Origin of the sequence: Pigmentiphaga soli (assembly GCF_039541095.1) — a bacterium.
GTDB classification, from domain to species: domain Bacteria; phylum Pseudomonadota; class Gammaproteobacteria; order Burkholderiales; family Burkholderiaceae_B; genus Pigmentiphaga; species Pigmentiphaga soli.
The window spans coordinates 53,869-108,751 of record NZ_BAABFO010000016.1 but is presented as its reverse complement, the minus strand read 5'-3'; the positions used below and the strand labels follow the sequence as shown (position 1 = coordinate 108,751).

53 protein-coding genes (2 of these 53 running past the window's edge) are annotated in these 54,883 nt (G+C 69.1%); 16 read left to right on the top strand and 37 right to left on the bottom strand.

Translation table 11 applies throughout. The annotated features are described in order from the left end of the window. From ABD927_RS16540 to ABD927_RS16530, 3 genes are all read right to left on the bottom strand, one after another. Positions 1–470, bottom strand: partial view of a D-alanyl-D-alanine carboxypeptidase family protein gene (locus ABD927_RS16540; RefSeq protein ID WP_425570278.1) — the start only. 781 nt of this gene lie to the left of the window's left edge; 470 of the gene's 1,251 nt are visible here — the first part of the coding sequence; the start codon lies at positions 468–470; its stop codon lies off the left edge, out of view. 174 nt (positions 471–644) lie between these two features. Next, positions 645–1,313 carry an alpha/beta hydrolase gene (locus ABD927_RS16535; protein ID WP_345250938.1) on the bottom strand — a complete coding sequence of 223 codons (669 nt, stop codon included), beginning with the start codon at positions 1,311–1,313 and terminating at the stop codon, positions 645–647. A 19-nt stretch (positions 1,314–1,332) separates the two neighbouring features. Further along, a complete protein-coding gene (locus ABD927_RS16530; RefSeq protein WP_345250937.1) occupies positions 1,333–2,457 on the bottom strand; it encodes a VanZ family protein in 1,125 nt (374 codons plus the stop codon). Positions 2,458–2,618: 161 nt separating this feature from the next. Between ABD927_RS16530 and ABD927_RS16525 the strand changes: the two genes are divergently transcribed. The 3 genes from ABD927_RS16525 to ABD927_RS16515 are packed head-to-tail and all read left to right on the top strand — an operon-like array spanning position 2,619 to position 5,376. Next, positions 2,619–3,509, top strand: a complete 891-nt coding sequence (locus ABD927_RS16525) for a biotin--[acetyl-CoA-carboxylase] ligase (RefSeq protein ID WP_345250936.1) — start codon at positions 2,619–2,621, stop codon at positions 3,507–3,509. Further along, a complete protein-coding gene (locus ABD927_RS16520; protein WP_345250935.1) occupies positions 3,506–4,372 on the top strand; it encodes a type III pantothenate kinase in 867 nt (288 codons plus the stop codon). The genes ABD927_RS16525 and ABD927_RS16520 overlap by 4 nt, the downstream gene beginning before the upstream one ends. A 41-nt stretch (positions 4,373–4,413) precedes the next feature. Next, positions 4,414–5,376: a hypothetical protein gene (locus tag ABD927_RS16515; protein ID WP_345250934.1), complete on the top strand. Its 963-nt coding sequence runs from the start codon at positions 4,414–4,416 to the stop codon at positions 5,374–5,376. Positions 5,377–5,459: 83 nt separating this feature from the next. Here the strand turns inward: ABD927_RS16515 and rfaE2 are convergent, their stop codons facing one another. Continuing rightward, positions 5,460–5,948 carry a D-glycero-beta-D-manno-heptose 1-phosphate adenylyltransferase gene (rfaE2, locus tag ABD927_RS16510; RefSeq protein ID WP_345250933.1) on the bottom strand — a complete coding sequence of 163 codons (489 nt, stop codon included), beginning with the start codon at positions 5,946–5,948 and terminating at the stop codon, positions 5,460–5,462. Between the two features lie 219 nt (positions 5,949–6,167). Between rfaE2 and ABD927_RS16505 the strand changes: the two genes are divergently transcribed. From ABD927_RS16505 to ABD927_RS16490, 4 genes are all read left to right on the top strand, one after another. Continuing rightward, entirely contained in the window at positions 6,168–7,613 is a 1,446-nt protein-coding gene (locus tag ABD927_RS16505) for an NAD-dependent succinate-semialdehyde dehydrogenase (protein ID WP_345250932.1), read from the top strand. A 40-nt stretch (positions 7,614–7,653) separates the two neighbouring features. Then, the gene (locus ABD927_RS16500; RefSeq protein WP_345250931.1) at positions 7,654–8,421 is read left to right on the top strand and encodes a response regulator; all 768 of its coding nucleotides are present in this window, start codon (positions 7,654–7,656) and stop codon (positions 8,419–8,421) included. Positions 8,422–8,423: 2 nt separating this feature from the next. Further along, positions 8,424–9,761, top strand: coding sequence for an ATP-binding protein (locus ABD927_RS16495; RefSeq protein WP_345250930.1), 1,338 nt, complete (start codon positions 8,424–8,426; stop codon positions 9,759–9,761). A gap of 155 nt (positions 9,762–9,916) precedes the next feature. Then, on the top strand, positions 9,917–11,350 hold the full coding sequence (locus ABD927_RS16490) for a Do family serine endopeptidase (protein ID WP_345250929.1): 1,434 nt from the start codon (positions 9,917–9,919) through the stop codon (positions 11,348–11,350). A gap of 156 nt (positions 11,351–11,506) precedes the next feature. Here ABD927_RS16490 and ABD927_RS16485 read toward each other — a convergent pair whose 3' ends face one another. The 7 genes from ABD927_RS16485 to ABD927_RS16455 all read right to left on the bottom strand — a co-directional run bounded on the left by ABD927_RS16485 (position 11,507) and on the right by ABD927_RS16455 (position 18,851). Beyond that, complete coding sequence (locus ABD927_RS16485; RefSeq protein ID WP_345250928.1) at positions 11,507–12,397, bottom strand: ferritin family protein; 891 nt, start codon at positions 12,395–12,397, stop codon at positions 11,507–11,509. Positions 12,398–12,517: 120 nt separating this feature from the next. After that, complete coding sequence (locus tag ABD927_RS16480) at positions 12,518–13,948, bottom strand: high affinity choline transporter 1 (protein WP_345250927.1); 1,431 nt, start codon at positions 13,946–13,948, stop codon at positions 12,518–12,520. A 163-nt stretch (positions 13,949–14,111) separates the two neighbouring features. Next, complete coding sequence (gene ubiB / locus ABD927_RS16475; RefSeq protein WP_345250926.1) at positions 14,112–15,665, bottom strand: ubiquinone biosynthesis regulatory protein kinase UbiB; 1,554 nt, start codon at positions 15,663–15,665, stop codon at positions 14,112–14,114. A gap of 3 nt (positions 15,666–15,668) precedes the next feature. Next, positions 15,669–16,382, bottom strand: a complete 714-nt coding sequence (locus ABD927_RS16470; protein WP_345250925.1) for a ubiquinone biosynthesis accessory factor UbiJ — start codon at positions 16,380–16,382, stop codon at positions 15,669–15,671. Positions 16,383–16,492: 110 nt separating this feature from the next. Then, positions 16,493–17,464 carry a Tim44 domain-containing protein gene (locus tag ABD927_RS16465; protein ID WP_345250924.1) on the bottom strand — a complete coding sequence of 324 codons (972 nt, stop codon included), beginning with the start codon at positions 17,462–17,464 and terminating at the stop codon, positions 16,493–16,495. A 191-nt stretch (positions 17,465–17,655) separates the two neighbouring features. Further along, positions 17,656–18,423 carry a bifunctional demethylmenaquinone methyltransferase/2-methoxy-6-polyprenyl-1,4-benzoquinol methylase UbiE gene (gene ubiE, locus ABD927_RS16460; RefSeq protein ID WP_345250923.1) on the bottom strand — a complete coding sequence of 256 codons (768 nt, stop codon included), beginning with the start codon at positions 18,421–18,423 and terminating at the stop codon, positions 17,656–17,658. Then, positions 18,420–18,851 (bottom strand): gamma-butyrobetaine hydroxylase family protein, encoded by a 432-nt coding sequence (locus ABD927_RS16455; protein ID WP_345250922.1) that lies wholly within the window; start codon positions 18,849–18,851, stop codon positions 18,420–18,422. Before ABD927_RS16455 ends, ubiE begins: the two co-directional genes overlap by 4 nt. A gap of 134 nt (positions 18,852–18,985) precedes the next feature. On the opposite strand from ABD927_RS16455, the gene phoB reads away from it, so the two are divergent. From phoB to serA, 3 genes are all read left to right on the top strand, one after another. Beyond that, the gene (gene phoB / locus ABD927_RS16450) at positions 18,986–19,696 is read left to right on the top strand and encodes a phosphate regulon transcriptional regulator PhoB (RefSeq protein ID WP_345250921.1); all 711 of its coding nucleotides are present in this window, start codon (positions 18,986–18,988) and stop codon (positions 19,694–19,696) included. A 54-nt stretch (positions 19,697–19,750) separates the two neighbouring features. Beyond that, positions 19,751–21,058, top strand: a complete 1,308-nt coding sequence (phoR, locus tag ABD927_RS16445) for a phosphate regulon sensor histidine kinase PhoR (protein ID WP_345250920.1) — start codon at positions 19,751–19,753, stop codon at positions 21,056–21,058. Positions 21,059–21,163: 105 nt separating this feature from the next. Further along, the gene (serA, locus tag ABD927_RS16440; protein ID WP_345250919.1) at positions 21,164–22,363 is read left to right on the top strand and encodes a phosphoglycerate dehydrogenase; all 1,200 of its coding nucleotides are present in this window, start codon (positions 21,164–21,166) and stop codon (positions 22,361–22,363) included. Between the two features lie 95 nt (positions 22,364–22,458). On the opposite strand, the gene ABD927_RS16435 is transcribed toward serA, so the two are convergent. The 5 genes from ABD927_RS16435 to ABD927_RS16415 all read right to left on the bottom strand — a co-directional run bounded on the left by ABD927_RS16435 (position 22,459) and on the right by ABD927_RS16415 (position 28,880). Then, positions 22,459–22,911, bottom strand: a complete 453-nt coding sequence (locus tag ABD927_RS16435; RefSeq protein WP_345250918.1) for an HIT family protein — start codon at positions 22,909–22,911, stop codon at positions 22,459–22,461. A gap of 67 nt (positions 22,912–22,978) precedes the next feature. Beyond that, entirely contained in the window at positions 22,979–23,731 is a 753-nt protein-coding gene (locus tag ABD927_RS16430) for a flagellar brake protein (protein ID WP_345250917.1), read from the bottom strand. A gap of 74 nt (positions 23,732–23,805) precedes the next feature. Next, positions 23,806–27,732, bottom strand: a complete 3,927-nt coding sequence (locus tag ABD927_RS16425) for a DUF3683 domain-containing protein (RefSeq protein WP_345250916.1) — start codon at positions 27,730–27,732, stop codon at positions 23,806–23,808. Between the two features lie 93 nt (positions 27,733–27,825). After that, a complete protein-coding gene (locus ABD927_RS16420; RefSeq protein ID WP_345250915.1) occupies positions 27,826–28,185 on the bottom strand; it encodes a Spx/MgsR family RNA polymerase-binding regulatory protein in 360 nt (119 codons plus the stop codon). Positions 28,186–28,328: 143 nt separating this feature from the next. Continuing rightward, positions 28,329–28,880, bottom strand: coding sequence for a YqaA family protein (locus tag ABD927_RS16415; RefSeq protein ID WP_345250914.1), 552 nt, complete (start codon positions 28,878–28,880; stop codon positions 28,329–28,331). 8 nt (positions 28,881–28,888) lie between these two features. Between ABD927_RS16415 and ilvA the strand changes: the two genes are divergently transcribed. Then, positions 28,889–30,541 (top strand): threonine ammonia-lyase, biosynthetic, encoded by a 1,653-nt coding sequence (gene ilvA, locus ABD927_RS16410; RefSeq protein ID WP_345250913.1) that lies wholly within the window; start codon positions 28,889–28,891, stop codon positions 30,539–30,541. Between the two features lie 15 nt (positions 30,542–30,556). Here ilvA and ABD927_RS16405 read toward each other — a convergent pair whose 3' ends face one another. Both ABD927_RS16405 and ABD927_RS16400 read right to left on the bottom strand, forming a co-directional pair. Then, the gene (locus tag ABD927_RS16405) at positions 30,557–31,921 is read right to left on the bottom strand and encodes an amino acid permease (protein ID WP_345250912.1); all 1,365 of its coding nucleotides are present in this window, start codon (positions 31,919–31,921) and stop codon (positions 30,557–30,559) included. A 91-nt stretch (positions 31,922–32,012) separates the two neighbouring features. After that, positions 32,013–32,978 (bottom strand): Bug family tripartite tricarboxylate transporter substrate binding protein, encoded by a 966-nt coding sequence (locus tag ABD927_RS16400; RefSeq protein ID WP_345250911.1) that lies wholly within the window; start codon positions 32,976–32,978, stop codon positions 32,013–32,015. Between the two features lie 265 nt (positions 32,979–33,243). On the opposite strand from ABD927_RS16400, the gene ABD927_RS16395 reads away from it, so the two are divergent. Together ABD927_RS16395 and ABD927_RS16390 are read left to right on the top strand one after the other, a co-directional pair. Then, positions 33,244–34,563, top strand: a complete 1,320-nt coding sequence (locus tag ABD927_RS16395; protein WP_345250910.1) for an aromatic ring-hydroxylating oxygenase subunit alpha — start codon at positions 33,244–33,246, stop codon at positions 34,561–34,563. After that, positions 34,563–35,078, top strand: a complete 516-nt coding sequence (locus ABD927_RS16390) for an aromatic-ring-hydroxylating dioxygenase subunit beta (RefSeq protein WP_345250909.1) — start codon at positions 34,563–34,565, stop codon at positions 35,076–35,078. Before ABD927_RS16395 ends, ABD927_RS16390 begins: the two co-directional genes overlap by 1 nt. Before the next feature lie 14 nt (positions 35,079–35,092). Here the strand turns inward: ABD927_RS16390 and ABD927_RS16385 are convergent, their stop codons facing one another. The 10 genes from ABD927_RS16385 to ABD927_RS16340 form a co-directional block, all read right to left on the bottom strand. Further along, on the bottom strand, positions 35,093–35,608 hold the full coding sequence (locus ABD927_RS16385) for a MarR family winged helix-turn-helix transcriptional regulator (protein WP_345250908.1): 516 nt from the start codon (positions 35,606–35,608) through the stop codon (positions 35,093–35,095). Positions 35,609–35,642: 34 nt separating this feature from the next. Further along, on the bottom strand, positions 35,643–36,053 hold the full coding sequence (locus ABD927_RS16380) for a DUF3830 family protein (protein WP_345250907.1): 411 nt from the start codon (positions 36,051–36,053) through the stop codon (positions 35,643–35,645). Positions 36,054–36,066: 13 nt separating this feature from the next. Then, positions 36,067–36,693 carry an LOG family protein gene (locus tag ABD927_RS16375; RefSeq protein ID WP_345250906.1) on the bottom strand — a complete coding sequence of 209 codons (627 nt, stop codon included), beginning with the start codon at positions 36,691–36,693 and terminating at the stop codon, positions 36,067–36,069. 96 nt (positions 36,694–36,789) lie between these two features. Then, positions 36,790–37,614, bottom strand: a complete 825-nt coding sequence (locus ABD927_RS16370; RefSeq protein WP_345250905.1) for an ABC transporter permease — start codon at positions 37,612–37,614, stop codon at positions 36,790–36,792. Further along, positions 37,611–38,474: an ABC transporter ATP-binding protein gene (locus ABD927_RS16365; RefSeq protein WP_345250904.1), complete on the bottom strand. Its 864-nt coding sequence runs from the start codon at positions 38,472–38,474 to the stop codon at positions 37,611–37,613. Before ABD927_RS16365 ends, ABD927_RS16370 begins: the two co-directional genes overlap by 4 nt. Continuing rightward, the gene (locus ABD927_RS16360) at positions 38,471–38,593 is read right to left on the bottom strand and encodes a hypothetical protein (RefSeq protein ID WP_345250903.1); all 123 of its coding nucleotides are present in this window, start codon (positions 38,591–38,593) and stop codon (positions 38,471–38,473) included. The genes ABD927_RS16365 and ABD927_RS16360 overlap by 4 nt, the downstream gene beginning before the upstream one ends. Beyond that, complete coding sequence (locus ABD927_RS16355) at positions 38,590–40,044, bottom strand: dihydroorotase (RefSeq protein ID WP_345250902.1); 1,455 nt, start codon at positions 40,042–40,044, stop codon at positions 38,590–38,592. Before ABD927_RS16355 ends, ABD927_RS16360 begins: the two co-directional genes overlap by 4 nt. Positions 40,045–40,060: 16 nt before the next feature. Next, positions 40,061–40,852 carry an SDR family NAD(P)-dependent oxidoreductase gene (locus ABD927_RS16350; RefSeq protein WP_345250901.1) on the bottom strand — a complete coding sequence of 264 codons (792 nt, stop codon included), beginning with the start codon at positions 40,850–40,852 and terminating at the stop codon, positions 40,061–40,063. 19 nt (positions 40,853–40,871) lie between these two features. Continuing rightward, the gene (locus ABD927_RS16345; RefSeq protein ID WP_345250900.1) at positions 40,872–41,909 is read right to left on the bottom strand and encodes an ABC transporter substrate-binding protein; all 1,038 of its coding nucleotides are present in this window, start codon (positions 41,907–41,909) and stop codon (positions 40,872–40,874) included. Positions 41,910–41,959: 50 nt separating this feature from the next. Then, positions 41,960–42,766: a cysteine hydrolase family protein gene (locus ABD927_RS16340; RefSeq protein WP_345250899.1), complete on the bottom strand. Its 807-nt coding sequence runs from the start codon at positions 42,764–42,766 to the stop codon at positions 41,960–41,962. Positions 42,767–43,187: 421 nt separating this feature from the next. Here ABD927_RS16340 and ABD927_RS16335 point away from each other — a divergent pair, with 421 nt between their 5' ends. Continuing rightward, on the top strand, positions 43,188–44,111 hold the full coding sequence (locus tag ABD927_RS16335) for a LysR family transcriptional regulator (protein ID WP_345250898.1): 924 nt from the start codon (positions 43,188–43,190) through the stop codon (positions 44,109–44,111). 1 nt (position 44,112) lies between these two features. Here ABD927_RS16335 and ABD927_RS16330 read toward each other — a convergent pair whose 3' ends face one another. The 3 genes from ABD927_RS16330 to ABD927_RS16320 are packed head-to-tail and all read right to left on the bottom strand — an operon-like array spanning position 44,113 to position 46,911. Then, a complete protein-coding gene (locus ABD927_RS16330; RefSeq protein ID WP_345250897.1) occupies positions 44,113–45,249 on the bottom strand; it encodes a deoxyguanosinetriphosphate triphosphohydrolase in 1,137 nt (378 codons plus the stop codon). Positions 45,250–45,265: 16 nt separating this feature from the next. Then, complete coding sequence (aroB, locus tag ABD927_RS16325; protein WP_345250896.1) at positions 45,266–46,381, bottom strand: 3-dehydroquinate synthase; 1,116 nt, start codon at positions 46,379–46,381, stop codon at positions 45,266–45,268. Beyond that, on the bottom strand, positions 46,378–46,911 hold the full coding sequence (locus ABD927_RS16320; protein ID WP_345250947.1) for a shikimate kinase: 534 nt from the start codon (positions 46,909–46,911) through the stop codon (positions 46,378–46,380). Before ABD927_RS16320 ends, aroB begins: the two co-directional genes overlap by 4 nt. A 287-nt stretch (positions 46,912–47,198) precedes the next feature. Between ABD927_RS16320 and ABD927_RS16315 the strand changes: the two genes are divergently transcribed. Beyond that, positions 47,199–49,571 carry a penicillin-binding protein 1A gene (locus ABD927_RS16315; RefSeq protein WP_345250895.1) on the top strand — a complete coding sequence of 791 codons (2,373 nt, stop codon included), beginning with the start codon at positions 47,199–47,201 and terminating at the stop codon, positions 49,569–49,571. Positions 49,572–49,583: 12 nt separating this feature from the next. On the opposite strand, the gene cyaY is transcribed toward ABD927_RS16315, so the two are convergent. Further along, positions 49,584–49,916 (bottom strand): iron donor protein CyaY, encoded by a 333-nt coding sequence (gene cyaY, locus ABD927_RS16310; protein WP_345250894.1) that lies wholly within the window; start codon positions 49,914–49,916, stop codon positions 49,584–49,586. A 472-nt stretch (positions 49,917–50,388) separates the two neighbouring features. Here cyaY and lysA point away from each other — a divergent pair, with 472 nt between their 5' ends. After that, positions 50,389–51,684 carry a diaminopimelate decarboxylase gene (gene lysA / locus ABD927_RS16305; RefSeq protein ID WP_345250893.1) on the top strand — a complete coding sequence of 432 codons (1,296 nt, stop codon included), beginning with the start codon at positions 50,389–50,391 and terminating at the stop codon, positions 51,682–51,684. Positions 51,685–52,263: 579 nt separating this feature from the next. On the opposite strand, the gene ABD927_RS16300 is transcribed toward lysA, so the two are convergent. The 5 genes from ABD927_RS16300 to msrP form a co-directional block, all read right to left on the bottom strand. Further along, positions 52,264–52,572 carry a hypothetical protein gene (locus tag ABD927_RS16300; protein WP_345250892.1) on the bottom strand — a complete coding sequence of 103 codons (309 nt, stop codon included), beginning with the start codon at positions 52,570–52,572 and terminating at the stop codon, positions 52,264–52,266. Positions 52,573–52,804: 232 nt separating this feature from the next. Then, positions 52,805–53,098: a type II toxin-antitoxin system RelE family toxin gene (locus tag ABD927_RS16295; RefSeq protein WP_345250891.1), complete on the bottom strand. Its 294-nt coding sequence runs from the start codon at positions 53,096–53,098 to the stop codon at positions 52,805–52,807. Next, the gene (locus ABD927_RS16290; protein WP_345250890.1) at positions 53,088–53,339 is read right to left on the bottom strand and encodes a type II toxin-antitoxin system Phd/YefM family antitoxin; all 252 of its coding nucleotides are present in this window, start codon (positions 53,337–53,339) and stop codon (positions 53,088–53,090) included. The genes ABD927_RS16295 and ABD927_RS16290 overlap by 11 nt, the downstream gene beginning before the upstream one ends. Positions 53,340–53,464: 125 nt before the next feature. Then, positions 53,465–54,073, bottom strand: a complete 609-nt coding sequence (locus ABD927_RS16285) for a protein-methionine-sulfoxide reductase heme-binding subunit MsrQ (RefSeq protein WP_345250889.1) — start codon at positions 54,071–54,073, stop codon at positions 53,465–53,467. Positions 54,074–54,171: 98 nt separating this feature from the next. After that, a protein-coding gene (gene msrP / locus ABD927_RS16280; protein ID WP_345250888.1) for a protein-methionine-sulfoxide reductase catalytic subunit MsrP crosses the window boundary here: on the bottom strand, positions 54,172–54,883 show its 3' portion. 269 nt of this gene lie beyond the right edge of the window; only the last 712 of its 981 coding nucleotides appear in the window; the start codon falls outside the window, past its right edge; the stop codon is at positions 54,172–54,174.

Genomic DNA, 54,883 nt, shown 5'->3' with positions numbered 1-54,883 from the left:
TGGACGATCATGCCGCGGATCAGCTCTTCCACGGTAACCGGCTTGCGCGGCTCGATGAACATGCGCGAACCGCCGGTGCGCCAGGCCTTTTCCGACACGTTGACGGTCTGGCCCAGCGTGATGCGCTTGTCGGCCAGCGCGTCGAACACCACGTAGGCCGACATGACCTTGGTGAGCGAGGCCGGCTCGATGCGTTCGTCGGCCCGCTCTTCGGCCAGCACCTGGCCGCTGGTGACGTCCATCGTGATCCAGGCGCGGGCGGCGATGGCCGGCGCCGGCACCGACGACAGCAGGCCGACGTTGGCTGGCGCGGTGCCGGCCGCCGGGGATTCCGCCACAGCGGCGGCGGCCGCGGGCTCGGCGGCGCGGGCCGGGGCCGGCGCGGCCATCGCGCCAAGCAGGAAGACGGAAACAAGGCCGGCCGCGGCAAGCGCGCGGGCGGCCGGGGCCGTGGGAAAACGCAGGTTCATGAGATCAGCATCATCAAAAAAGCTGGATGCCGATGTGCCGGGACCGCGGCCCGGCGCGGCGCCAGCGGCTCGTGCGGAGTGGTACCGGGATTATAGGCATCCCTGCCCGCGCGCCGCCGGCAGGTCGACCGTGATGCAACGGATTGCTACAAACGGATTGCCGCAAACGGATGGCTACAGCGGGTTCAGGCCGGCCTGCGACAGGCGGGCCAGCACCAGTCGCTTCACGATCGGCAGGTTGCCGTGGAAGAAATGCCCGGCGCCGGGGATCACCGTTACCGGCAGCGACTGCGGGCGCGCCCAGTCCAGCACCGCCGCCAGCGGCACCGTATCGTCCTGTTCGCCGTGGACCACCAGCGCGTCGGCCGGCACTTCGGCCACGGTGAAGCGGCTGGCGGCCGTGCCGAGCAGGATCAGGGCCGCCACCGGCAGGTCCGGCCCGCTGCCGGGACCGCAGCGCGCGTGGACATGGCTGGCGACGGCGCTGCCGAACGAGAAGCCGGCCAGCACGAAGCGGCCCTGCGCCGGGCCGGGATGGGCGGCGCGGAACTGCCCGACCAGCGCCGCCATGTCGTCGGCCTCGCCGTCGCCGTTGTCGAATGCGCCGGCCGACCGGCCGACGCCGCGGAAGTTGGGCCGCACCGCCACCAGCCCGCACTGCACGCAGGCGCGCGCCACGGTGGTCACCACCTTGTTCTCGCGCGCGCCGCCGAACAGCGGATGCGGATGCAGCACCAGCGCCCAGCCGCGGGCCGCCTCGATGCCGCCGCCGGGCAGGTCAATGGCGCAATCGATCGCCCCCGCCCGCCCCTCGAAGTTCCGATATTCAGTAGTAGCCGCCATGGAAGGTCTCAACAAACAATCAGGACCGGGCGGCACGATGCCGCACGAGTAGCAATAGCAGCGCCGCCAGCGGCCAGATCACCGACAGGCCCAGCGTCAGCGATTCCAGGCGCAGCCAGCGTACGCCGGCGAACAGACTGTCGGAATCGAAATACTGGTCGGGCGGGAACAGGTTGACGATCGCCAGCTGCAGCGCCAGCGCGACGATGCCCAGCACGCGCTGGGCCGGCGGCGGCAGATACGCGAAGGCGGCCGCCAGCAGCATGCCGGCCGCGCCGCCCAGCAGCGCGCCGCCGGTGGCCCAGACGCCCGCCGGCAGGCCCGGCACCGCCAGCGGCTGCAGCAGCGTCTTGATCGCCAGCGCGATGGCCACCAGCGCGAACGGCAGCACCCCGCGCGCGCGCACCGGCCGCGCCACGTGCAGCAACAGCATCGACACCCCGATCACTGCCACCGCGGTACAGGCCGACTCGGCCCACACGCGGTGGGCGGGCGACGGCGGCCAGAACTCGCCCAGCAAGCCGGACGGCACCGATACCCAGTCGCCCAGCAGCCGGCCCAGTTCGCCGGTGCCGAACAGCATCGGCTGGCGCGGCACTTGCACCAGCGTCCATAGCATTGCGAGCATCAGCGCGGGCCCGGCGTCGGCGGTGAACCAGCGGGCCCGCCAGCGCGCGGAGGCGCCGGCGCCGATCAGGCGCGGCGCCGCGGGCGCGGCCAGCAGGCTGCCCAGCAGCGCGCCGCACGCATTGGCCGCCAGGTCGACGTTGGAAGCGATGCGATCGGGCAGGAAGGTCTGCAGCGCCTCCAGCATGGCCGACAGCGCGCCGCAGGCCAGCGTGGCCGCCAGGACCGCCGCCGTGCCGCGCAAGCCCGGGTAGACGGCCCATACGAACAGCGCGCCCAGCGGCGCATAGGCGGCCACGTTGGCGGCGATTTCCGATCCCAGCCAATAGCGGGGCCAGGGGGCGCGCAGATAGGCGAAGGCCGGCAGGCCGACATCCGTCCAGCCGGTGAACGGATACAGGCTCGCGTAGACCACCAGCAGCGCCATGATGCCCAGCGCCAGCCGGGCGATCGGCGCCGGCTGCCAGGACGCTTGGCGCGGGGGCGGGGCTCGGTCGGACGGGGCTCGGACGGGCATGCCGTAAGTTTAGTCCCCCTGCGCGGGGACGGGCCAATGGAAGGCGGCCCGCTCCTTGCAGCCTGCGGCTGCTCGCCTCGGAGGGAAACGCTGGCGGACCGGCGGCCGGATCCGCGGCGCCCCGGATGGGTGGCGCGGGTACCGGCTCCCTGGAAACTACAATGGCTGCTTCTCTTTCTTTTGTTCCGGGCTGCATCATGTCCGATACCTCCACGCTTACTGCACTGCCCGATCCGCAAGACTTCGCCGTGCTGCTGGCGCGCGGGCTGCCCGGCTTCGGCACCGTGTCGTGGCTGGACGTCACGGGTTCCACCAACGCCGATGTGCAGCAGGTGCTGCGGGGCGGGGCCGGGGATGCGCGGGCGCCCATTCTGCACGGCAGCCATGCGCAGCAGGCCGGGCGCGGCCGCGCCGGGCGCAGCTGGCAGGCGCGTGCGGGCGATGCGCTGCTGTTCTCGTGCGGCTTCCGGCTGGGCCTGCCGCCGGCCGCGCTGCCGCCGCTGGCAGTGGCCGCCGGCGTTGCCGCCTGCGAGGCGCTGAACGCCCTGTTGCCGGCCGGCGCGCAGCGGCTGCGGCTGAAGTGGCCCAACGACATCCAGCGGGGCGACGCCAAGCTGGCCGGCATCCTGACCGAAACCGTTTCGGCGCCGGCGGGCGAGGGCCGCGGTTCTGGCGTGGTGCTGGGCATCGGCATCAATCTGCGCGGCGCGCGCGAGCTGTCGGCGGCGCTCGGCCGCGACGTCGCCGATTGGGCGGCCACCGGAGGCGGCGCCGACCCGGTCGCGCTGGTCGCGGCCGTTGCCGAAGCCTGGCGGCAGGCGGCCGATACCTTCGAGGTGCAGGGCCTGGCCCCCTTCCTGCCGCGCTTCGCCGCCGTCGACGCCCTGGCCGGCCGCACCGTGGCCGTCACCGACGACGGCCGGCCCCTGCTGGCCGGCACCGCCAGCGGGATCGATGCCGCCGGCCGCCTGCAATTGCGCAACGGGCAAGGCCTGCACACTGTTACCGTCGGCGACGTCAGCGTGCGCAGCGTGGAGGGAGGCGAACAGTGAGCGCCGGGAATCGGCCGTCCGCCGCGCTGCTGCTGATCGACGCCGGCAACAGCCGCGTCAAGCTGGGCTGGCGCCTCGACCGGCCTTATGCCGACGCCGCCAGCCCGCGCGAAGCGGAACAGGCCTCGTTCGGCCACGACCAGGCATCGGCGATGGCAGCCTGGCTGGATGCGTTGCCGGCCGCGCCGCGGGCGGCGCTGGGCACCAACGTGGCCGGCCCGGCCGCGGCGCAGCGGCTGGCGGCGCTATTGGCCCCGCGCGGCTGCGCCGTCCGCTGGGTGGGCGCGTCGGCGCAACTGCTCGGGCTTCGCAATGGCTACCGCGAGCCGGAACGCCTGGGCGCCGACCGCTGGTTCGCGATGGCCGGCATCTGGCAGCGCGCCCGGCACCGCGCCGATCCCGCCAGCCTGCTGGCGCATTTCGGGACGGCCACCACCCTGGACACCATCGACGCCGGCGGCCGCTTCATCGGCGGCCTGATCCTGCCCGGCGGCGAACTGATGCGCCGCGCGCTGGCCGCGGGCACCGCCGGCCTGCCGGACGCCGCCGGGCGCATCGCCGGCTTTCCCGATCACACCCACGATGCCATCGTCTCCGGCATCGCGGCGGCGCAGGCCGGGGCGCTGCTGCGCCAGTGGCTGACGGTGCGCGAACGGGTCGGCGGCGAACCGCAGGTATATGCCGCCGGCGGCGCCTGGCCGGCGCTGGCCCAGGAAGCGCAGCGGCTGCTGCGCGCCGCCGGGTCGACGAAGATGCCGGTGGTCGTCGATAATCCCGTGCTCGATGGCCTCGCCTGCCTCGCCGCGGCTGAAGCCGGGGCAGGGGCCGGGGCCAAAGCCTCGACGCCGGATGCCGCGGTCTAGCCGCCGTCGCCTATCCACTTCTTCGAACGCTTCCGCCCGTCATGCGCACGTTGTTCATCGTCCTGCTGCTGGCCAATCTCGCCCTCTTCGGCTTCGGCCGAGGCTGGTTCGGCCCCTCGCCGTCGGACCGCGGCCGCGAACCGGCCCGCCTGGCCCAGGAGATCCAGCCCGGGCTGATTTCGGTGCCGCAGGCCGACGGCCATGCGGCGGGCGCGCCCGCCGGTCCGGCCGATGCCGCCCCGGCGCCTCCCGGTAGCGCGGCGGTTCCCAGCCCCTCTTCCTTCACGCGCCAGCCTGGCGACCCAGGCGCGTCGCCTTCCTTGGCCGCCGCAGCCGATGGCGCGATGGCAGGCGCGACCACGGTCGGGGCGAGCGGCGATGACGGCATGGCGCCGGGCAACGCCGAGGCGGCGGGCGGCCTTGGTGGCAGCACCGCACCGGCCGGCAGCGCCGGCGCCGCTTCGGTCCGTGCCGCCGCACCGGCCACGCCCCCCGCGGCGGCGAACCAGGACCAGGACGCAACCGCCGCCCGGCAGGCCGCGCTGCCTCCGGGCCGCTGCCTGGCCTGGGGCGGCTTCGCCGACGCCGAGCTCGACGCGGCGCGGCAATGGTCGGCCGAGCGGCTGCCGCGCGCGACCGTGGCCGTGCGGCGCGAATCCGCGCCTTCCTCGCACATGGTGGTGGTGCCGCCGCTGGAAAGCGCGACGGCCGCGCAGGCGCTGGCGGCGCGGCTGCAGCAGCGTGGCGTGAACGATCTGTTCGTGATCCAGGAAGCGGGGCCCTACCGCAACGGCATTTCGCTGGGCGTATTCAATTCGTCGGCCGGCGCGCGCCGGCGCATCGCCGCGCTGCAGGGCGTGGGCGTGCGCAACCTGCTGATGGTGGAACGCCCGGGAACGGGCAACCGCGGCTGGCTGGTGCTGCGCGGCCTGGGCAATGCCGAGCGCCAGGCACTGGCCGGCGCGACAACGCGCTTCCCGCGCCAGGGCTTCAAGCCGTGTTGAGCTTCAAGGCGCGCTGAGCTTCCAGTGCGCTGAGCCTGGCCCGCGTCCTCCCGGAGGCCGCCGAGGGGCGGCAAGGAACGCCATCAATTGCCCGAGGCCCGTATCCGCTTGACCAGCGAAGTCGTGGAGCGGTCGTGCTCGAAATCGATCGCCACCGCGTCGCCGCCCCAGCTGCGAACCAGCGCGGTCTCGGGCAGCCGCTCCATGTCGTAGTCGCCGCCCTTGACGATCAGGTCCGGCCGCAGCCGCGCGATCAGCCGCTCGGGCGTGTCGTCGTCGAAGAAGGTGACCAGGTCCACGCAGGCCAGCGCGGCCAGCAGCGCGGCGCGGTCGGCCTGGCCGTTCAGCGGCCGGTCGGGCCCCTTGCCCAGCCGCCGCGCCGAGGCGTCGGTATTGATCGCCACCACCAGCGTCGCCCCCCGCTGCGCCGCGGCGTCCAGGTAGGTGACGTGGCCCCGGTGCAGGATGTCGAACACGCCATTGGTGAACACCAGCGGGCGCGGCACCCCGCGCTCGACCGCCCGCACGCAATCGTCGGGCTGGAGGATCTTGGATTCGAAACGGGCCGGCACGGCGGTCACCTGCAGCAAACGCGAGGCCGGTATTGTAGGCCTTGCGCGGGCGGCAGCCGTCCGGATTCGCCAAGCACCGGCCGCTGGCATATAGTTGATGGCGACAGGAAATTTCCCCGAACACCAACAAGGCCACGCGGCGATCCGCCCGCGCCCGCGCCGGACCATCCTGTGCCGCCGCGCTCCACCGGCGGCCTGTGCAACCAAGAAGAGACTCGCATGACACAAGCCCAATATCCGAACGTCCAATTGTTCATCGACGGCGTATGGGGTGCCGCCCAGTCCGGCGAAACGCTGCCGATCCGCAATCCCGCCGACGGCCAGGTCATCGGCCAGCTCGCGCGCGCCGGACGCGCCGACCTCGACCGCGCGCTCGAGGCCGCCGACAAGGGGTTCAAGGTCTGGCGCTCGACCCCGGCCTTCGAGCGCTACAAGATCATGCGCAAGGCGGCCGAGCTGCTGCGCACGCGAGTCGATGCCATCGCCACGCTGATGACGATGGAGCAGGGCAAGCCGCTGGCCGAATCGCGGATGGAAGTATCGGCCGCGGCCGACACCATCGACTGGTTCGCCGAAGAAGGCCGCCGCGCCTACGGCCGCATCGTGCCGGCGCGCGCCGAAGGCGTCCAGCAGCACGTGCTGAAGGAACCCGTCGGCCCGGTGGCCGCCTTCACGCCGTGGAACTTCCCGATCAACCAGCTGGTGCGCAAGGTCTCGGCCGCGCTGGCCGCCGGCTGCTCGGTCATCGCCAAGGCGGCCGAGGAAACCCCGGCCTCGCCGGCCGAGCTGGTCCGTACCTTCGCCGACGCCGGCGTGCCGGCCGGCGTGCTCAACCTGGTCTACGGCAACCCGGCCGAGATCTCCGAATACCTGGTCCCGCACCCGGTCATCCGCAAGATCTCGTTCACCGGCTCCACGCCGGTCGGCAAGCAGCTGGCCGCGCTGGCCGGCCTGCACATGAAGCGCGCCACGATGGAGCTGGGCGGCCACGCGCCGGTCATCGTGTTCGAAGACGCCGACCTCGACAACGCCGCGCGCGTGCTGGCCGGCAGCAAGTTCCGCAACGCCGGCCAGGTATGCGTGTCGCCCACCCGCTTCCTGGTGCACGAATCGGTGCTGGAGGCCTTCCGCGAAAAATTCGTCGCCGCCATCGGCAAGATCAAGGTCGGCAACGGCCTGGCCGACGGCACCACCATGGGCCCGCTGGCCAACCCGCGGCGGCTGGCCGCGATGGAAGCCGGCGTGGCCGACGCCCTGCAGCAGGGCGCGCGCCTGAGCGCGGGCGGCAAACGCATCGGCGACAGCGGCAACTTCTTCGAGCCCACCGTGTTGACCCACCTGCCGGCCGGCGCCAAGTTCATGAGCGACGAGCCTTTCGGCCCGGTGGCGCTGCTCAACCCCTTCAGCAGCTTCGACGAAGTGGTGCGCGAAGCCAACCGCCTGCCCTACGGCCTGGCCTCCTATGTGTTCACGCGTTCGGCCAAGACGGCCGACGCGATCGGCCGCGCGCTGGAAGTCGGCATGATGACCATCAACCACCTGGGCCTGGCGCTGCCGGAAGTGCCGTTCGGCGGCGTGCGCGATTCCGGCTACGGTTCGGAAGGCGGCACCGAGGCGATGGAAGCCTACTTCAACACCAAGTTCATCTCGCACCTGGTGCAGTAACCTGAGCGGCCGCCGGCGCCGGCCGGCGGCCCTTGCAGCCATGCGGATCCTGCTGGTCGAAGACGACGCGATGATCGGCGAGAGCGTGCTGGACGTGCTGCGCGCCGACGGCTACGCGGTCGATTGGGTGAAGAACCGGCGCAGCGCCGACACCGCGCTGCGTACCGAAACCTACGACCTGGTGCTGCTCGACCTCGGCCTGCCCGACGGCGACGGCCTGGACCTGCTGCGCGGCCTGCGCGCGCGCAAGTCGCGCACGCCGGTACTGATCGCCACCGCGCGCGACGCGGTCGACGCCCGCATCCGCGGCCTGGACGCCGGCGCCGACGACTACGTGGTCAAGCCCTACGACGTCGACGAACTGCTGGCCCGCATGCGGGCGCTGATCCGGCGCAGCGCCGGCCGCGCCGAGCCGGTCTACGAACACGGCGGCGTCGCCATCGATCCGGCCGCCCGCAGCGTCACGGTGGACGGCCGCCCGGTCACGCTCACCGCCCGCGAATGGGCGATCCTGGAACCGCTGCTGGCGCGGCCCGGCATGATCCTGTCGCGCGCCCAGTTGGAAGAAAAGCTGTACAGCTGGAAAGACGAGATCAGCAGCAACGCCGTCGAAGTGCACATCCACGGCCTGCGCAAGAAACTGGGCGCCGACCTGATCCAGAACGTGCGCGGCGTCGGCTATGTGGTGAACCCCACCCCCTACGCGCATCGCGCGCCCCCTCAAGGGGGCGGCGCTGGCGGACCGGCGGAGCCGGATCCGCGGCGCCCTGGAGCGGCCAGCGCAGAGAGCACACCGCGTCGAAAATAGGCATGAGGAGCCGGGTGACTCATTCTTTGCGCGCGCGGTTGCTGGCCTTCCTGCTGGCGGCGATCTTCCTGGCGGCGCTGGTGCAGGGGCTGGTGGCCTACCAGGGCGCGCTGGCGCAGGCCGACGAGGTGTTCGACTACCAGTTGCAGCGCACGGCGCTGTCGCTGGCCGAAGGCAATCCCATCCTCGGCACGGCGCCGGGCGATCCGTTCGGCGGCGGCAGCGGCGACGTGGTGATCCAGATCTGGACGCCCGACGGCATCCGGCTGTTCCGCTCGGCGCCCAACCGTACCCTGCCCAACCGCACCGTGCTGGGTTTTTCCACGCTGGAAGCGGACGGCGCCACCTATCGCGTGTTCTCTCTGCAGACGCGGCAGCAGGTGATCCAGGTGGCGCAGGACATGGCCTTGCGCACCGGCATGGCCCGCGCGCTGGCGCTGCGCGCGGTATGGCCGATCGCCGCCATCGCGCCGCTGCTGATGCTGGTGGTGTGGTGGGTGGTGAGCCGTTCGCTGGCGCCGGTGGACCGCACCCGCCGCCAGCTGGCCGCGCGCCGGCCCGACGACCTGGCCGCGGTGAGCGAGGCCGGCCTGCCCGACGAGGTGCGGCCGCTGGTGCACGAGCTGAACCTGTTGCTGGGACGGGTGCGGGAGGCCTTCGCGGCGCAGCAGCGCTTCGTCAGCGACGCCGCGCACGAACTGCGCTCGCCGCTGACCGCGCTCACCCTGCAGGTGCAGGCACTGCAGCGCGCCTCCGACGACGCCGCGCGGCGCCAGGCAGTGGAGCGCCTGGCGACCGGCATCGCCCGCGCCGCCGCGCTGGTCGAGCAGTTGCTGGCGCTGGCGCGGCAGGAGGCCGGCAGCGACGCGCCGCCCGCCGAGGTCGACCTCGACGCCGCCGTCCGCCAGGCGCTGTCCGACGTGCTGCCGCTGGCACAGGCGCGGCGGATCGACCTCGGCGTCGTGCGCAGCGACGCCGCGCGGGTGCGCGGCCACGCCGACGCGCTGGCGATCCTGCTGCGCAACCTGCTGGACAACGCCATCAAATACAGCCCGGAAAGCGGCCAGGTCGACGTCTCCGTACAAGCCGACCCAGCCGGCCCCCGCGTGACAATCGAAGACAGCGGCCCCGGCATCCCACCCGAAGAGCGCGACCGCGTCTTCGACCGCTTCTACCGCGCCGCCAGCGGCGCCAGCGCCGGCGGCAGCGGCCTGGGCCTGGCCATCGCCCGCACCATCGCCACCCGCCACGGCGCCGACATCCTGCTCGACCGTTCATCCACGCTGGGCGGCCTGCGCGCCACGGTGCGCTTCCCGTCCAACACCACGCCCCCCAACTGAATCACCGGCATCCCACCCCACGCCGCACCACCCGGGATGCGGCGGATCCGGGGCCACCGTTCCGCACGTAGCGCGTAAGGGGACCTTAAGCCTCACTTAAGTATCGAGCCCCAATCTTGCTGCATGTCCTTGAGCAAGCCAAAAAAGGAGCTCGAATGAACACCCGAACCTATTCCGCTTCCCGTCTGACCATGGCGCTTGCTGCCGCCGGGCTGATCGGCGCCGTCGGCGCGACCGCCCTCGTCCATGCCGACCCCGTGGCCGGCGCCCCCGCGCCGGCCGCCGCCGCGGCGCCGGTCGGCGTCGTCACGCCGCCCGACTTCTCGCAGATCACCGAACGCTACGGCCCCGCGGTGGTCAACATCAGCGTGACGGGCACCACCAAGGCCTCGCTGGCCGATTCCGACGACCCGTTCTCGCAATTCTTCTTCGGCTTCCAGGGCGCGCCCACGCGCGAGGTGCCGATGCGCGGCGAGGGCTCCGGCTTCATCGTCAGCCCGGACGGCGTCATCCTGACCAATGCGCACGTGGTGCGCGGCGCCAACGACGTCGTGGTCAAGCTGACCGACCGCCGCGAATACCGCGCCAAGGTGCTCGGCTCCGACCCGCAGACCGACATCGCGGTCATCAAGATCGACGCCAAGAACCTGCCGGTCGTCACGCTGGGCCGCTCGGCCAATCTGAAGGTGGGCGAATGGGTGCTCGCCATCGGCTCGCCCTACGGCCTGGAGAACACCGTGACCGCCGGCGTGGTCAGCGCCAAGGGCCGCTCGCTGCCCAACGACAGCTCGGTGCCCTTCATCCAGACCGACGTCGCCGTCAACCCCGGCAATTCCGGCGGCCCGCTGTTCAATTCGCGCGGCGAGGTGGTCGGCATCAACTCGCAGATCTACAGCCAGACCGGCGGCTACCAGGGCGTGTCGTTCGCGATCCCGATCGAGGTCGCCTCGCGCATCAAGGACCAGATCGTGGCCCACGGCAGCGTGCAGCATGCCCGCCTGGGCGTCACTATCCAGGAGGTCAACCAGGCCCTGGCCGACTCGTTCCGGCTCGACTCGCCTTCCGGCGCGCTGGTTTCCAGCGTCGAGAAGGGCAGCCCGGCCGCCAAGGCCGGCCTGCAGCCCGGCGACGTGATCCGCAAGATCGACGGCAAGGACGTGGTCGCCTCCGGCGACCTGCCGGCAGTGGTCAGCTTGGCTTCGCCCGGCGACAAGGTGACGCTGGACGTGTGGCGCGACGGCAGCCAGCGCCAGATCGTGGCGACGCTGGGTTCGGTCGGGCACGAAACGGCCCAGGCGGGTGATGCCGGCCAGTCCGCGCAGCACGGCAAGCTCGGATTGGCGCTGCGGCCGCTGGCGCCGGAGGAGAAGCAGGAAACCGGCATCGCCTCGGGCCTGGTGATCGAACAGGCCGCCGGCCCGGCGGCGCAGGCCGGGGTGCAGCCGGGCGACGTGCTGCTGTCGCTCAACGGCACGCCGGTGCGGTCGCCCGAGCAGGTGCGCGACCTGCTGTCCAAATCCGGCAAGACGGTGGCGCTGCTGATCCAGCGCGGCGACACGAAGATTTTCGTGCCGGTAAAGTTGGGTTGAGCCCCCTACGCGCTTCGCGCACCCCCCAGGGGGCGATGCGCGCGGACCGGAAGGGAAGCCCACCCCCACGCGGCCTGCGGCCGCGCCCCCTCGAGGGGGCGATGCGCGCGGACCGGCGGAGCCGGATCCGCCGCATCCTGGGTGGACTCGTCTGGGTCAGGCGGTGCGCTGCGTGGGGGACTGCTTGGCGCCGGACATGGCGTCGACCACGTTGCCGACCAGTTCGCGGCGGTAGCGGTTCAGGTCTTGGGCGGTGGCGAAGCTGCGGTCGAGCAGGATCGAGAGGTTGTGCAGGATGCGGTCGGCCACCTTGCTTTCCCATTCCTTGTCGAACTTGATCTGCTCGTCCAGCCACCGCTCCAGCCAGCCCGGCTCGGGCAGCCGCGACTGGATGGTGTCGTTGGGGAACATGTCTTTGTTGACGTGCAGATTGGTGGGGTGCAGCGCCTGCGAGGTGCGGCGGGCCGAGGCCATCAGCACGCCGATCTTGGAGAACGCGGCGCGCGCCTGGTCGGCGATGTCCTTGCCCCGGCTGGCGAGCGCCCGCTTCATGTAGCGCAGGTAGGCCCCGGCATGGCGCGCCTCGTCCTGCGAGATCAGCTTGTAGATGAACTTGATGACCGGCTCGGTATGCCACTCCGATGCGCGGCGATACCAGTGGTTGAGCCGGATTTCGCCGCAGAAATGCAGCATCAGGGTTTCCAGCTCGGGCGCCGGATCGAACTCGAAGCGGATCGCGTGCAGTTCTTCCTCGGTCGGCGCCAGCTCGGGCCGGAACCGCCGCAGGTACTCCTGCAGCACTAGCGAATGCTTCTGTTCTTCGTAGAACCAGATCGACATGAACGCGCTGAAATCGCTGTCGTCGCGATTGTCGCGCAGGAACATCTCGGTGGCCGGCAGCGCCGCCCATTCCGTGATGGCGTTCATCTTGATGGTATTGGCTTGCTCGTCGGTCAGCTTGCTGCCGTCGAATTCGTCCCACGGGATGTCCGTAGCCATTTGCCAGCGCACGGCTTCCAGGGACTTGAACAATTCGGGGTACAACATGGCTAGCCTTTTACTTGGAAAATCAATGACTTGCTAAAGAACGCAGCGGGAGCCCGGAACCGGCAGAACGATAACCGCGGCCAGTGACCCGGCGATGACAGCCCGCCGTCAGGATAACAGCTAGGGATGCAGGGCCGGCCGGGTCCGCGCCCGGACGAACTGCGGCAGGAGCGAGCCGGCCGCGATGCCGGCGAATCCGCCCAGGAGGCCCGCCAGCTGTGGCGGAAAAACCTCGGCGGCGAAGACGCTGCACAGCAGCCAGCCCAGCACGCCCAGCACGGAAGATGCCAGGGCCCCCTGGGTGGTGGCCCGCCTCCAGTACAAGCCCATCAGCAGCGGCACGAAGGCCCCCACCAAGGTTACGGTATACGCGCTCGCGACCATTTCGTAAATGCTGTCGGACGTGGTCAGCGCAAAAGCAACCACGCAGCCGGCGAATACCGTAACCGAAACGCGCATCGACAGCAGCGACTCGCGGTCGGTCAGCCGGCGCGGCACCAGATGGCGCAGGATGTTCTCGGCGAAGATCGTGGACGGCGCCAGCAACGTGGCCGAGGCGGTCGACATGATGGCCGACAGCAGCGCGCCGAAGAACAGGATCTGCGCCAGCACCGGCATCCGTTCCAGGATGAAGGTGGGCAGGATCTTCTGCGGGTCGTCCTGCAACAGGGCGTTGGCAACGTCGGGCATCACGCCGAACGAGGCCAGCGCGATGTACATCGGGATGAAGGCGAACAGCAGGTAGAGCATGCCGCCGATCACCGGCCCGAGCCGCGCGGTGCCGGCGTCCTTGGCCGACATCACGCGCTGGTACACGTCCTGCTGGGGGATCGACCCCAGCATCATGGTCACCAGCGCGGCCACGAAGAACAGGATGTCGTGCGCGTTGGCCGGCGGCGCCATGTCGAGCAGGTTGCGCTGCGCCGCCAGGTGCATCACCGGCGCCACGCCGCCCGCCAGGTCGGTGGCGAAGCCGGCGATCACCAGCAGGCCGGCCACCACCACGATCATCTGCAGGAAATCGGTCAGCGCCACCGACCACATGCCGCCGAACACGGTATGCACCAGCACGATCGCCATGCCGACCAGCATGCCGCGCTGCTGCGAGAACAGCTGCGGATCGAGCATGTGGAACACCAGCCCCAGCGCCTTGACCTGCGCCGCCACCCAGCCCAGGTAGGACACGATGATGGCCACGCTCATCAGGATCTCGACCCACGGGCCGTAGCGTTCGCGGAAGTAGTCGCCCAGCGTGAGCAGGTTGTGCCGGTACAGGCGGCGGGCGAAGAACAGGCCCACCAGCACCAGGCACAGCGAGGCTCCGAACGGATCCTCCACCACGCCCGACAGGCCGTCCTTGACGAATACCGACGACACGCCCAGCACCGTTTCGGAGCCGAACCAGGTGGCGAAGGTGGTGGTGACCACCATGTAGAGCGGCAGCAGCCGGCCCGCCACCGCGTAGTCGGCCGAGCTCGACACCCGGCGGGCCGCATAGATGCCGATGGCGACCGACACCGCGAGATAGAGCAGGACGAACCAGATGACCATGATGCGGCGCGCGTGGAGGAAAAAGGGGCCCGGGAAGACAAACCGCGGGAGTATCGCATGGATGGGCCCACCCCATGCGCTCACGCGCGCCCATCAAGGGGCGGCACTGGCGGACCGGCGGAGCCGGATCCTCGGTGCCCTGGACGGGAAGCGCGGATTACCCTTACCTGGTTAGCGCCCAGAGCGCCACGGCGATGGCGGCCGCCAGCACGCCGGCGACGGCGGCCAGCAGGCGGTTGCCCTGTTCCTGCGCGCCGCGCAGCCGCCGCAGCTCGCCCAGGATGGCTTCGGAGCGGTCGGGCTCCGACAGCCGGTGGTGTATCAGCCGCGGGATCTGCGGCAGCATTTGCGCCCACTGCTGCGACTCGAAGCGGATGCCGTTGCGCAGGGCCGCGAAGCCGATGCGCTCGTTCATCCAGCGCTCCAGGTAGGGCTTGGCGGTCTTCCACAGGTCGAGCGACGGGTCGAGCTCGCGCCCCAGCCCTTCGATGTTGAGCAGCGTCTTCTGCAGCAGCACCAGCTGCGGCTGGATCTCCACATGGAAGCGGCGCGAGGTCTGGAACAGCCGCATCAGCACCTGGCCGAGCGAGATCTCGGCCAGCGGACGGTCGAAGTAGGGCTCGCAGCAGGCGCGGATCGCGCCCTCCAGCTCTTCCTCGCGCGTGTGCGGCGGCACCCAGCCCGACTCGATGTGCAGCCGCGCCACCTGCCGGTAGTCGCGGCGGAAGAAGGCCAGGAAGTTCTGAGCCAGGTAGTTCTTGTCGAACTCCGACAACGAACCGACGATGCCGAAATCGAGCGCGATGTAGCGCCCCAGCGACTCCGGCCGGTCCGACACGTAGATATTGCCCGGGTGCATGTCGGCATGGAAGAAGCCGTCGGCGAACATCTGCGTGAAGAAGATCTCCACCCCGTCGCGCGCCAGCTTCTTCAGGTCGATCCCGGCCTCGCGCAGGCGCGCCACGTGGTTGACCGGTATGCCCCGCATGCGCTCCATCGTGAAGATCGACGACGAGCAGTAGTCCCACATCACTTCCGGCACGATCAGCAGGTCGGCGCGCGGCCCGTCGGGCGAGAAATTGCGGCGCAGCTGGCTGCAGTTGGCCGCCTCGCGCAGCAGGTCGAGCTCGTCGTGCAGGTATTTGTCGAATTCGGCGACCACCTCGCGCGGCTTGAGCCGGCGGCCGTCGGGCGACACCCGCTCGATCAGGCGGGCGAAGGCCTTGAGCAGGCGCAGGTCTTTGTCGATCACCGGCAGCATATTGGGCCGCAGCACCTTGACGGCCACCTCGCGGCCGTCGTGCAGCACCGCGAAATGCACCTGGGCGATCGAGGCCGAGGCCACCGGCTGGCGCTCGAAATGGGCGAACAGTTCGTCGGGATGGCGGCCCAGGCCGCGCCGCACGCATTCGACGGCCAGTTCGGAATCGAAGGGCGGCACGCGGTCCTGCAGGCGCGCCAGTTCGTCGGCGATGTCGGCCGGGATCAGGTCGCGGCGGGTGGACAGCACCTGGCCGAACTTGACGAAGATCGGCCCCAGCGTTTCCAGCGCCAGCCGCAGCCGCGCGCCGCGCGGCGTGTCGAGCCGGCGGCCGAAACGCAGCACGGCCAGCACGCGCGTGGTCCAGGGCTGGCGGATGCTCGATACGGCCAGTTCGTCCAGGCCGTAGCGGTACATCACGAATGCGATACGGATCAGCCGCAGGAAGGTCAGCACGGGTCAGGCCTCCGGGCCGGCGCCGCCGCCGTCCTGCGGCGCCAGCCGGCCGTGCAGCGCGGCGGCGCGCTTGGCGGCGCGCTCGGCGTCGTCGCGCAGGCGGCGGTCTTCGGCGCCCCAGTCCGCCAGCGGCTGGCCGCCGGCCACCAGCCCGCGTTCCTCGGTAGCGTATTCGGCCAGGTTCTCGGCCAGCCGCCAGGCGCCTTCGCGCAGGCCGCGCCAGGCGCCGGAAGCGGCGGCCGACAGGCGCGCGGCGGGGATGTCGCCCACCAGGCGCGCCAGGTCTTCCTCGGCGTCCCAGCGCAGGTCGCGGGCGAGGTCGCCGATGGCGTGCGCGAAGGCGGCGTCGCCGTCGATCCGCACCGCGCTCATGCGCCGCGCGGCATCGCCCGACAGCAGGCTCGGCAGCTTGTCGGTGGCCACCGACAGCGTCACGTCCGGCGCCGCGGACAGCGCGCCGGGGCAAGGCTCCCCGGACCCGCGCCCGAGGGCGGACTCCTGCGCGGGCGGCGCTTCGGTGGAAGCGCCGTTGGCAGCAGGCTGCCATTCGACCTGGCCGTCGGCGGTCACGCACAGGTCGACGCGGGCGGCGCCGAACAGCAGCCGCGCGTGCTTGCCGGCGTGCGGCCGCAGGCGCTCGCGCGCCCAGGGTTCGCGCGCCAGCAGCGCGTTCAGCGCGCGCACTGCGGCGGCATAGGGAGAAGGCAAGGCAGACATGAATCGGCGGATGACAAAGAAGAACGCCCGTCCGGGGACGGGCGTTCCACGGGATTCTGACCCGTGCAGTGTACTTTACCGGCCCGCCTTGCCGGGCCGGGCGCCGGCGCTCATTGGGGCGAATTGACCTGCTGCACGCCGGCCAGCAGCCAGCCGCCGTCGTTCGGCTTGAACAGGTTCCAGATCTCTTCGAACCGGAACGCTTCGGCGCCGACCTCTTCGCGCAGCATGCCGGAGAAGCGCACGCTTGCCAGATGGCCATCGGAAACGCCTTCGATGCCGAGCAGTTCGGCGTTCAGCAGCACCACCTCGGTCACGTTCTGGCCCTGGCGCTGGCTGATCTGCTGGCTAAGTTCGGCCAGCAGATCGTCGGTGACCAGATCGCGCATTTCATCGACGTTGCCGCGGTCCCACACGCCTTGCAGCTTCACGAAATGCGCCTTGGCGTTGCGCAGGAAGTTGGCAGTGTCGAAATCGCCGGGAATGCTCCAGTTGCCGGTGGGCGTCATGCCCGCGTGGGTGACGCCGCCCTCGGGGGCGGCCGGCGCCGGGGCGGCGGCCACGGGCGCTGCGGCTTCGCGGGCGGCCAGCGAATCGCGCGCCGGCGGCGGCGTGAAGCCGCCGCCCTGGCCGGCGCCCTGCCAGGCCGGGCGCGGCGCCTGGCCGCGCAGGCGGCGCAGGATGAACAGCACGGCAAACACCACCAGCCCGATCAGCAGCAGGCTGCCGAGCATCTCGGCCATCGCGGCGCCCAGGCCCAGATGCGACAGCAGCGCGGCCAGACCGAGGCCGGCGGCGATGCCCGCGATCGGGCCGAGCCAGCGCGACATGCCGCTGCGCGCGTCCGTGCCGGCCGCGGCGGCGCCCGCCGCCGATTGCGACGGCGCGGCCTGCTGGGCCTGGCGCGGCGCGCCGGCCGGCGGCAGCGCCTGGCGCTGGGTCACATTACCGGACTGCCGCCCGATGCTGCCGCCGCCGCCAAGGCGCCTGGCCTCGGCGTCGTGCGTTGCCGTCAGCATCGCGCCGGCGCTCAGCGCGAGCACCAGCGAAGCCAGGCAACGGAAAAGAAAGCGTCGAGACATCCTGGGGTTCTCCTATATGTCGGTGTCGCCAGGACATCTTTCCTGACAACAAGCTGAATGTAGCTGACTCCGGACTGAAAAGAAAGTTCACCTCAATGCGTATCGCCCATCCAGGACGCCGCGGATCCGGCTCCGCCGGTCCGCCAGCGCCGCCCCTCCAGGGGCGCGCGAAGCGCGTAGGGGTGGGCCATCTACAGGCGAATTCCCTCGTGGAGGGCCACCACGCCGGCGGTCAGATTGAAATAGCGCACGCGCGAAAGGCCTGCCGCCTCGAGCATGCCGGCCAGCGTGTCCTGGTCGGGATGCATGCGGATCGATTCGGCCAGATAGCGGTAGCTGGCCTCGTCGTTGGCCACCTTGCGCCCCAGCCAGGGCAGGATCCTGAACGAATACCAGTCGTAGGCCGGCTGCAGCGGCCTGGCCACGCGCGAGAACTCCAGCACCAGCAGCTTGCCGCCCGGCCGCAGCACGCGCGCCATCTCGGCCAGCGCGCGGTCCTTGTGGGTCATGTTGCGCAGGCCGAAGGCCACCGTCACGCGGTCGAAGGTGGCGTCGGGGAACGGCAGCGCCTCGGCGTCGCACACCGCGGCGGGGATCACCACGCCGGCGTCGAGCAGGCGGTCGCGCCCCACCCGCAGCATCGAATCGTTGATGTCGGTCAGCCACACCTGCCCCGTGGGGCCCGCCTGCTTCGCGAAGACGCGCGCCAGGTCGCCGGTGCCGGCAGCGATGTCGAGCACCTTCATGCCCGGCCGCACCCCGGCGCGGGCGATGGTGAAGGCCTTCCAGGCGCGGTGCAGCCCGGCCGACATCAGGTCGTTCATCAGGTCGTAGCGCGACGCCACCGAATGAAAGACCTCGGCCACCTTGCGGGCCTTGTCGCCTTCGGCCACCTGCTGGAAGCCGAAATGGGTGGTGCCGTCCGGGTCGGCGCCGCGCGCCGTGCGTTCGTCGTTCATTGCTTGCCTTTGCCGCCGGATTGGCGGCGGATCTCGGTCGTGCCGGCGGGCGCGGCGGCTTCGCGCGAGGCGCCCGCGGCCTGGAGCCGGGCCAGGTAGTCGGCCCACAGCGCGTCGGCGTCGCGGCCCAGTTCGTACAGCAGGTCCCACGAATAGATGCCGGTGGCGTGGCCATCGGAAAATACCGGCTGGACCGCATAATTGCCCACCGGTTCCAGGCCGACGATGTCGACGTCTTTCTTGCCGGTCTGCAGCACCGCCTGCCCCGGCCCGTGCCCGCGCACCTCGGCCGACGGGCTGTACACCCGCAGCAGCTCGAACGGCAGCATGAAACTGCGGCCGTCGTCGAACGCCACTTCCAGCGCCCGCGATTGCCGGTGCACCACGATACGGGTGGGAATGGGGGTGTGTTTGTGCAGGCCTGCCATGGGTTTCTTCCGGGTTAACCGACAATGGTAGCCGATCGGGGCGCCGGCTCCCCGCGCCTGTGGCACCGCAATGTCACATACGTGACACATTGCCGCCATACTATGGACATGCTTCAGCAACCCACGGGTCCATCATGTCCAGCACCATCCTCGTCGTCGAAGACGAACCCGCCATCCAGGAACTGATCGCGGTCAATCTTTCGTTTGCCGGGCATAAAGTCCTGCGGGCCGCCGACGCGGAGCAGGCGCAAACTCTGATCCGCGCCGAACTGCCCGACCTGGTGCTGCTCGACTGGATGCTGCCCGGCGCCTCCGGCGTCGCGCTGGCGCGCAAGCTGCGCGGCGAAGACCGCACCAAGAACGTACCGGTCATCATGCTGACCGCCAAGGGCTCGGAGCAGGACAAGGTGGAAGGCCTGGAAGCCGGCGCCGACGACTACATTACCAAACCGTTCTCGCCCAAGGAGCTGATGGCCCGCATCAAGGCCGTGCTGCGCCGCCGCGCGCCCCAGCTCACCGACGACCTGATCAACGTGGCCGGCCTGGCCCTCGATCCGGTCACCCACCGCCTCAACGGCAACGGCGTCCCGCTCAACATCGGGCCCACCGAATTCCGCCTGCTGCACTTCTTCATGACCCACCCGGAGCGGGTGTTCTCGCGCTCGCAGCTGCTCGACCAGGTGTGGGGCGACCACGTATTCGTCGAGGAACGCACGGTCGACGTCCACATCCGCCGCCTGCGCAAGGCGCTGGAGCCCAGCCGGCACGACGCCCACGTCGAAACCGTGCGCGGCAGCGGCTATCGCTTCACCGCTCACCCGGTGGCCGGGGCGCAGGCCGACTGAGCCGCCCTTCCGCCCGGCCGGCCGCGGCCTCGCGGTAATGCGACAATCCGCGCCATGGTCTGGATCCGCAACCTCCTCGTCGTGCTGCTGCTGGCCGGTCTGTCCGCCCTCGGCGGCCCGGTCGCCGGCCCCCATTTCAGCTGGGCGCTGTTCAGCCTCGGGCTGGGCCTGCTGCTGTGCTGGCAGCTGTGGCAATTCTCGCGCGTGGAGCGCTGGTCGCACGACCTGCGGCGGCCGCCGCCGGCCTCGGCCGGCATCTGGGACGAGACCCTGGCCCGGCTCTACCGCCACCTGCGCACCCAGGAACGCCAGCTGGCGCAGCTCGAAGGCAATGTGCAGGGCTTTTTCTCGGCCGCCCAGGCGCTGCCCGACGGCCTGGTCACGCTCGACCAGGAATTCCACATCGACTGGTGCAACCGCATCGCCCGCCAGCACCTGGGATTGCGCCTGCCGGCCGACCGCGGGCAAAACCTGCTGAACCTGGTGCGCACGCCCGAATTCGTCCGCTACGCGGCCCAGGGCGACTGGCCGGCGCCGCTGCTGCTGCGCAGCCCGGCCTCGTTCGAGCGCCTGCTGATGGTCCAGCTGATCGCCTACGGCCAGCGCCAGCGCATGCTGCTGACGCGCGACGTGACCCAGATCGAGCGGCTGGAAAATACCCGCCGCGACTTCGTCGCCAACGTGTCGCACGAATTGCGCACGCCGCTGACGGTGCTGGCCGGCTTCCTGGAAACGCTGCGCGACCTGCCGGAAGACGCGATCGCGCCGGAACAGCGCCACCAATACCTGTCGATGATGCACGACCAGGCCGGGCGCATGCAGGCCATCGTGGCCGACCTGCTGACGCTGTCGGCGCTCGAATCGTCGCCGGCGGCCGATCCGCAGCCGGTCGACATGCCGCAGATGATCGCCAACACGGTGAGCCAGGCCGAGGCGCTGTCGGCCGGCCGCCACCGCATGTCGAGCGACGTCGATCCTGGGCTGGACGTGCTGGGCGCCCCCACCGAACTGGCGTCGGCGATCTCCAACCTGCTGATCAACGCCGTCCGCTACACGCCGGACGGCCAGAGCATCCACGTATCATGGCGCCGCGAGCCCGACGGCGGCGCGCGCTACGCCGTGACCGACACCGGCGCCGGCATCGCGGCGCACCACCTGCCCCGGCTCACGGAGCGGTTCTACCGCGTCGACCGCGGCCGCTCGCGCGAATCCGGCGGCACCGGGCTGGGGCTGGCGATCACCAAGCACGTGGCGATGCGGCACGACGCCGAGCTGGAGATCGCCAGCGAGGTGGGCAAGGGCAGCACCTTCGCGCTGCGCTTCCCGCCCAGCCGCGTGGCCGGCCAGGCGGGCGAGAACTAAAGCGCCGGCCGGCGCTCTCACTGCTTGACCGCGGCATCGCGCCGCCGCCCCGGAGGACCGCGCTTCCGGGGCCATACGATACGAACAGGAACAGCGGAGTCCCCCATGCCCAAAATCGTTCTGCTGGAAAACATCCACCCCAGCGCCGTCGAAGTCTTCAACGCGGCCGGCTACCACGACATCGTCACCCACGCCACCGCGCTGCCGCCCGACGCGCTGCGCGCCGCGGTGCACGACGCAGACGTGGTCGGGATCCGCTCGCGCTCCCACCTCGACCGTTCCATCCTCGACGAAGCGCCCGCGCTGGGCGTGGTGGGATGCTTCTGCATCGGCACCAACCAGGTAGACCTGGCCACGGCCATGGAACACGGCGTGCCGGTGTTCAACGCGCCGTTCTCGAACACCCGTTCGGTGGCCGAGCTGGTGCTGGCCGAAGCGATCCTGCTGCTGCGCCGCATCCCCGAGAAGAACGCGCGCGTGCACCAGGGGCATTGGGACAAGTCCGCCTCCGGCTCGTTCGAGGCGCGCGGCAAGACGCTCGGCATCATCGGCTACGGCAACATCGGCTCGCAGGTCGGCACGCTGGCCGAGGCGGTCGGCATGCGGGTCATCTTCCACGACATCGAAGCCAAGCTGCCGCTGGGCAACGCCCGACCCTATTCCGACCTGGCCTCGATGCTGGCCGAGGCCGACGTGGTCACGCTGCACGTGCCGGGCGGCCGCGCCACCGAGAACATCATCAACGCGCAGACGCTGGCGCAGATGAAGCGCGGCGCGATCCTGATCAACGCCTCGCGCGGCACCGTGGTCGACATCGACGCGCTGCGCGCCGCGCTCGACGCCAAGCAGATCGCCGGCGCCGCGCTGGACGTCTTCCCCACCGAGCCCAAGGGCCCCGACGAACCGCTGGCCAGCCCGCTGATCGGGCTGAACAACGTGATCCTTACCCCGCACATCGGTGGCAGCACGGTCGAATCGCAGGAAAACATCGGCCGCGAAGTGGCCGAGAAGCTGGTGCGCTTCCTGCAAAGCGGCACCACCAAGGGCGCGGTCAACTTCCCGGAACTGCCCTATCAGGCGCCGGCCGGCGCCTCGCGCATCCTGCACGTGCACCGCAACGAGCCCGGCGCGCTGGCCACGCTGAACAGCCTGTTTGCCGAACGCAACATCAATATCGTCAGCCAGCAGCTGCAGACCAAGGGGCCGATCGGCTATGTGCTGACCGACACCGGCGAGCGGGTTGGAGAAGACGTCGTCGCCGCGCTGCGTCGGCATCCGATCACCGTACGCTGCGAGCTGCTATAGAAATCCAGGGCACCGCGGATCCGGCTCCGCCGGTGCCGCCGGTGCCGCCCCCTGGGGGGCGCGCGCCAGCGCGTAGGGGGCTCCCCGACCCAGGGTCACAGCCCAGTCAGCGCTTCCCCGAGGCGGTCGTAGTAGACGGGCAGCAGGCGCAGGGCGCGGGCCCGGCGCTCCAGCCAGGCAGCGGTTTCGGCGCCTGCCGCCACGCGAGGGGGCGCCCACACCGGGTCCGGGAAGTGGCGGTCGTCGCGCCAGCGCGGAATCACGTGCCAGTGCAGATGCGGCACGACGTTGCCGAACGAGGCCAGATTGACCTTGTCGGGCCCGAGCACGGCGCGCTGCACCGCCTCAACCGCGAACACGGCGCGCATCAGGATGTCGCGCTCGGCTTCGGCCAGCTCGGTCATTTCGGCGACGTGGCGCCGCCATACTACCCGCGTAAAACCCGGATAGTCCGGGTCGTCGACGGCAATCACGCGCAGCGCCTCGTTGCGCCAGAGCGCCGCGCCGGAGGCCTGGGCGCACAGGGGACATGGCGTCGGAGAACTCATGGCATGCCGATCGGGTCGAGATCGCCCAAGCATAGCGCAAGCCGCGGCGGCCGAGGACGGCGCGCGGCTACAGGTCGGCCCAGGCCATTGCGCGGCGGCGCTTCTGGGTCTGGTTGATGAAGCGCTGCAGCGCGCGCAGCGCGGGAGCGCTCAGCCCGCTCATCTCGCAGCCCACCCGGCTGCTGGAGACATCCTGCCGCAGCGGGCTGACGTTCATGACCTCGAGATTGGCGACGAAGCGCGTGTCGGCGTCGAGCTCCACATCGGCCCCGGCCACCTGCATGCCGGTGGACAGCGGCACCCGCCCGGACATCAGCAGGGCCACGCCGCTGACGCTGACGTCGATGATCCGCAGCTCGACCGCCGGGCTTTCCGGGTAGGGACGCAGCCGCACCACCGGCGCCGGCGTGGGCAGGGGCCGCACGCGGAAGTGCGAGCGGCGCTGGAAACGGTACAGCTCGCGCGGCAGCCGGCAGGTCAGCACGCTCTGGCCGTCGGTATCGCGCACCTGCATCAGGTCGTGCACGTCGAACTGGATCTTGACCTTGTCGAGATAGCCCACGGCCAGCAGTTCCTCGGCCGCCAGGATGCGGTCGAGATGGCGGCCGGACGGCTCCACGCCCAGGCACAGCGTGCCCTTGAGGCGGTCGACTTCCCAGATCGTGGTGGTATAGGTGATGCCGCGCGGCGCCGTGAGCGAAATCAGCACGTTCTGTTCGGCCATCTGCCCGAGCAGGGTCCGGATCTCCATCGGCAGGGAAATGCGGAAGTCGTTCAGGCGCGCGGAGTACGGCACCGGCACAGGCGAAGCTTGATCCATGGTATCGACCGGGAGGGGCGGTTGGATGGTTAACGCCCTCGGCCGGACAAACTTTAGGCAGATCGCGCCGATCGCTAGACCAGCACCCGCTCGATGCCGCCGTCGTTGGCGCGGCTGACGTAGTCTTCCAGCCATTGCGGGCCCAGCACGTGGCGCGCGATCTCGACCACGATGTAGTCGGCATCCAGGCCGGCATCGTCGTTGTAGCGCTTCAGGCCCTGCATGCACGACGGACAGGAGGTCAGCACCTTCACGTCGCCCGCGAAGCCGTCGGCCCGCAGCTTGTCGGCGCCCTTGCGCAGTTCCTCTTCCTTGCGGAAGCGCACCTGGGTCGACACGTCGGGCCGGGTGACGGCCAGCGTGCCCGACTCGCCGCAGCAGCGGTCGCTCTTGTCCACGCCCTCGCCCACCAGCGCCCGCACCGTCTTCATCGGATCCTGCAGCTTCATCGGCGTGTGGCAGGGATCGTGGTACATGTAGCGGGTACCGGTCACGCCCTCCAGCTTCACGCCCTTCTCCAGCAGGTACTCGTGGATGTCGATCAGCCGGCAGCCGGGGAAGATCTTCTCGAATTCGTAGCCGGCCAGCTGGTCGTAGCAGGTGCCGCAGCTGACCACCACCGTCTTGATATCGAGGTAGTTCAGCGTATTGGCCATCCGGTGGAACAGCACCCGGTTGTCGGTGATGATTTTCTCGGCCTTGTCTTCCATGCCGTTGCCGCGCTGCGGGTAGCCGCAGCACAGGTAGCCGGGCGGCAGCACGGTCTGCACGCCCACCTGCCACAGCATGGCCTGGGTTGCCAGGCCCACCTGCGAGAACAGGCGCTCCGAGCCGCAGCCGGGGAAGTAGAACACCGCCTCGGCGTCGGCCGCGCTTTGCGGCGGCCGGATGATGGGCACGTACTTGGCGTCTTCGATGTCGAGCAGCTTGCGCGCGGTCTGTTTGGGCAGCCCGCCCGGCATCTTCTTGTTGACGAAATGCACCACCTGTTCGCGCAGCGGCGGCTTGCCCACGGTGGCGGGCGGCCGCTGGGTCTGGCGGCGCGCCACCTTGGCCAGCAGATCGTGCGCCATGCGTTGCGCCTTGTAGCCGACGTCGACCATGGCCTTGCGGGTGGCGTTGATGGTGCGCGGATCCTTCGCGTTCAGGAAGAACATCGCGGCCGCCGTGCCGGGGTTGAACGACTTCTTGCCCATGCGGCGCAGCAGCGCCCGCATGTTCATGGAAACGTCGCCGAAGTCGATGTCGACCGGGCAGGGCTTCTCGCACTTGTGGCAGACCGTGCAGTGATCGCCTACATCTTCGAACTCTTCCCAATGGCGGATGCTGACGCCGCGGCGGGTCTGCTCCTCGTACAGGAAGGCCTCGATCAGCAGCGAAGTGGCCAGGATCTTGTTGCGCGGCGAATACAGCAGGTTGGCGCGCGGCACGTGGGTGGCGCACACCGGCTTGCACTTGCCGCAGCGCAGGCAGTCCTTGATGGCGTGCGAGATCGCGCCCAGGTGGCTCTGCTGCATCAGCAGCGACTCGTGGCCCATCAGGTTGAAACTGGGCGTGTAGGCGTGGCGCAGGTCGCCGCCCGGCATCAGCTTGCCGGCGTTGAAGCGGTTGTGCGGATCGACGCGCTTTTTATAGTCGCGGAACGGCGCCATCTCGGCTTCGGACAGGAATTCGAGCTTGGTGATGCCGATGCCGTGCTCGCCCGAGATCACGCCGTCGAGCCGGCGCGCCACGCCCATGATGCGGGCCACGGCGTCGTTGGCCTCCTGCAGCATCTCGTAGTCGTCGGAGTTGACGGGGATGTTGGTGTGCACATTGCCGTCGCCGGCGTGCATGTGCAGCGCCACGAACACCCGGCCCTTGAGCACCTTGTCGTGGATTTCCTGCGCCTTGGCCAGGATGGGCGCGTAGGCGGCGCCGGCGAAGATGCGCTGCAGCGGCGCGCGCAGCTCGGCCCGCCACGACACGCGCACGGTGCGGTCCTGCACCACGTCGAACACGCGGGCGTGGGGCTCGGCGTCGAGCCGGGCATGCAGCGCCGGCAGCAGCGTGGCCAGGCCGATGCGCGAGAACTCGCCCAGCGTGTCGGCCAGCGGCAGGTCCATGCTGCGCAGGATCCACTGCCAGCGTTCCTTGACGGCAGCCAGCAGCTCCAGCGCCTGCACGGCGCGGTCGCCCAGCACTTCCTCGGGCGCCAGGCCCTCGGCCTCGCCGTCTTCGCTCTTGCCCAGCGGCAGGTCGCCGTCGAAGAACTCGGCCAGGCGGTCGATCAGCTTGATCTTGTTGGTGGTCGACAGCTCGATGTTGATGCGCTCGATCTCGTCGGTGTATTCGCCCATCCGCGGCAGCGGGATGACCACGTCTTCGTTGATCTTGAAGGCGTTGGTGTGGCGCGAGATGGCGGCGGTGCGGGAACGGTCGAGCCAGAATTTCTTGCGGGCCTCGGCGCTGACGGCCACGAAGCCTTCGCCGTGGCGGGTGTTGGCCAGGCGCACCACCTCGCTGGCGGCCACGGCCACCGCGTTCTCGTCGTCGCCCACGATGTCGCCGATCAGCACCATCTTGGGCAGCACGCCGCGCTTGCTCTTGGTGGCGTAGCCGACCGCGCGCAGGTAGCGCTCGTCCAGGTGCTCCAGCCCGGCCAGGATGGCGCCGCGCGCGCGGCCCTCGCCGTCGAGGTAGTGCTTGATCTCGACGATGGACGGGATCGAGTCGCGCGCCTGGCCGAAGAATTCCAGACAGACCGTACGGGTCTGCTTCGGCATGCGGTGCACCACCCAGCGCGCCGAGGTGATCAGGCCGTCGGTGCCTTCCTTCTGCACGCCCGGCAGGCCCGACAGGAACTTGTCGGTCACGTCCTTGCCCAGGCCTTCCTTGCGGAACACGCGGCCGGGGATCTCCAGCAGTTCGGTGCGCAGCAGGCGCTGGCCGGGGGCGGCGCCGCCGTCGAACCACTTCAGCTCGAAGCGGGCCGTTTCGATGTCGTGGATCTTGCCCTGGTTGTGCTCCAGCCGCGTCACTTCCAGCCAGTTGCCTTCCGGGTCCACCATCCGCCACCAGGCGAGATTGTCGAGCGCGGTGCCCCACAGCACGGCCTTCTTGCCGCCCGCGTTCATCGCGATGTTGCCGCCCACGCAGGAGGCCTCGGCCGAGGTGGGGTCGACCGCGAACACGTAGCCGGCCGCGCTGGCGGTGTCGGCCACGCGCTTGGTGACCACGCCGGCGCCGGTGAACAGGGTGGCCACCGGCCCGGTTACGCCCGGCAGCTCGCCCACCTCGACCGCGCCGATGGTTTCCAGCTTCTCGGTATTGATGACGGCCGACTTCCACGTGAGCGGCACGGCGCCGCCGGTGTAGCCGGTGCCGCCGCCGCGCGGGATGATGGTCAGGCCCAGCTCGATACAGCCGCGCACCAGCGCGGCGATTTCCTCTTCGTTGTCGGGCGTCAGCACCACGAAGGGGTATTCCACCCGCCAGTCGGTGGCGTCGGTCACGTGCGAGACGCGCGACAGGCCGTCGAACTTGATGTTGTCGCGCGCGGTGACGCGGCCCAGCACCTTGACCGCCCGGCGGCGCAGCTCGGCCGTGTCACTGAACTCCAGCTCGAAGGCGCGCACCGCGGCGCGCGCCATGTCGAGCAGGCGGCCGACCTTGCCGTCGCGCTCGGCGTCGGACGGCTCGCGGCGGCGCTCGATCTCGCGCAGGCGGTGGTTCAGGGCCTCGATCAGCAGCGCGCGGCGGCGCGGGTTGTCGAGCAGGTCGTCGTGCAGATAGGGGTTGCGGCGGACGACCCAGATGTCGCCCAGCACTTCGTACAGCATGCGGGCCGAGCGGCCGGTGCGGCGCTCGCTGCGCAGCTCGCACAGCATGTCCCAGGCCTGCGGGCCCAGCAGGCGCTGGACCACCTCGCGGTCGGAGAACGAGGTGTAGTTGTACGGAATCTCCCGCAGGCGAGTCGGCGTCGATGCGGAAGCGAGGGCGATAGGCAGAGGGGCGTTCATGGCGTTCGACGTCTTCCCGAGGGCAGCCATTCTAGCCGATCGGCCCCTCCGGGGCCGGATTTCCGGGGTTCCCGCAACGCCGGCAGGGTTGTCTCAAAGCCGGAATCGCGCCTGCCAGGCCGGGTCGGAGAACCCGACGCTGACGCGGCCGTCGCCCGTTACCAACACCGGCCGGCGCACCAGTTGCGGATTCGCCACGACCAGCGCCAGCCAGTCGGCCTCGCCCGCCGGCTGGCGGCTGGACTCGGGCAGCCCGCGCCAGGTGGTGGAGGAACGGTTGACCAGCTTCTCCCAGCCGCCCACCTGGCGCGCCCAGTCTTTCAGCACCTCGGCTCCGACCGGCCCGGCCCGGTAGTCGATGAAGGCGTACGGCAGCCCGTGGCCGTCCATCCACGCCCGCGCCTTGCGGCAGGTGTCGCAGTTCTTCAGTCCGTACAGCCGCGTTTCGCTCATCTAGCTGCTCCATCGTTCTTGGCGCGTTCCCCGGTGCATGAGTCTGCGCCGCCCATCCAGGATGCGGCGGATCCGGCTCCGCCGGTCCGCTCGCGTCGCCTCCTCGAGGGGGCGCGCGAAGCGCGAAAGGGGTGGGCTCACCGCTAAAAAAACCACAGCAATGCAGTAGTCATGGTCAGGTAGCGCGCCAGCTTGCCGATCGCCATGTACAGCACGCTGGGCCAGAAATCCATCCGCAGCCAGCCGGCCACCGCGCACAGCGGGTCGCCCACCATCGGCACCCACGACAGCAGCAGCGTCTTGGGGCCGAACCGTTCCAGCAGGTCGTGCGCGCGCGCCTGCATCCGGCCGCGCCGGGTCTGCAGGTCGTATTGGTGCGGCTGGTGGGCGTGCGGGTGCGGATGGCCGTGGCGCGCCTCGTAGCGTTCGCGCAGGCGGATCATGCCGCGGTGCGCCCACCAGCCCATCCAGTAGCTGACGATGCCGCCCAGCGTGTTGCCGATGGTGGCCGTCAGCACCGCCGGCCAGAACATGTGCGGCGCCAGCTTCACGTAGCCGAACACCGCCGGCTCGGAACCCATCGGCAGCAGCGTGGCCGACAGCAGGCTGACGACCAGGATCGCCGGCAGCCCGACGCGGGGCAGGGCCAGCGCGGCCAGCAGCCAATGAACGGAGTGTTCGAGCCAGATTTGCATGGGCGCAAGTGTACCGGCTAACCGGCGCGCGGCCGCCCGGGGCCGCGCCCGCCTGCGGCGCCGGTGGATGGCGCGGGCCGCGGCGGCAGGGGCCATCGCTTTGTGTCAAACTTACCGGCTCCGCGTCCGTCCCCAAGCCGAGCCGTATCATGCCTGCCGACTATCTCAAGCGTATCCTGAACGCCAAGGTATACGACGTCGCCGTCGAATCGCCGCTGGAAGCGGCCCCCCAGCTTTCGGCGCGCACTGGCAACAGCATTCTGCTCAAGCGGGAAGACACGCAGTCGGTCTTCAGCTTCAAGCTGCGCGGCGCCTACAACAAGATGGCCAACCTGCCGCCCAAGGCCCTGGCCAAGGGCGTGATCGCCGCCTCGGCCGGCAACCACGCGCAAGGCGTGGCGCTGTCGGCCCAGCGGCTGGGCTGCCGGGCCGTGATCGTGATGCCGGTCACCACCCCGCAGGTCAAGATCGACGCCGTGCGCGCGCGCGACGCCGAGGTCGTGCTGTTCGGCGAAAGCTTCACCGACGCCTACAACCACGCCAAGGAACTGGAGCGCAGGCAGAAGCTGACCTTCGTCCACCCCTTCGACGATCCCGACGTGATCGCCGGCCAGGGCACGATCGCCATGGAAATCCTGCGCCAGCACAACGGCCCGCTCGATGCCATCTTCGTGGCCGTGGGGGGCGGCGGGCTGATCTCCGGCGTCGCCGCCTACATCAAGCAGCTGCGGCCGGAAATCCGCATCGTCGGCGTGCAGACCCACGATTCCGACGCGATGATGCAGAGCGTGGCGCGCGGCCGCCGCGTCACCCTGCCCGACGTCGGCCTGTTCTCCGACGGCACCGCGGTCAAGCTGGTGGGCGAGGAAACCTTCCGCCTCACGCGCAAGTACGTGGACGACTTCATCGCCGTCGACACCGACGCCATCTGCGCGGCCATCAAGGACGTGTTCCAGGACACCCGCAGCGTGCTCGAGCCCGCCGGCGCGCTGGCGGTGGCCGGCGCCAAGCACTACCTGGCCCAGCACCGCTGGAAGGACAAGACCGTGGTGGCGGTGGCCTGCGGCGCCAACATGAATTTCGACCGCCTGCGCTTCGTGTCGGAACGGGCGGAAGTGGGCGAGGCGCGCGAGGCCGTGTTCGCCGTCACCATGCCCGAGCAGCGCGGCAGCTTCCGGCGCTTCTGCGAACTGATCGGCTCGCGCAGCGTGACCGAATTCAACTACCGGATGAGCAACGCGCAGCAGGCGCACGTATTCGTCGGACTCGAAATCTCGGCGCCCGGCGAATCGACGCGCATCGCCGCCAATTTCCGCCGCAATGGCTTCACCGCGCTCGACCTGACGCAGGACGAGGTCTCCAAGACCCACCTGCGCCACATGATCGGCGGCGGCAGCGGCATCGTGGAAAACGAACTGCTGTACCGCTTCGAATTCCCCGAGCGGCCCGGCGCGCTGATGCGCTTCCTGAGTTCGATGTCGCCCAACTGGAACATCAGCCTGTTCAACTACCGCAACCAGGGCGCCGACTACGGCCGCATCCTGGTCGGGCTGCAAGTGCCGCCGGCCGACAAGAAGACCTTCGCGGCCTTCCTGCAGGAACTGGGCTACCGGCACTGGGACGAATCGGCCAACCCGGCCTACCGGCTGTTCCTGCGATAAACGGCAGGCCCGCGCTCAGGACCCGGCGGCGCCGCGCCCGCCCGCCGCTTTCGACAGCCGCCAGCCCAGCGCGAGCACCAGCAGCCACGGCGGAATCAGCGCCACCGAGACGCGCATGCCCGGCGTCAGTGCCATCACGGCCAGGATGCCGAGCAGGAAGACCAGGCACAGCACGTTGACGGCGGGATAGCCGATGCTGGGAAAACGTCCTGGCTGCCCGCCGCGCCGGACGCGGAAACGCAGGTGGGCGATGCAGATCATCAGCCAGTTCAGCACCAGCGCCGACACCACCAGCGACATCAGCAGCCCGAAGGCCGCCTGCGGTATCGCATAGTTGATCAGCACGCACAGTCCGGTAGCCGCGGCCGATGCGCCCAGCGCCGCCAGCGGGACGCCGCGGCGGTCCACTTCTCGCATCCGGGCCGGCGCGTTGCCCTGCTCGGCCAGGCCCACCAGCATCCGGCTGGTGCAGTACACGCAGCTGTTGTAGACCGACAGCGCCGCCGTCAGCACCACCACGTTCAGCGCCGCCGCCACCGCGCCGGCGTCCAGCGCGCGGAAGATCAGCACGAAGGGGCTGCCGCCTTCCACCACGTCGCGCCATGGATAAAGCGACAGCAACACCAGCAGCGAGCCGACATAGAACAGCAGGATGCGGTAGACCACCTGGTTGGTGGCGCGCGGGATGCTGTGCCGGGGGTCGTCGGCCTCGGCCGCCGTGATGCCGACCAGCTCCAGCCCGCCGAACGAGAACATGATCACCGCCATCGCCATCACCAGGCCGCCCGCGCCGTTCGGGAAGAAGCCGCCCAGCCGCCACAGGTTGCCGATGCCGGCCTGCGGCCCCGCCTTGCCGGCCAGCAGCAGGTAGGCGCCGAAAGCGATCATGGCGACGATGGCGGCCACCTTGACGATGGCGAACCAGAACTCGAATTCGCCGTACAGCTTCACGTGCACCAGATTGATCGCATTGATCGCCGCGAAGAAGACCACCGCCGACGCCCAGGTGGGCACGCCCGGCCACCAGTACTGCACGTAGATGCCGACCGCCGTCAGCTCGGCCATGCCCACCAGCACGTACAGCACCCAGTAATTCCAGCCCGAAGCGAAGCCGGCGAAGTCGCCCCAGTATTTGTACGCGAAATGGCTGAACGACCCGGCCACCGGCTCCTCGACCACCATCTCGCCCAGCTGGCGCAGGATCAGGAAGGCGATCGATCCGCCGATCGCATAGCCCAGCAGCACCGACGGGCCGGCCAGGCGTATCGTTTGCGCGATGCCGAGGAACAGCCCGGTGCCCACCGCGCCGCCGAGCGCGATCAGCTGGATGTGGCGGTTTTTCAGGCCGCGCTGCAGATGGGCGGCGGCTTTTCTTTCCATGGTGGTCCTTTGCGAACAGGCCCAATCATGGAAGCAAAGGCGCCCGCTTGCAAACGCCGGCGCCGCCACCGCGAAAGCCCGGCGCCGGTACTCAGGACTCGGGCTTGAAGTTGATGTGCTCGATAACCTTTTCCCACCGCTGGTAGTCGGATCGCAGCCGCGCGGCCAGGGCTTCCGACGTGCCGCCCATCGGCACCAGCCCCTGCGACGCGAAATACGCGCCGGCCTCCGGCACCGACAGGATCCTGTTGATCTCGGCATTGAGCTTGGCCACCACGCCGGCCGGCGTGCCGGCCGGCGCGAAGAAGCTCCAGTAGGCATTGTTGGGCCCGTCCGGGTAGGTTTCGTCCACGGTCGGGATGTCGGGCGCCACCGAGAGCCGGTGCCGCGCGCCGGTGGCGATCGCCTTCAGTGAGCCGCCCTTGAGCAGCGGCAGCGTCTGCGGCACGCCCATGTAGGCCATCTGCACGCGGCCGGCCAGCAGGTCTGGAATGATCTGGCCGCTGCCCTTGTACGGGATGTGGCTCACCTCGATCCCGGCCACGCTCTTGAGCCATTCGGTCCACAGGTGATGGAAGCTGCCGATGCCGGTCGACGCGTAGTTGTACTGGCCCGGATGCTGCTTCAGGAAAGCCACCAGCTCCGGCAGCGTACTGGGCGGCATCGACGCCGGCACCGACAGGATGTATTCGATCGACACCACCGGCACCACCTCTGCGAAGTCCTTGAACGGGTCGTAGGGCAGCTGCTTGTAGACATGCGGGCTGATGCTCATCTGGATGTCGGTGCCCAGCAGCAGGGTGTAGCCGTCGGCCGGCGCGCGCGCCACCGCGGCCGCGCCGATGTTGCCGTTGGCGCCGGCCACGTTCTCGACCACGATCGATTGTCCCCACGCCTGGGTCAGGCGCGCGCCGATGTAGCGCGCCACCACGTCGCCGCTGCCGCCGGCGGGGTAAGGGATGATGACGCGAATGGGCTTGTCGGGATAGGCGCCGGCCCGGGACGCGGGCGCAACGGCGGCACAGCAGAAGATCAGCAGACAGATCAAGGCTTTCATTTCTTGCTCCAGGGTCGGGACGAACTGCGATCGCGCTGCGCGAGAAGCCTTGACGCACCCGGAATCCGGCACGTAGGATGTTGTCATGACAACTCGACGGTTGCGGTCAATGTTGCCATGACAACGCAGTTGCAGCAATAAAGTTTTGGCAGGCATCCAACTTCTTGCAAGGCCCTAGTATTCAAGGGCCTCCAGACCTTTATTCGATTTTTATGCAGTCGCAGCAATAAACCACTTCGAAATCAGTTATGGAGGTAGCGGCACGATGAATGCGATCGACAGGCCCTGGCGGATGCCGGATCCGGATGCCCTGGTGCATCCGGACCGGGTACACCGCGACGTCTACACCAGCCCGGAAATCTTCGAGCTCGAAATGACCCGCATCTTCGGGCGGGCGTGGCTGTACATCGGCCATGAAAGCCAGGTCCCCGAACCGGGCGACTACCTGGCCGCCTGGATGGGCCGCATGCCGGTGCTGCTGGTGCGCGACCACGACCGGCGCATCCAGGTGCTGCACAACCGCTGCTCCCACCGCGGCACCATGTTGGTGACCGACGAGCGCGGCAATACCGGCAATCTGCTGCGCTGCCCGTACCACGGCTGGACGTTCCGGACCAACGGCGAGCTGGTGCTGGCGCCGATGCGCGACGCCTACGCCGACCGCTACGACATGACAGACCAGGAGCGCTTCGGACTGGCCAAGGTGCCGCGCGTGGACACGCACCGCGGCTTCGTATTCGCCAGCCTGGCGCCGGCCGCCGACCCAATGCCCGGCCTGCTGGCCTTCCTCGGGCCGGCCGCGCAATGCATCGACCAGATCGTGGACCGCGCGCCGGACGGCGAAGTGCGGCTGAGCGGCGGCATGCACCGGTACATCGTGCCGGCCAACTGGAAGCAGCAGGTCGAGAACGTCAACGATCTCTACCATCCCCAGTTCGCGCACGCCTGTAGCGTCGACGAACGCAACCGCCAGTTCAAGCGCCGCATCGGCGACGACGCCGGCCCGCACCTGGACGTGGCCGAACGCGGCTCGAAATGGGACGAGGTCGACATCACGGCCTTCGACTGGGGCCTGGGCTATTGCGGCCGGCTGCCGTTCGAGGACGACAAGCGCGGCGGCCCGCTGGTCCAAGCGCACCGCGCGGCTCTGGCCCGGCGCCACCCGCCCGGGCGCATCGATGCCATCCTGGAAGAACGCTTCCACAACGTCGTCATCTACCCCAGCGTGGTGATGCAGCTGGCCTCGAGCCACGTGCGCGTGGTGCGGCCGCTGGCTCCCGACCGCACCGAGATCCGCATCTTCCCGGTGCTGCTGCAAGGCGCGCCGGACGAAATCAACACCAACCTGATCCGTTTCCTCAACATGACGCACGCCGCTGCCTCGCTGATCCAGACCGACGACGTGGAGATGTTCCGGCGCGTGCAGGGCGGGCTGGAGGGCGCAGGCTCGGAGTGGGTCTGGTTCAACCGCTACATGGGCGCCGACCGCGACGAGGGCGAGGTGCGGCGCGCCAAGGGCACCAGCGAAATCGGCATGCGCAACCAGTTCCAGGGCTGGCTGAAATACATGAAGGAGGCCGTTTGATGAATGCTCCGATTCCCGCCGTCGCCGGCGTTTCCGACCGCGAGGTCGAGGCCTTCCTCGTGCGCGAGGCGCGGCTGCTGGACGACCGCAAGTTCGAGGAATGGATGGCGCTGTTCGTGCCCGAGGGCTATTACTGGGCGCCGGCCCGCATCGGCCAGGCGAGCCCGCGCGACGAGGTCTCGCTGATCTTCGACGACCGCGAATTCATGCAGAACCGCATCCGGCGCCTGCGGCATCCCAAGGTCTACGGCCAGCAGCCGGCCTCGCGCGCGGTGCGCCAGGTTTCCAACGTGGTGATCGACGAGCGCGATGCGGCCACCGGAGAAATCGAGGTGCGCTCGGTATTCTTCATGTTCGAGCACCGGCCGATGCTGCCGGCGCCGCTGCAGCGGGTGTTCGCCGGCGAGTACCGACATCGGCTGCGACCCGACGGCGAATCGTTCAGGATGGTGTGGAAAAAGGCGCTGCTGGCGAACTGCGATTCGTCGTTCGAGCCGATCTTCCTGTACTTCTGACTGCGTGGGCGGCCTCAGCGGCCGCGCCCGGCCGATGCCGACGCGGCCGCCACTTCGGCGGCGTCGTGCAGCATCAGCTCGGCCTGCCGCTGCAGCTTGTGCAGGATGACATCGAGCTGCGCCTGCTCCTGCGGGTCCAGCACCGACACCAGTTGCTCCTGGCGCCGGCTCCAGGCCGGCTGGATCTTGGCGTACAGCGCGTTGCCCTTGGGCGTCAGCTTGAGAATTACCCGTCGCGCATGGTTCGGGTCGGGCAGACCCACCAGGTAGCCCTTTTCAGCCAGCGCCGCCGCGGCGCGGCTGACCCAGCCCTTGTCGGTGGCCAGCATCTCGGCCAGCTCGCTTACGCTGGCCGGGCCTTCCAGCGCGATCGACACCAGCAGCCGCCATTGCGCGAGCGGAATCCCGTACTGTCCCGCGTACAGGCGGACGGCTCCCTTGCCGAGGGTGTTGGACAGCACCAGCAGCCGGTAGGTGAGGCGGTCGCGGTAGCCGACGCGCCGTTGCGGAGGTTTGTCATGCGTATCCATGGGCGTCAATCGTACAACGCGATTGTGGCGCACATCAGGCCGCTTCGAACAGAATGTCCTGCGCCCCTTCCCACAGGGTCTTCTCGCCCAGCGCGCGCAGGTTTTCCCTGCCTTCGACGATGGTCAGGAAATGGTTGCCGGCCAGTTGCCCCATCTTGCTGGCGAACATGCAGCTGCCGTAGGCCATGATGATTTCGGTTTCGCTGTAGCCGCCGGGGTAGAACAGGATGTCGCCCACCGAGGGGTGGCTGGTGTGGTTCTCGAAGCCCACGCCCAGCTTGAAGTCGCCCAGCGGGATCCAGCAGCCCTCGCCGCTCCAGCGCACGTGGATGATCTTTTGCCGGTAGGGCAGCAGCTTGAAGAAGGCCGCCACCGTTTGCGGGGCCTGGGGGTTGGGCTCGGCGATGAAGGTGTGGCCGGCGGAGGTGATGCGTACGCGGGTCATGGCTGGCGTCGGGTCAGGGAGTTGGAGCGGATGGGACGGCCACATTGTCGCCCGGGCCGAACCATTTCTGCACGGTCGGCGCGCGCCAGACGGCCAGGGCGTCGAGCATGCGCTGCGGGTCGGCCTCGATCACGATCATGTCGCGGTGCTCGGGCTTCATGAATTGCTCGGCCACGGCGTGGTTCAGCATGGCGCGCATCGGCTCGTAGAAGCCGCGCACGTTCAGCGCGCCGCAGGCCTTGCTGTGGTCGCCCAGCTGGGTGAGGGTGGCAGCCTCGAACAGCTCTTCCAGCGTGCCCAGGCCGCCCGGCAGGGCGATGAAGGCGTCGGCCAGCTCGGCCATGCGGGCCTTGCGCACGCGCATGTCGGCCACGATCTCGTGCGTCGACAGGGCCGGATGCAAGTGGCCGCGTTCGTGCAGGCGACGGTTGATGATGCCGGTCACGCGGCCGCCGGCGGCCAGCGCGGCATCGGCCATCAGGCCCATCAGGCCTTTGTGCGTGCCGCCGTAGACCAGCTCGATGCCGCGGCCGGCGATCGCCTGGCCCAGGGCGCGGGCGGCGTCGGCATAGGCCGGCGAAATGCCGGGGTTGGAACCGCAGAACACCGCGATGCGGCGCAGGAGGGGAAAGTCGCTCATGGTTCGGTCGTCGTGGCTGTCGGCAGGATTATCCCATTGGGGCGCTGATCCCGGCCCGCGGCCGGTCTCCACGAGGCGCGGCCGGGTGCGGGGCCTTCAGGCCATCACGATATCCTGCTCGGCCTTGCGCTGCGTCCAGCCCGTCAGGCGCATCTCGATGTAGGCCGAGATGGCGTACAAGGCCACGCCCAGCACCGCCAGGATGATGAGCCCGGCGAACACCAGCGGCACGTCGAAATTGCCGCTGGCGATCATCATCACGTTGCCGATGCCCTTGTTGGCGGCCACCGTTTCCGACAGCACCGTGCCGACGAACGACAGGGTGATGGCGATCTTCAGCGACGCGAACAGATAGGGCAGCGCGCGCGGCAGGCCGACGTTCCACAGCAGGTCGCGCTTGCTGGCGCCGAGCACCTTGAGCACGTCCTCCAGTTCCGGCTCGGTGGTGGCCAGGCCGGTGGCCACGTTGACCACCACCGGGAAGATGCTGATCACCATCGAGGTCAGGATCGCCGGCACCGTGCCGGAGCCGAACCACACCACGAAGATCGGCACCACCGCCACCTTCGGGATGCTGGAGAAACCCACCAGCAGCGGATAGGCCACGTCGTAGGCCAGCCTGGAAGAGCCGACCACCACGCCCAGCACCACGCCGGCCAGCACGCCCAGCACGAAGCCGGCCACGGTGGTGTAGAGCGTCTGCACGGTGTGCGGCCACAGCAGCGGGAATTTTTCCACCAGAACGACGATGATCTGCGAGGGCCGCGGCAGCACGAGGTCGGACACGCCGGTGGCCAGGCAGATCAGTTCCCAGGCAAGGAAGAAGCCGACCAGGGCCACCGCCGACAGCAGGTAGCGGCGCGCCCGCGGCGACAGCGCGAACGAAGCACTCGAAGAAGTCGAAGCGGGAACGGCGCTCATGCGGCCCTCCTGTCGTCGGCGGCGCGCGCGTCGCCGTCGCTGCGCGCATGGGCGATGCGCATGCGCAGTTCCTGCACCAGCGTGGCGATCTCGGGCGCGTAGCTGCCTTCCAGCGTGCGCGGGCGCGCGAACGGCACCGCGCGGTCTTCCAGGATGCGACCGGGCCGCGCGCTCATCACGCAGATGCGATTGGCCAGGTAGGCCGATTCGCGCAGGTCGTGCGTGACCAGCAGCACCGTGGGGCGCTTGGCGATCCACAGGTCCTGCATGATGGCCCACAGCTCTTCGCGCGTGAACTGGTCCAGCGCGCCGAACGGCTCGTCGAGCAGCAGCAGCTGCGGTTCGTGCACCAGCGCCCGGCACAGCGAGGCGCGCTGCAGCATGCCGCCCGACAGCTGCCACGGCCGCTTGTCGCCGAAGCCCTTCAGGCCCACCTGGGCCAGCAGCGCCTCGGCGCGTTCGGCGTATTCGCCGCGCTTCTTGCGCGCGAAGTCGGCGCGGAAGGGCTGGACGATCTTGAGCGGGATCATCACGTTCTCGCGGATCGTCAGCCAGGGCAGCATGGTGGGGTTCTGGAAGGCCAGCCCGATGCGCACGCGCGGCGCGTGCGGGTCGTGCAGCCGCGCGTCGGCCGCCGCGGCCGGCGCCCCGGCCTCGCGGCCGCCCACGATGACCGCGCCCGAACTGGGCCGCAGCAGGCCGGCGGTCAGCTTCAGGATGGTCGATTTGCCGCAGCCGCTGGGGCCCACCAGGGCGACGAAATCGCCCTCGCCCACGCGCAGGTCGGTATGGTCCAGCGCCAGCGTGCCGCCGCCGTAGCGCAGCGTGACGTCGGCCAGTTCGATGAAGGTCGGATTCATGAATGAGTTCCCGTGGGCAGGAAAATCGGCACGCCGCCGGCGCAGATCGCCGCCGCCGATCGGCCGTTCGATGCCGGATGCCCGGCGTTGCCCGAGGCGCGGCGCGCGTGGCCGGTCATGGCATCATCTCCAATGGCCGCGCCGGCGGCGCGCCTTCGGGCGTGGCCAGCACGGCGCTGGTATAGCTGTCGGCGTTGCGCGGCCGCGGCGCCGGCATGCGCTGCACGGCCTTGACCGAGCGGCCCCAGCCCGCGGCCTCTTCCACCAGGTTGCCGTCGCGCATCACGAAGCGGCCGCGCACCAGCGTGTGCAGCGGCACGCCGCGCACCGTGCGGCCGTGCCAGGGCGAGATCCGGCTCAGGCTGTGCAGGCGCCCCTGCGACAGCACGCCGCCGCGCGCCATGTCGACCACGGCGATGTCGGCATGCGCGCCGGGCGCGATCACGCCCTTGGCGCCGTACAGGCCCCAGGCCTTGGCCGGGTTGACCGAACTCCAGCGCACGTAATCCATCAGCGTGGCCCGCTCGCGGTTGATCTCGGTCAGCATCAAGGGCATCTGCGTTTCCACGCCGGGGAATCCGCAATCGCAGTCCCAGATGCTGTCGCGGGTTTTCTCTTCCGGCGTGTGCGGCGCGTGGTCGGTGGCGATCATGTCGATCACGCCTTCCATCAGCGCGTCCCACAGCGGCTGGTTGTGGCGGGCCTCGCGGATCGGCGGGTTCAGGCGCAGGATGCCGCCCAGGCGGCCGGTATCGCCGGTGTTCAGCAGCAGGTATTGCGGGCAGGTCTCGACCGTCACGTCCACCCCGCGCCGCTTGGCCTCGCGCAGCACGAACAGCGAATCGGCCGCGCTGTGGTGGGCGATGTGCACGCGCGCGCCGGTCCATTCGGCCAGCGCCAGCACGCGGCCGATGGCCTCGATCTCGCACACCGCCGGCCGCGACGCCAGGTGCGCCAGCGCATCGTTGCGCCCGGCGTCCTGCAGGCGCTGCTGGCGGCGCGCCATGATGGAGGAATTCTCGGCATGCACGACGGTGCGGATGCCCAGCGGCGCCAGCTTCTCGAAGCCTTCGAGCAGGGCGCCGTCGCTGGGCGCCGGCAGGTTGCCGAAGGTGTTGCCGACGAAGGCCTTGAAGCTGGTCACGCCGCCTTCCAGCAATTCTTCCAGGCGGTCCACCGTGTCGTCGCCGAACAGGCCATGGATGCCGTAGTCCACATAGGAGGACTCGGCCGCCTTCTGCTTGAGCCGCAAGGCCTCCAGCGTGCCGGTGGGCGGGTTGGTGTTGGGCATGTCGAACACCGTGGTCACGCCGCCGCAGGCGGCCGCGGCCGAACCGCTCTTCCAGTTTTCCTTGCGCGGATAGCCGGGATCGCGGAAGTGCACGTGGCTGTCGATCGCGCCGGGCAGCAGGTACAGGCCGTCGGCGCGCAGCTCCTCGCGCCCGGCCGGCATCAGGTCGTCGTGGCCGACCGCCACGATGCGTTCGCCGTCGATGGCCACCGCGGCCTGCACCATGCGGTCGGGGGCGACGACGGTGCCGCCGCGGATGACCAGGTCTACTTTTTCCATCAGTGTCTTCCTCTTTTCAGAGCATCGCCCAGCCGCCGTCGACCGGCAGGTCGACGCCGGTGATCTGGCGCGACGCGTCGCTGGCCAGGAACAGGCAGGCCTGGGCGACGTCGTCGTCGGTGGTCACGCGCCGCAGCGCGTAGTCGGCGGCGTGGCGTGCCATGGCCTCCTCCAGGCCGATGCCCAGGCGCGCCGCCATCTCGGCGCACACCTTCTCGCGGAAGCGCGGCCCGTCGACCATGCCCGGCGCCACGCAATTGACGTTGACGTTGTACGGCCCGGCCTCCAGCGCGAAGCTCTTGGTGATGCCGCGCAGGCCCCATTTCGAGGCCGAGTACGCCATGCGGCCGGCGCGGCCGCGCATGCCGAAGGTACCGCCCACGTTGACCACCTTGCCGTAGCGGCGCTCGATCATGCCCGGCAGCACGGCGCGCATGGTGTTGAAGCAGCCCTTCATGTTCAGGCCGACGATGTCGTCGAACTCCTCGGCGGTGGTTTCCCAGCCGGTCTTGCCGATCGGGCCCGAGCCGCCGGCCACGTTGACCAGGATGTCGACGCGGCCGAAGGCCTTCTCGGCCGCGCGCGCCAGCGCCTCGGTCTGGCCGGCGTCGACCAGGTCGCAGCGCACCACCTCGGCACGCGCGCCGAGTTCGCGCGCCTCGGCGGCCACCGGCTCGATCGCGGCCAGGTCGCGGCCGGCCAGCACCAGGCCGCAGCCCTCGCGGGCGAAGGCGAGCGTCACCGCGCGCCCCATGCCCTTGGCCGGTCCGGTAATGACGGCCACTTTGTTCTTCAGTTTCAAATCCATGGGAATCGGCTCTCGGTCGTCAATCGGCGCCGCCGGGCACGAGCTTGGACGGGCGCTCGGCGCGCGGCGGCAGGAAGCGGTGGTCGAACACCTGGTCCACAGCCGGCGTGGCGGGCAGGCTGGAGGCCTGCACCACCAGGTCGATGGAGCGCTTCAGGCGGGCGTCGTCCACGTCGCCCAGGCCCAGCCTGGCGAGTTCGGGGTGGCTCATGTCGCGCTTGAGCGTGTAGAGCAGCTTTTCCTTTTCCAGCGGGGCCTTCAGCAGCGGCTCGCGCTTGAGCACGGCGGCCACGCCCATGTCGGGATCCTTCAGCACGTCCTTGACAGCCTTGTTCACGGCCGACAGGAAGCCCTTGACCGCTTCGGGATGCTCGGCGACGAACTTGCGCGAGAAGAACAGCGTGTTGGAGTACAGGTCCAGGCCGTAGTCGCCGAAGTTGACGAAGCGCAGGTCCTTGTCGGGATCGATGCCCACGCCCTTGGCGGCGAAGCGGATGGTGGTGATGTAGCCGAACACGCCTTCCACCTGGCCGCGCACCAGCATCTGCTCGCGCAGGTTGGGCGCCATGTTGGTGATGTCGACCTTGGCGGCGTCGATGCCGGCCACCTTGGCGAAGGTCGGGAACAGCTTGAGCGCGCCGTCGTTGGCCGGCCCGCCCAGCGTGCGGCCCTCGAAGTCCTTGGGCGTCTTGATCGGGCTGTCGGCCTTGACCGCCACCGTGAACGGCGGGTTGTTATAGAGCATGAACACCGCCACCGGCGCGTCGGCCGGCCGCCTGGCCGCCAGTTCGATCAGCGCGTTCATGTCGCCGAAGCCGGCGGTGTAGGTGCCGGCCGCCACCTTGGGCACGCCGGCGGCCGAGCCTTCGCCCTGGTCGATCTCCACGTCCAGCCCTTCGGCCTTGAAATAGCCCTTGTCCTGGGCGACGAAGAACCAGGCCTGCGGGCCTTCGTACTTCCAGTTCAGGGTGAGCTTGATCTTGGTCTGGGCCATCGCGGCCAGCGGCATCAGGGCCGCGCACAGGGCAAGCGGGGCGAGTCGGCGTGCGAGTTTCATGTCGGTTCCTTGCGGTTCAGGAAGGGGCGGCCGGTGCGAGAGGTCTCGCGTCAGCCTTGTGTTTGCGGTGAAAGGGAAGCGTCGAGCGCCGCCAGCAGCGCGTCGGTGCCGGCAACGAAACCGTGCAGCTGGCGGACCAGGAAATGGATGGCGTCGGTCACGTAGGCCGGCGACGGCGTGCCGCAGGCGTCGGCCAGCAGGATGTTGTCGTAGCCGAGGAAGCCGGCGTCCTGCAGGGTCGAGAACACGCAGCGGTCGGTATTGACGCCGGCGTACAGCAGCGTGGACACGCCCTGCCGGCGCAGCACCGAATCGAGTTCGTTGTCCCAGAAGCCGCTCAGCCGGTGCTTGTAGACGGTGATGTCGGATCCGGCCACGGGCAATTCCTCGATCACCTGCGCGCCCCAATGGCCCGGCACCAGCGAGGGGCCATGGTCCTCCGGCGAGCGCTCGCCATAGCCCGTCGTGCCGCCGCGGCTGCCCTTGTACAGCACGGTGGGCGGCAGGTTGAGCCGGTCGGCGCGGATGCCCCAGTTGAGCCACAGCACCGTGCCGCCCGCGGCGCGCCAGGCCGGCAGCAGCCGCGCGATCGCGGCGATGGGGGCGCGCATCGGCGCCACGTCCTGGCCCTTCTGGCCGATCCAGCCCTGCGGGTGGCAGAAGTCGTTCTGCATGTCGACGACCACCAGCGCGCTGCGCAGCGCGTCGATCTCCAGCGCCTGGCCGCCCACGGCGCCGAAGCGCAGCGGCCGCGGCGGCGCGGGCCGGCGCACCAGGCTCAAGACCTGGCCGTCGTCGCGCCAGGCGGTATCGGGCGCGGTGCCGTGCAGGCCGGGAACAACTTGCCGAGCGTCCATCTTGGCGGAATCCTTGGGGCGATGCGCCGGCGTTGTGCGCCGGCGCGGTGGGAAGCGATGGCTCTTCCCTATGCAATCCCCGTACCGGGAAGACTGATTCCAGTGCATCGGATCGGTACTTTATTGCGCCGCTTCCGTTGCCGATTCGGCAACGATCGCGAGATTGGACCGATGCCACTTGGCCGAACCGCTCATGGCCCGACGCTCAACAGCGCCCCGGCGACCAGGCGCAATCGCCGGCAAACCGGCCCCCGGGGGCGGGCATGCTTGCCAGGCGGCGAGGCCTGCGCACCAAAGCGACGCATTCCGCACCACCATGAAGCGGGCAGGCGGCATCACGATGCCGCCGTCCTCCGTGTCCCGCAGGGCCGCCCGGGAAGAGTCCGGCAACCGCGTGGACGCGGCGACAGGTACGGGTACCATGGCCGCATCGCCCAGCCGCTCCAGCCCGATGAACCACCTGCGCTTTCTCCGCTACGTCGACGAAGTCGCCCGCGCCGGCTCCATCCGCCAGGCCGCCGAACGGCTGCACGTGGCGCCTTCGGCCGTCAACCGCCGCATCCAGGACCTGGAGGAAGAACTCGGCACGCCGATCTTCGAACGGCTGCCGCGCGGCATGCGGCTGACCGCCGCCGGCGAGCTGTTCGTCGGCTACATCCGCGAACGCAACGCCGAACTGGAAAGCATCCGTTCGCAGATCGAGGAGTTGAAGGGCCGGCGGCGCGGCACGGTGCGGATCATCGCCAGCCAGGCGCTGGCGCCGGCCTGGCTGCCCGCCGCGGTCACCAGCTTTCGCGAAACGCACCCGCTGGTCGCCTTCGACGTGGCGATCGGCGACCACGTCCGCGCGCTGGCCGCCCTGCGCAGCTTCGACGTCGACCTGGCCCTGGTCTTCAACCTCGACGCCGAGCCCGACATCGAAGCCATGGCCCAGTTCGACCAGCGCCTGGTGGTCGTCATGCACCGCGACCACCCCCTGGCCGCCCGCGACCGCCTGCGGCTGCGCGAATGCGCGGACTACCCCGTGGTGCTGGCCAACCGCGACACCGGCGGCCGCCAGCTGCTCGAACGCTTCCTGGCCCGCAGCTCCGTCAAGCTGCAGCCGATGATCGAAAGCAATTCATTCGAATTCCTGCGCGGCTGCCTCTACCACGGCAATGCCCTCTCGTTCCAGATCGACATCGGCGCCGTCAGCAACGGCGGCGAACTGATCGCCCGCGACATCGAAGACCGCAACTTCCCCCGCGGCAAGCTGGTCCTGGCCGGCCTGCGCAGCCGGCAACTGCCGGTCATCGCGCATGCCTTCGCGCAGCATGTGCGGCAACGGCTGGAAACCGGCGGCTAGATCAATCGTCGAACAGCGCGAACAACCGCCGGTGTTCCTTGGTCGCGTAGCGGTCGGTCATGCCGGCGATGTAGTCGGCGATGGCGCGGGCCTGTTCGGCGCGGCCTTCGACCTGGTATTGCGGCGGCAGCAGGCGGGGCTCTTCGAGGAAGGCGGTGAAGAGGTCGCGCACGATGCGCTTGCCTTTGCTGGTCATGCGCATCACTCGGTAGTGCCGGTACAGGTTGTCGAACAGGAAGCGCTTGAGCGCCTGGGCCTCGGCCCGCACCGACGGACTGAAGCCGGCCAGCAGCGGGCCGGCGCGCACGTCGTCGATGGAGGCGGGCGCCAGGTCGGCGATGTTGCGAGCGGTGGTGGTGGTCAGGTCGACGATCAGGGTGTTGATCATCCGCCGCACGGTTTCGGTAATGGCGCGCCGCTCGGGCAGGCCGGGATAGCGTTCCAGCACCTGCGCGTGGTGGCGGCCGAAGATGGCCACGTCGCGCAGTTGCTCAACGTCGATCAGCCCGGCACGCAGGCCGTCGTCGATGTCGTGGTTGTTGTAGGCGATCTCGTCGGCCAGATTGGTGATCTGCGCCTCCAGCGAGGGCTGGGTGCGGTTGAGGAAACGCTCGCCCACGTCGCCCAGCGCCCGTGCCCGCTCCACCGAGCAGTGCTTGAGGATTCCCTCGCGCGTCTCGAAGCACAGGTTCAGCCCGTCGAACTCGCCGTAGCGTTCTTCCAGCCGGTCCACCACCCGCAGGCTCTGCAGGTTGTGCTCGAAGCCCCCGGCCTCCGGCGCGGCTTCGCGCATGCAGGCGTTGAGGATGTCCTGCCCGGCGTGCCCGAACGGCGTATGGCCCAGGTCGTGCGCCAGCGAGATCGCCTCGACCAGATCTTCGTTCAGCCCCAGGTTGCGCGCGATGGAGCGCGCGATCTGCGCCACTTCCAGGCTGTGCGTGAGCCGCGTGCGGAACAGGTCGCCTTCGTGGTTGATGAAAACCTGGGTCTTGTATTCCAGCCGGCGGAAGGCGTTGGAATGGACGATGCGGTCGCGATCGCGCTGGAACTCGGTACGGCCCTCGGGCGGCGGCTCGGGGTGGCGGCGGCCGCGCGAGCGGGCCGGGTCGGCGGCGTAGGGAGCAAGCGCGTTCGCCATGGCGCCGGGCCTGCGCTCAGGCCAGCGTGGCGATGGCCGACGGCTCGCCGGCCTGCCGCGCCACGGTCAGGTCCAGCGCGCGCCGCACCTGCTCGGCCGCGGCCGGGGTACGCACCGCGCGGCCCAGCTCGGGCAGCAGGATGAAGCGGATCTGGCCGCCTTCGGTCTTCTTGTCGCCCTGCATCAGGTCGAACCAGCGTTCGGTGCCCAGGTCGGGCGCGTAGGTGGGGCAGCCGATGGCAGACACCAGCGCGCGGATGCGGTCGGCGTCGCCCCGCGGCAGGCCTGCCGCCAGTACCGACAGTTCGGCCGCCTGCACCATCCCGCAGCCCACGGCCTCGCCATGCAGCCAGGCGCCGAAGCCGACGCCGGCCTCGATCGCATGCGCGAAGGTATGGCCGAAATTCAGGATCGCGCGCAGCCCCGTCTCGCGCTCGTCCTGCGACACCACCCAGGCCTTCAGCTCACAGGAGCGGGCGATCGCCGCCGCCAGCGCGTCGGCCTCCAGCGCGCGCAGCCGGCCCGCCTCGGCCTCGCACCAGGCGAAGAAGGCGGCGTCGAGGATGGCGCCGTATTTGATGACTTCCGCCAGCCCGGCCGACACCTCGCGCGCGGGCAGCGTGTTCAGCACGTCGGTGTCGATTTCCACCGCGATCGGCTGGTAGAACGCGCCGATCATGTTCTTGCCGCTCGGATGGTTGACGGCCGTCTTGCCGCCCACCGAGGAATCCACCTGCGCCAGCAGCGTGGTCGGCACCTGGATGAAGCGGATGCCCCGCATGTAGACCGCCGCGGCAAAGCCCGCCACGTCGCCGATCACGCCGCCGCCCAGCGCGACGATCACCGCCCGCCGGTCGCAGTGATGCGCAAGCATCGCATCGAAGATCAGGTTCAGCGTCTGCCAATCCTTGTAGGCCTCGCCGTCGGGCAGCTCGACGCGCAGCACCGGCTTGCCGGACGCCCGCAGCGCGGCCTCGGCGCGCTTGCCGTACAGCGCCGCCACGGTGGGATTGGTGACCAGCACCAGCGTGGTGGCATCGGCCGGCACCGACTCGGCCAGGCGGTCGAGCCGGCCGGGGGCGATGCGGATGGGGTAGCTGCCCCCGGGCGTATCGACGCGGACTTCTTTCATGGGTTCTCCAGCGGCGGCAGCTCGGCAGCCGCGACGACAGGCTTGCCGCATTGCTGCAGCAAGGGAAGAATGCGCTGCACCAGCCGCGGCACCGACGAACGGCCGGTATCGACCACCACGTCGGCCACCTCTTCGTACAGCGGCTCGCGCTGGGCCAGCAGTTCGACGATGCGGCCCAGCGGATCGGCCGTCTGCAGCAGCGGCCGGTTGCGGTCGTGCCGGGTGCGCTGGTAGAGCTCCTCGGCGCGGGCGCGCAAGTAGATTACGATGCCGCGCTGCGCCAGCAGCCGGCGATTCTCGGCCGACAGCACCGCGCCGCCGCCGGTGGCCAGCACCACGCCCTCCATCCGGCTGCATTCGTCGATGGCGCCGGTTTCGCGGCGGCGGAAGCCCGCCTCGCCTTCCAGCTCGAAAATCGTGGGGATACGCACGCCGCAGCGCTCCTCGATCAACTGGTCGACGTCGACGAAGCGGCGCCCCAGCGCCCGCGCCAATGCGCGGCCGATGGTGGTCTTGCCGGCGCCCATCATGCCGATCAGGAACACCGGCGCGGCCGGGCCGGGCGCCGGGGCGGACGGCGCGGGGCAGGGGTCGAGGAAGGCGTTCACGGCACGGCGCAGGCTGCGGCAATGATAATCGGCCAATTATCCAGCAATGCGGCGGCGACGCCAAAAAAGGCCGGCCGCGCCCCCTGCCACGAACGGATCCGGCCCCGGCACGCACTGTTACAGGAACGACGCGCGTTGCCGGCGGTCTACAAGCGCCGTCCTGTCGATGTTCCTATAATGGGTCAATTCCTAACGGAAGCTGTCTCCTCATGTCCCGAATCATCCTGAAGATCGCCGGCGTGTTTGCCGGGCTGGCGGTCTGCGGCGCGCTGCTGGTCGGATTGGCGCTGGCGCTGGCCTATCCGAACCTGCCCGACCTCGACGCGCTGACCGATTACCATCCGAAAGTCCCGCTCCGCATCTACACCGCCGACAACGCCCTGATCGGCGAATTCGGCGAGGAGCGGCGCAACGTGGTGCGCATCCGCGACGTCCCCGACGTGCTGAAGTCCGCCATCCTGTCGGCCGAAGACGACCGTTTCTACCAGCACGGCGGCATCGACTGGACGGGCGTGATCCGCGCCGCCCTCACCAACCTGGTCAACATGTCCAAGACGCAGGGCGCCAGCACCATCACGATGCAGGTGGCGCGCAACTTCTACCTGTCGTCCGAGAAGACCTGGACCCGCAAGCTCTACGAAATCCTGCTCACCTTCAAGATCGAGTCCAACCTCAGCAAGGACCAGATCCTCGAGCTCTACATCAACCAGATCTACCTGGGCCAGCGCGCCTACGGCTTCGCCGCGGCCGAGCGGGTCTACTTCGGCAAGCCCCTGTCCGACATCACCGCTGCCGAAGCCGCGATGCTGGCCGGCATTCCCAAGGCGCCGTCGCGCTACAACCCGATCGTCAACCCGCCCCGCGCCAAGGCCCGCCAGGAGTATGTTTTGCAGCGCATGCTCGCGCTCGGCTACCTGACCGAGCCCGAATACCAGGCGGCCCTCAACGACAAGATCCGCATCCGCCCCGTGGGCGGCGAATTCTCCGTGCACGCCGAATACGTGGCCGAGCTGGCGCGCCAGCTGGTGTACGACATCTACAAGGAAGACACCTACACGCGCGGCATCAACGTCTACACCACCGTGCGCAAGGATGACCAGAACGCCGCCTACGAATCGCTGCGCGACGGCGTGATGGACTACGAACGCCGCCACGGCTATCGCGGCCCCGAAGCCTTCGTCGACCTGCCGGCCAATGTCGAGAACGACCCCGAAAAGCTCAACGAGGCGGTCGACGAAGCCCTCAACGACCACCCGGACGACGACGACCTGCTGGCCGCCGTGGTGCTGTCGGTCGAGACCGGCAAGGAAGCGAAGGTGCGCGTGGCGCGCAGCACCGGCGACATCGTCGAGATCAGCGGCAAGGGCCTGCGCTTCGTGCAGTCGGCGCTGTCGGCCAAGGCCCAGCCTACCCAGCGCCTGCGGCGCGGCGCCGTGGTGCGCATCCACAAGCTGGGCAACGACTGGGAAATCCTGCAGACGCCGGCGGTGCAGGCGGCGTTCGTCTCGACCGACCCGCAGACCGGCGCGATCCGCTCGATGGTGGGCGGCTTCGACTTCTACCGCGGCAAGTTCAACCGCGTCACCCAGGCCTGGCGCCAGCCGGGCTCCAGCTTCAAGCCCTTCATCTATGCATCCTCGCTGGAGCGCGGGCTGACCCCGGCCACCATCATCTCCGACGACCCGTTCGTGCTGGAGGCCTCGGCCACCGGCTCGCAGCGCTGGGAGCCGAAGAACTACGAGGGCACCAACGAAGCGCCGATGACGATGCGGCAGGGCCTGGAGAAATCGAAGAACATGATTTCGATCCGCATCCTGCAGACCATCGGCCCGCAGTACGCGCAAGACTACATCACCCGCTTCGGCTTCGACGCGGCGCGCCACCCAGCCTACCTGACCATGGCGCTGGGCGCGGGCACCGTCACGCCGCTGCAGATGGCCGGGGCGTACTCAGTGTTCGCCAACGGCGGCTACCGCGTCACCCCCTACCTGATCGACAAGGTGACCGACAGCACCGGTCGCGTGCTGATGCAGGCGCGGCCCACCAAGGCCGGCGACGAATCGCTGCGCACGATCGACGCGCGGGTCGCCTTCATCACCGATTCCATGCTGCGCGACGTGGCCCGAGTAGGCACCGCCGCCGGCGCCCGCGCGCTCAAGCGGTCCGACGTGGCCGGCAAGACCGGCACTACCAACAACTCGGTGGACGCCTGGTTCGCAGGCTATACGCCCAACCTGGTGGGCATCGCGTGGATGGGCTACGACCAGCCGAAATCGCTGGGCGTGCGCGAAACCGGCGGCGGCGCGGCGATGCCGATCTGGCTCAAATACATGCAGAGCGCGCTGAAAGACGCCCCGCCGCCGCGCGACCCGGTCGTGCCGCAGGGCGTGCTGGTACAGAATGGGGATTACTACCTGGCGGAATTCCCGCCGGGGCAGGCGGTGGCGTCCATCGGCCTGCCCCCGCCGCCGCCCAGCGATCCGATGTCGAGCTTCTTCGACGGCGTGGGCAACTGGATCAACAACAACAGCGGCCGGCAGAGTTCGCTGCCGTCGCCCAACGGCGACAGCACGCCGCCGTGACGGCGGAGCGCGTCAGGGCAGCGTGACGGTGATCGGCCGGCCGGCCTGCTCCGTACAGATCCGCGACAGCGCGGCCGCCATTTCTTCGCCCGAGCGGGTGTCGATCCAGCGGCCGTCCACCTGGCGATAGTGGAAGCCGCCGCTGCGCGCCGCCACCCACATTTCGCGCATCGGCGATTGGCTGTTGATCACGACCTGGCTGCGGTCGGCAAACGTCAAGGTCAGCACGTTGCCGCTGCGCGCGCTTTCGACGTCGATGTCCAACTGTTCGAACCAGTGGTCGCATTGTGCCTCGATCGCATCGAGGATGGCCTCGGCCAGGGCCAGGAACTCGCTTTCGTTCATATAGAATAGGCTCCCCCCTACGCGCTTCGCGCGCCCCCCCAGGGGGCGATGCGGGCGGACCGGCGGAGCCGGATCCGCCGCATCCTGGAGGGGGCGAAGCGGGGTGGTACGCAATCTGGATAACGTTGATGAAATATGCCCGTCCGGCACGCGCCGCATGCCAGCATCCCGACAGTCAGGTTGGGGATGCCTTCATTGTAGCCAGCGCGCCCTCCAGCGCCCGAATCGCCACGCTGCGCGCAGGGCGATTGGCGGCTGTGCTCGCGCTGGCCGCGTTGGCCGGAGCCTGCGGTCAGGTAGGCCCGCTATACCTGCCGCCCCCGGCACCGCCCGCCCCGCCGCCCGAGCATCCCGCCACCGTGGCGGCGCCCGAACGCGCCCGGCAGCCCGCGCCGCCGCCCCAACCCCCGGCCAGCTCGACCTCAAGCATCAGCGAGCAGAACCGACCCACCTCCGATTCCCAGATTCCATAATGAACGCCGCCCAGCGCCCCCTGCCGACCCCGGTCGGAAGCCCCCACTTTGCCTATCGCGACGGCGTGCTCCATGCCGAGGGCGTATCGGTGGCCGAACTGGCCGACCGCCTCGGCACCCCGCTGTACGTCTATTCCCGCGCCGCGCTGCGGGCGGCCTACGGCGCCTACCAACAGGCGGTCGGCAGCCGCAACGTGCTGGTCTGCTACGGCATGAAGGCCAACTCCAACCTGGCCGTGCTGCGCGAATTCGCGCGCCTGGGCGCCGGCTTCGACATCGTGTCGGAGGGCGAACTGCAGCGCGTGCTGGCGGTAGGCGGCGATCCGGGCAAGGTGGTGTTCTCGGGCGTGGGCAAACAGGCCTACGAAATGCGCGCAGCGCTGGAAGCCGGCGTGAAATGCTTCAACGTCGAATCGGTGGCCGAGCTGCACCGCCTGTCGGACGTAGCCACCGCCATGGGTCGGCGCGCGCCGGTGTCGCTGCGCGTGAACCCCGACGTCGACCCGCGCACCCATCCCTACATCTCCACCGGGCTGAAGGAAAACAAATTCGGCATCGCCATCGCGGAAGCGCCCCAGGCCTACCGCACGGCCGCGTCGCTGCCCGGCCTCGACGTGGTCGGCGTTGATTGCCATATCGGCTCCCAGATCACCGAGGTATCGCCCTACCTGGACGCGCTCGACAAGTTGCTGGACTTACTCGACACCCTAGCGGCTGAGGGCGTGACCATCCGCCACCTGGACCTGGGCGGCGGCCTGGGCATCCGCTATTCGGACGAAACGCCGCTGTCGCCCTCCCTGCTGCTCGACGCAGTGTTCGAGCGATTGCGGACGCGCGGCTACGGCGACCGCCAGATCGTGATGGAGCCGGGGCGTTCGCTGGTGGGCAACGCCGGCGTGCTGGTGACGCAGGTCGAGTATCTGAAGCCGACCGAGGTGAAGAACTTCGTCGTGGTCGACGCGGCGATGAACGACCTGATCCGGCCCACGCTATACGAGGCGTATCACGGCGTATTGGCGGTGGCGCCGCGTTCGGACGAACCAAGCGCCTTGTACGACGTGGTCGGGCCGGTGTGCGAAAGCGGCGACTGGCTGGCGCGCGACCGCGAACTGGCGGTGCGGCAGGGCGATTACCTGGCAATCGAGTCTGCTGGGGCGTATGGGATGGTGATGGCCAGCAACTACAACACCCGGCCGCGGGCGGCCGAGGTGATGGTGGATGGCGACCGGTTCCATGTGGTGCGGGGACGGGAAACGGTCGCGCAGTTGCTGGCGTTGGAATCGACGGTCGAGTGAGAATTCAGCCGGTTTACTGAGCATCCAGGCCGAGGGAAAACAAGCCGACATGAGAGCGCGCGCCGTCGTCCGCGTGGGATACATTGCCTTCTTCGCCAACGCATAGCCATGACGGGCATGGAAAATTGCAATGCCGTCAAAATCTGGAATTGTGGATAAGCAACCTGCTGCCAGGTTCTCTCACCATTCGTGGTACGGAATAGCCGGAGCTCTCCGCCAAAAATCCTTTCCATCAGCACCCAGCCATGTAGCGGATCGACTAAATGGAAATCCGTGATATCGCCAGCCAAGCCGTTCCCGCTCCCGTTCTCGTCCGCCCCTCCACTTGGAACGCCTTCCACATCGCCCACCATTCTCCGTCCGCAACATCAGCAAGCCCCGTGGATTCGGAAAGGCTTTCTTATCTTATAAAGGCCTGCATCGTCAGCAACCACACTTGCAATCCGCTTAGCACGACCAACCGTAGTGGCCGCAGCGCCAGCTAGAGGCGGCTTTCCGACGCCTGCCCGTGTGAAGCGTGACAAGCCCTAAAGTACGGTTCGGCTGGCCGTTGCGTTCTCCCTAGCGACGCCCAGCGATTTAGAGATCAAATGCCTCCCATAACTTGGCACGAAGGGCGTCCAACTTTTCATTTGCCAAGATTCGCTTAGTTTCATCATCCGACCAAAAAAAATATTCTGCAAACCCTCGCCCTCCCTCATTCATAGTCTTGTAAATCGATCGGGCATTTTCCCAACCAAGGCTATTCACCTCCCCGCCCCCGTTTGTTAGCTCGCCAATTGCAGCCTTAATGCCGCGGCGCCAATTCTCTTCGCCGTTATTTAGGAGAAGAGAATTCAATTCCAACAACAAACGTCGGATTTCTTCGCACTCATAGACCGGAGCCATCACATCGCCTATCGAATTGGAGTGGATTTCAAAATTTGAACGCCTTTTATAGCCCATGGCGTTGGCACAAATACTTGGTTAGTGTCTGCCCCACCCAGATGGACTCCTCCCTGATACCCCACGGGCCCTTCATAAATAGTGGTAACCAGCGAGTACGCATGCGCGACGTCGCGGCTGTTGTCGAGCATGACGGTCAAGTCGGCCGTGCTGACCGCGGCCTGGGTACATGCGGCTATTTCTTGCGCAGTTGCGCCTGTTCATACACTTGGCTTTTGTCTCGTCGACCAACCGCCAGCACCAACACCGTAACGACCTGGTCGTTGACCTCGTAGACCAGGCGGTAGCCCACCGTGCGCAATTTGATCTTGTAGGTATTCTGCATGTCCCTGCCCCGCAGCTGCGCTGTGGGAACGTGCGGCTTTTCCAGCCTCTCGGCCAGTTTGTCCTTGAACTGCTGTTTGATGCTGCCGTCGAGTTTGCGCCATTCTTTGAGGGCGTCTTCGTGAAACTCCAGGCTATAGGTCATCGAGCGAGACCTTGACCGCCTTGCCGCCACGACGCTTGCGGACGATGTCGGCCAACTCGGCATCTTCCAGGCGGTCCATCAGCGCTTCGAACGCGCGGGCCGAAATCACATAAGCGGTGGCGCGATTGTGGTTCAGGACAGCCACGGGAGCGTTGTCGGCTTCATCGATCACGGCATTGGGATTGCGACGCAGATCGGTGATGCTGACAGTGGAGGAGGCAAATATGGGATTGACGCTCATGGCATGCCTCGCATGAAGGGACAGGCTGAATATTGCATTATTTTATGCATTATTTTGTGCAATTTCAATCGGCCTTCACTTCCGCGCGACAGGGCGCATTGCCCTGGACTGCACCGCCAAACCATTCAATGCCGTGCCTGTCCGTACCGACGCAGCCCCCTGGCGCGCCACCATCCCCACACCCGCCACGCCATCAACCCCGCGAACACCGCCACGTAAATCGTCACCACCGCGAAATCGTTCTTGCCGGCCTTCTGCCACCAGTAATGCAACAGCGCCAGCACCACGATCCCATATACCATCCGGTGCAGCGCCTGCCACTTGCGCCCCAGCCGGCGCATCCACCCCTGCGTTGACGTAACCGCCAGCGGAATCAGCAGCACCAGCGCCGCAAACCCCACCATGATGAACGGCCGCTTGGCCACGTCCGCCAGGATAGCCACCACGTCGAACCACTGGTCCCACCAGACGTAGGTGGTGAAGTGCAGACAGGCGTAGAAGAAAGAGAACAGCCCCAGCATCCGCCGCACCCGCAGCAGGGTGGGCTGTTTCAACAGCACCCGCAGCGGCGACACCGACAGCGTCAGCAGCAAGCCGGTCAGCGTCCACCTGCCGGACGATCGCGTCAGGAATTCAACCGGATTGGCCGTGAGCCCATCGTGGGTGCCCAGCCAGACCCAGCGCGCGATGGGAAACAGGCAGACGATGAACAGCAGGGTCTTGAAAACCGGCATCGGGACGCCGAATACGCGCAGCGCCGGCGTCCTGCGCGGCGCGGCGGGCCGGGGCGGGACCGACCCGGCGGCGGGCTCGGGGGCGCGAGCGGAAGCCACTAGTAGTAACGCTTCAGGTCCATGCCCGCATACAGCGACGCCACCTGGTCGGCATAGCCGTTGAACGGCAGCGTCTTGCGCTTGGGGGTGAACAGCCCGTCTTCGCCGATCCGCCGTTCGGTGGCCTGGCTCCAGCGCGGATGCGGGACGTCGGGGTTGACGTTGGCGTAGAAGCCGTATTCCTGCGGCGCCGCCTTGATCCAGCTGGTGACGGGCTGCTTTTCGACGAAGCGGATGCGCACCAGCGATTTGCCCGACTTGAAGCCGTACTTCCACGGCACCACGATGCGCACCGGCGCGCCGTTCTGGTTGGGCAGCGTCTCGCCGTATACGCCGAAGGTCAGCAGCGTGAGCGGATGCATGGCTTCGTCCATCCGCAGGGCTTCCACGTAGGGCCAGTCGAGCACGCGGGTGCGCAGGCCGGTCATGGTGTCCTGCTGCACGACGGTGGTGAATTCCACGAACTTGGCGTTGCCGGTGGGCTCGACGCGGCGGATCAGCTCGCGCAGCGAATAGCCGGTCCAAGGGATGACCATCGACCAGCCCTCCACGCAGCGCAGCCGGTAGATCCGCTCTTCCAGCGGCGCCAGCCGGCGCAGGTCGTCCAGGCCGATGGTCTGCGGTTTGGCGACTTCGCCGTCGATCGTGACGGACCATGGGGTGGTCTTGAAGCGGCCGGCGTTGTCGAACGGATCGGTCTTGTCGGTGCCG

What these genes read in the sequence shown, in the direction of transcription:
- ABD927_RS16535 (WP_345250938.1), bottom strand. Translation starts at nt 1,313, where the DNA reads ATGGCGGCTACTACTGAATATCGGAACTTCGAGGGGCGGGCGGGGGCG.
- ABD927_RS16530 (WP_345250937.1), bottom strand. Translation starts at nt 2,457, where the DNA reads ATGCCCGTCCGAGCCCCGTCCGACCGAGCCCCGCCCCCGCGCCAAGCG.
- ABD927_RS16525 (WP_345250936.1), top strand. Translation starts at nt 2,619, where the DNA reads ATGGCTGCTTCTCTTTCTTTTGTTCCGGGCTGCATCATGTCCGATACC.
- ABD927_RS16515 (WP_345250934.1), top strand. Translation starts at nt 4,414, where the DNA reads ATGCGCACGTTGTTCATCGTCCTGCTGCTGGCCAATCTCGCCCTCTTC.
- ABD927_RS16505 (WP_345250932.1), top strand. Translation starts at nt 6,168, where the DNA reads ATGACACAAGCCCAATATCCGAACGTCCAATTGTTCATCGACGGCGTA.
- ABD927_RS16500 (WP_345250931.1), top strand. Translation starts at nt 7,654, where the DNA reads ATGCGGATCCTGCTGGTCGAAGACGACGCGATGATCGGCGAGAGCGTG.
- ABD927_RS16495 (WP_345250930.1), top strand. Translation starts at nt 8,424, where the DNA reads ATGAGGAGCCGGGTGACTCATTCTTTGCGCGCGCGGTTGCTGGCCTTC.
- ABD927_RS16490 (WP_345250929.1), top strand. Translation starts at nt 9,917, where the DNA reads ATGAACACCCGAACCTATTCCGCTTCCCGTCTGACCATGGCGCTTGCT.
- ABD927_RS16485 (WP_345250928.1), bottom strand. Translation starts at nt 12,397, where the DNA reads ATGTTGTACCCCGAATTGTTCAAGTCCCTGGAAGCCGTGCGCTGGCAA.
- ABD927_RS16480 (WP_345250927.1), bottom strand. Translation starts at nt 13,948, where the DNA reads ATGGTCATCTGGTTCGTCCTGCTCTATCTCGCGGTGTCGGTCGCCATC.
- ABD927_RS16470 (WP_345250925.1), bottom strand. Translation starts at nt 16,382, where the DNA reads ATGTCTGCCTTGCCTTCTCCCTATGCCGCCGCAGTGCGCGCGCTGAAC.
- ABD927_RS16465 (WP_345250924.1), bottom strand. Translation starts at nt 17,464, where the DNA reads ATGTCTCGACGCTTTCTTTTCCGTTGCCTGGCTTCGCTGGTGCTCGCG.
- ubiE (WP_345250923.1), bottom strand. Translation starts at nt 18,423, where the DNA reads ATGAACGACGAACGCACGGCGCGCGGCGCCGACCCGGACGGCACCACC.
- ABD927_RS16455 (WP_345250922.1), bottom strand. Translation starts at nt 18,851, where the DNA reads ATGGCAGGCCTGCACAAACACACCCCCATTCCCACCCGTATCGTGGTG.
- phoB (WP_345250921.1), top strand. Translation starts at nt 18,986, where the DNA reads ATGTCCAGCACCATCCTCGTCGTCGAAGACGAACCCGCCATCCAGGAA.
- phoR (WP_345250920.1), top strand. Translation starts at nt 19,751, where the DNA reads ATGGTCTGGATCCGCAACCTCCTCGTCGTGCTGCTGCTGGCCGGTCTG.
- serA (WP_345250919.1), top strand. Translation starts at nt 21,164, where the DNA reads ATGCCCAAAATCGTTCTGCTGGAAAACATCCACCCCAGCGCCGTCGAA.
- ABD927_RS16435 (WP_345250918.1), bottom strand. Translation starts at nt 22,911, where the DNA reads ATGAGTTCTCCGACGCCATGTCCCCTGTGCGCCCAGGCCTCCGGCGCG.
- ABD927_RS16430 (WP_345250917.1), bottom strand. Translation starts at nt 23,731, where the DNA reads ATGGATCAAGCTTCGCCTGTGCCGGTGCCGTACTCCGCGCGCCTGAAC.
- ABD927_RS16425 (WP_345250916.1), bottom strand. Translation starts at nt 27,732, where the DNA reads ATGAACGCCCCTCTGCCTATCGCCCTCGCTTCCGCATCGACGCCGACT.
- ABD927_RS16420 (WP_345250915.1), bottom strand. Translation starts at nt 28,185, where the DNA reads ATGAGCGAAACGCGGCTGTACGGACTGAAGAACTGCGACACCTGCCGC.
- ABD927_RS16415 (WP_345250914.1), bottom strand. Translation starts at nt 28,880, where the DNA reads ATGCAAATCTGGCTCGAACACTCCGTTCATTGGCTGCTGGCCGCGCTG.
- ABD927_RS16405 (WP_345250912.1), bottom strand. Translation starts at nt 31,921, where the DNA reads ATGGAAAGAAAAGCCGCCGCCCATCTGCAGCGCGGCCTGAAAAACCGC.
- ABD927_RS16400 (WP_345250911.1), bottom strand. Translation starts at nt 32,978, where the DNA reads ATGAAAGCCTTGATCTGTCTGCTGATCTTCTGCTGTGCCGCCGTTGCG.
- ABD927_RS16395 (WP_345250910.1), top strand. Translation starts at nt 33,244, where the DNA reads ATGAATGCGATCGACAGGCCCTGGCGGATGCCGGATCCGGATGCCCTG.
- ABD927_RS16390 (WP_345250909.1), top strand. Translation starts at nt 34,563, where the DNA reads ATGAATGCTCCGATTCCCGCCGTCGCCGGCGTTTCCGACCGCGAGGTC.
- ABD927_RS16385 (WP_345250908.1), bottom strand. Translation starts at nt 35,608, where the DNA reads ATGGATACGCATGACAAACCTCCGCAACGGCGCGTCGGCTACCGCGAC.
- ABD927_RS16380 (WP_345250907.1), bottom strand. Translation starts at nt 36,053, where the DNA reads ATGACCCGCGTACGCATCACCTCCGCCGGCCACACCTTCATCGCCGAG.
- ABD927_RS16375 (WP_345250906.1), bottom strand. Translation starts at nt 36,693, where the DNA reads ATGAGCGACTTTCCCCTCCTGCGCCGCATCGCGGTGTTCTGCGGTTCC.
- ABD927_RS16370 (WP_345250905.1), bottom strand. Translation starts at nt 37,614, where the DNA reads ATGAGCGCCGTTCCCGCTTCGACTTCTTCGAGTGCTTCGTTCGCGCTG.
- ABD927_RS16365 (WP_345250904.1), bottom strand. Translation starts at nt 38,474, where the DNA reads ATGAATCCGACCTTCATCGAACTGGCCGACGTCACGCTGCGCTACGGC.
- ABD927_RS16360 (WP_345250903.1), bottom strand. Translation starts at nt 38,593, where the DNA reads ATGACCGGCCACGCGCGCCGCGCCTCGGGCAACGCCGGGCATCCGGCA.
- ABD927_RS16355 (WP_345250902.1), bottom strand. Translation starts at nt 40,044, where the DNA reads ATGGAAAAAGTAGACCTGGTCATCCGCGGCGGCACCGTCGTCGCCCCC.
- ABD927_RS16350 (WP_345250901.1), bottom strand. Translation starts at nt 40,852, where the DNA reads ATGGATTTGAAACTGAAGAACAAAGTGGCCGTCATTACCGGACCGGCC.
- ABD927_RS16345 (WP_345250900.1), bottom strand. Translation starts at nt 41,909, where the DNA reads ATGAAACTCGCACGCCGACTCGCCCCGCTTGCCCTGTGCGCGGCCCTG.
- ABD927_RS16340 (WP_345250899.1), bottom strand. Translation starts at nt 42,766, where the DNA reads ATGGACGCTCGGCAAGTTGTTCCCGGCCTGCACGGCACCGCGCCCGAT.
- ABD927_RS16335 (WP_345250898.1), top strand. Translation starts at nt 43,188, where the DNA reads ATGGCCGCATCGCCCAGCCGCTCCAGCCCGATGAACCACCTGCGCTTT.
- ABD927_RS16330 (WP_345250897.1), bottom strand. Translation starts at nt 45,249, where the DNA reads ATGGCGAACGCGCTTGCTCCCTACGCCGCCGACCCGGCCCGCTCGCGC.
- aroB (WP_345250896.1), bottom strand. Translation starts at nt 46,381, where the DNA reads ATGAAAGAAGTCCGCGTCGATACGCCCGGGGGCAGCTACCCCATCCGC.
- ABD927_RS16320 (WP_345250947.1), bottom strand. Translation starts at nt 46,911, where the DNA reads ATGATGGGCGCCGGCAAGACCACCATCGGCCGCGCATTGGCGCGGGCG.
- ABD927_RS16315 (WP_345250895.1), top strand. Translation starts at nt 47,199, where the DNA reads ATGTCCCGAATCATCCTGAAGATCGCCGGCGTGTTTGCCGGGCTGGCG.
- cyaY (WP_345250894.1), bottom strand. Translation starts at nt 49,916, where the DNA reads ATGAACGAAAGCGAGTTCCTGGCCCTGGCCGAGGCCATCCTCGATGCG.
- lysA (WP_345250893.1), top strand. Translation starts at nt 50,389, where the DNA reads ATGAACGCCGCCCAGCGCCCCCTGCCGACCCCGGTCGGAAGCCCCCAC.
- ABD927_RS16300 (WP_345250892.1), bottom strand. Translation starts at nt 52,572, where the DNA reads ATGGCTCCGGTCTATGAGTGCGAAGAAATCCGACGTTTGTTGTTGGAA.
- ABD927_RS16295 (WP_345250891.1), bottom strand. Translation starts at nt 53,098, where the DNA reads ATGACCTATAGCCTGGAGTTTCACGAAGACGCCCTCAAAGAATGGCGC.
- ABD927_RS16290 (WP_345250890.1), bottom strand. Translation starts at nt 53,339, where the DNA reads ATGAGCGTCAATCCCATATTTGCCTCCTCCACTGTCAGCATCACCGAT.
- ABD927_RS16285 (WP_345250889.1), bottom strand. Translation starts at nt 54,073, where the DNA reads ATGCCGGTTTTCAAGACCCTGCTGTTCATCGTCTGCCTGTTTCCCATC.